The organism is Mesorhizobium sp. M0496 (assembly GCF_040321205.1).
In the GTDB taxonomy this organism is placed as follows: Bacteria; Pseudomonadota; Alphaproteobacteria; order Rhizobiales; family Rhizobiaceae; genus Mesorhizobium.
Genome location: NZ_JAMYRC010000039.1, coordinates 1 through 55,257 on the forward strand (window position 1 = coordinate 1; position 55,257 = coordinate 55,257).

General features: G+C 62.8%; 55 protein-coding genes, 1 pseudogene and 1 riboswitch (1 of these 57 only partly in view). Of the genes and pseudogenes, 32 read left to right on the forward strand and 24 right to left on the reverse strand.

Annotated elements, in window-relative coordinates; all coding sequences use genetic code 11:
• Window positions 1-185: 185 nt before the first annotated feature.
• Window positions 186-1,037, reverse strand: a complete 852-nt coding sequence (locus NKI73_RS26220) for a YihY/virulence factor BrkB family protein (RefSeq protein ID WP_352633910.1) — start codon at window positions 1,035-1,037, stop codon at window positions 186-188.
• Window positions 1,038-1,092: 55 nt separating this feature from the next.
• Between NKI73_RS26220 and NKI73_RS26225 the strand changes: the two genes are divergently transcribed.
• From NKI73_RS26225 to NKI73_RS26255, 7 genes are all read left to right on the forward strand, one after another.
• Window positions 1,093-1,959 (forward strand): SDR family oxidoreductase, encoded by an 867-nt coding sequence (locus tag NKI73_RS26225; RefSeq protein WP_352633912.1) that lies wholly within the window; start codon window positions 1,093-1,095, stop codon window positions 1,957-1,959.
• Window positions 1,960-1,983: 24 nt separating this feature from the next.
• A complete protein-coding gene (locus NKI73_RS26230; RefSeq protein WP_352633914.1) occupies window positions 1,984-2,175 on the forward strand; it encodes a twin transmembrane helix small protein in 192 nt (63 codons plus the stop codon).
• 24 nt (window positions 2,176-2,199) lie between these two features.
• On the forward strand, window positions 2,200-2,781 hold the full coding sequence (locus tag NKI73_RS26235) for a cob(I)yrinic acid a,c-diamide adenosyltransferase (protein WP_352633916.1): 582 nt from the start codon (window positions 2,200-2,202) through the stop codon (window positions 2,779-2,781).
• Between the two features lie 28 nt (window positions 2,782-2,809).
• Window positions 2,810-3,607 (forward strand): rhomboid family intramembrane serine protease, encoded by a 798-nt coding sequence (locus NKI73_RS26240; RefSeq protein WP_352633918.1) that lies wholly within the window; start codon window positions 2,810-2,812, stop codon window positions 3,605-3,607.
• A 215-nt stretch (window positions 3,608-3,822) separates the two neighbouring features.
• On the forward strand, window positions 3,823-4,572 hold the full coding sequence (locus tag NKI73_RS26245; protein WP_352633920.1) for an electron transfer flavoprotein subunit beta/FixA family protein: 750 nt from the start codon (window positions 3,823-3,825) through the stop codon (window positions 4,570-4,572).
• Between the two features lie 23 nt (window positions 4,573-4,595).
• Complete coding sequence (locus tag NKI73_RS26250; protein WP_352633922.1) at window positions 4,596-5,525, forward strand: electron transfer flavoprotein subunit alpha/FixB family protein; 930 nt, start codon at window positions 4,596-4,598, stop codon at window positions 5,523-5,525.
• A gap of 118 nt (window positions 5,526-5,643) precedes the next feature.
• Window positions 5,644-6,522, forward strand: coding sequence for a 3-hydroxybutyryl-CoA dehydrogenase (locus tag NKI73_RS26255; RefSeq protein ID WP_352633924.1), 879 nt, complete (start codon window positions 5,644-5,646; stop codon window positions 6,520-6,522).
• A 41-nt stretch (window positions 6,523-6,563) separates the two neighbouring features.
• Here NKI73_RS26255 and NKI73_RS26260 read toward each other — a convergent pair whose 3' ends face one another.
• From NKI73_RS26260 to NKI73_RS26270, 3 genes are all read right to left on the reverse strand, one after another.
• Window positions 6,564-8,495, reverse strand: a complete 1,932-nt coding sequence (locus NKI73_RS26260; RefSeq protein ID WP_352633926.1) for a PAS domain S-box protein — start codon at window positions 8,493-8,495, stop codon at window positions 6,564-6,566.
• 211 nt (window positions 8,496-8,706) lie between these two features.
• A complete protein-coding gene (locus tag NKI73_RS26265) occupies window positions 8,707-9,345 on the reverse strand; it encodes an NrsF family protein (RefSeq protein WP_352633928.1) in 639 nt (212 codons plus the stop codon).
• A gap of 1 nt (window position 9,346) precedes the next feature.
• Complete coding sequence (locus NKI73_RS26270; protein ID WP_352633930.1) at window positions 9,347-9,898, reverse strand: sigma-70 family RNA polymerase sigma factor; 552 nt, start codon at window positions 9,896-9,898, stop codon at window positions 9,347-9,349.
• Between the two features lie 206 nt (window positions 9,899-10,104).
• On the opposite strand from NKI73_RS26270, the gene NKI73_RS26275 reads away from it, so the two are divergent.
• The 3 genes from NKI73_RS26275 (at window position 10,105) to NKI73_RS26285 (ending at window position 13,946) form a co-directional block, all read left to right on the forward strand.
• Complete coding sequence (locus NKI73_RS26275; RefSeq protein ID WP_352633932.1) at window positions 10,105-11,112, forward strand: iron ABC transporter substrate-binding protein; 1,008 nt, start codon at window positions 10,105-10,107, stop codon at window positions 11,110-11,112.
• 174 nt (window positions 11,113-11,286) lie between these two features.
• Window positions 11,287-12,867: an ABC transporter permease gene (locus tag NKI73_RS26280; RefSeq protein WP_352634019.1), complete on the forward strand. Its 1,581-nt coding sequence runs from the start codon at window positions 11,287-11,289 to the stop codon at window positions 12,865-12,867.
• Entirely contained in the window at window positions 12,864-13,946 is a 1,083-nt protein-coding gene (locus NKI73_RS26285; RefSeq protein WP_352633934.1) for an ABC transporter ATP-binding protein, read from the forward strand. Before NKI73_RS26280 ends, NKI73_RS26285 begins: the two co-directional genes overlap by 4 nt.
• Window positions 13,947-13,981: 35 nt before the next feature.
• Here NKI73_RS26285 and NKI73_RS26290 read toward each other — a convergent pair whose 3' ends face one another.
• From NKI73_RS26290 to ugpB, 4 genes are all read right to left on the reverse strand, one after another.
• Complete coding sequence (locus tag NKI73_RS26290) at window positions 13,982-15,049, reverse strand: sn-glycerol-3-phosphate import ATP-binding protein UgpC (RefSeq protein ID WP_352633936.1); 1,068 nt, start codon at window positions 15,047-15,049, stop codon at window positions 13,982-13,984.
• 7 nt (window positions 15,050-15,056) lie between these two features.
• Window positions 15,057-15,905 carry a sn-glycerol-3-phosphate ABC transporter permease UgpE gene (gene ugpE, locus NKI73_RS26295; RefSeq protein WP_352633938.1) on the reverse strand — a complete coding sequence of 283 codons (849 nt, stop codon included), beginning with the start codon at window positions 15,903-15,905 and terminating at the stop codon, window positions 15,057-15,059.
• 8 nt (window positions 15,906-15,913) lie between these two features.
• Window positions 15,914-16,834, reverse strand: a complete 921-nt coding sequence (ugpA, locus tag NKI73_RS26300) for a sn-glycerol-3-phosphate ABC transporter permease UgpA (RefSeq protein ID WP_352633939.1) — start codon at window positions 16,832-16,834, stop codon at window positions 15,914-15,916.
• 156 nt (window positions 16,835-16,990) lie between these two features.
• Window positions 16,991-18,301 (reverse strand): sn-glycerol-3-phosphate ABC transporter substrate-binding protein UgpB, encoded by a 1,311-nt coding sequence (ugpB, locus tag NKI73_RS26305; RefSeq protein WP_352633941.1) that lies wholly within the window; start codon window positions 18,299-18,301, stop codon window positions 16,991-16,993.
• Between the two features lie 363 nt (window positions 18,302-18,664).
• Here ugpB and NKI73_RS26310 point away from each other — a divergent pair, with 363 nt between their 5' ends.
• Entirely contained in the window at window positions 18,665-21,100 is a 2,436-nt protein-coding gene (locus tag NKI73_RS26310; protein WP_352633943.1) for an EAL domain-containing protein, read from the forward strand.
• Here NKI73_RS26310 and tlpA read toward each other — a convergent pair.
• Window positions 21,097-21,786: a thiol:disulfide interchange protein TlpA gene (gene tlpA / locus NKI73_RS26315; RefSeq protein ID WP_352633945.1), complete on the reverse strand. Its 690-nt coding sequence runs from the start codon at window positions 21,784-21,786 to the stop codon at window positions 21,097-21,099. The genes NKI73_RS26310 and tlpA overlap by 4 nt on opposite strands.
• Window positions 21,787-21,821: 35 nt before the next feature.
• Between tlpA and argH the strand changes: the two genes are divergently transcribed.
• The 3 genes from argH (at window position 21,822) to lysA (ending at window position 24,885) form a co-directional block, all read left to right on the forward strand.
• Window positions 21,822-23,222: an argininosuccinate lyase gene (gene argH, locus NKI73_RS26320; RefSeq protein ID WP_352633947.1), complete on the forward strand. Its 1,401-nt coding sequence runs from the start codon at window positions 21,822-21,824 to the stop codon at window positions 23,220-23,222.
• Window positions 23,223-23,340: 118 nt separating this feature from the next.
• The gene (locus NKI73_RS26325) at window positions 23,341-23,547 is read left to right on the forward strand and encodes a hypothetical protein (RefSeq protein ID WP_352633949.1); all 207 of its coding nucleotides are present in this window, start codon (window positions 23,341-23,343) and stop codon (window positions 23,545-23,547) included.
• A 69-nt stretch (window positions 23,548-23,616) separates the two neighbouring features.
• Window positions 23,617-24,885, forward strand: a complete 1,269-nt coding sequence (lysA, locus tag NKI73_RS26330) for a diaminopimelate decarboxylase (protein WP_352633951.1) — start codon at window positions 23,617-23,619, stop codon at window positions 24,883-24,885.
• A gap of 32 nt (window positions 24,886-24,917) precedes the next feature.
• On the opposite strand, the gene NKI73_RS26335 is transcribed toward lysA, so the two are convergent.
• The gene (locus NKI73_RS26335; RefSeq protein WP_352633953.1) at window positions 24,918-25,220 is read right to left on the reverse strand and encodes an ArsR/SmtB family transcription factor; all 303 of its coding nucleotides are present in this window, start codon (window positions 25,218-25,220) and stop codon (window positions 24,918-24,920) included.
• Between the two features lie 50 nt (window positions 25,221-25,270).
• Here NKI73_RS26335 and NKI73_RS26340 point away from each other — a divergent pair, with 50 nt between their 5' ends.
• The 3 genes from NKI73_RS26340 to NKI73_RS26350 all read left to right on the forward strand — a co-directional run bounded on the left by NKI73_RS26340 (window position 25,271) and on the right by NKI73_RS26350 (window position 29,515).
• The gene (locus tag NKI73_RS26340) at window positions 25,271-26,212 is read left to right on the forward strand and encodes a threonine/serine dehydratase (RefSeq protein WP_352633955.1); all 942 of its coding nucleotides are present in this window, start codon (window positions 25,271-25,273) and stop codon (window positions 26,210-26,212) included.
• Window positions 26,213-26,439: 227 nt separating this feature from the next.
• Window positions 26,440-29,034, forward strand: coding sequence for a TIGR02302 family protein (locus NKI73_RS26345; protein ID WP_352633957.1), 2,595 nt, complete (start codon window positions 26,440-26,442; stop codon window positions 29,032-29,034).
• Window positions 29,035-29,143: 109 nt separating this feature from the next.
• Window positions 29,144-29,515: a glyoxalase superfamily protein gene (locus tag NKI73_RS26350; protein ID WP_352633959.1), complete on the forward strand. Its 372-nt coding sequence runs from the start codon at window positions 29,144-29,146 to the stop codon at window positions 29,513-29,515.
• On the opposite strand, the gene NKI73_RS26355 is transcribed toward NKI73_RS26350, so the two are convergent.
• On the reverse strand, window positions 29,494-30,387 hold the full coding sequence (locus tag NKI73_RS26355; protein WP_502905617.1) for a LysR family transcriptional regulator: 894 nt from the start codon (window positions 30,385-30,387) through the stop codon (window positions 29,494-29,496). The two genes, NKI73_RS26350 and NKI73_RS26355, sit on opposite strands and share 22 nt — an antisense overlap.
• 210 nt (window positions 30,388-30,597) lie before the next feature.
• Here NKI73_RS26355 and NKI73_RS26360 point away from each other — a divergent pair, with 210 nt between their 5' ends.
• Window positions 30,598-31,545, forward strand: coding sequence for a DMT family transporter (locus NKI73_RS26360; RefSeq protein WP_352634021.1), 948 nt, complete (start codon window positions 30,598-30,600; stop codon window positions 31,543-31,545).
• Here the strand turns inward: NKI73_RS26360 and NKI73_RS26365 are convergent, their stop codons facing one another.
• The 3 genes from NKI73_RS26365 to NKI73_RS26375 form a co-directional block, all read right to left on the reverse strand.
• The gene (locus tag NKI73_RS26365) at window positions 31,546-31,917 is read right to left on the reverse strand and encodes a response regulator (RefSeq protein WP_352633963.1); all 372 of its coding nucleotides are present in this window, start codon (window positions 31,915-31,917) and stop codon (window positions 31,546-31,548) included.
• A 74-nt stretch (window positions 31,918-31,991) separates the two neighbouring features.
• Complete coding sequence (gene hpt, locus NKI73_RS26370) at window positions 31,992-32,534, reverse strand: hypoxanthine phosphoribosyltransferase (protein WP_352633965.1); 543 nt, start codon at window positions 32,532-32,534, stop codon at window positions 31,992-31,994.
• Between the two features lie 20 nt (window positions 32,535-32,554).
• Complete coding sequence (locus NKI73_RS26375; protein ID WP_352633967.1) at window positions 32,555-33,199, reverse strand: hypothetical protein; 645 nt, start codon at window positions 33,197-33,199, stop codon at window positions 32,555-32,557.
• A 192-nt stretch (window positions 33,200-33,391) separates the two neighbouring features.
• Here NKI73_RS26375 and ftsE point away from each other — a divergent pair, with 192 nt between their 5' ends.
• The 3 genes from ftsE to NKI73_RS26390 all read left to right on the forward strand — a co-directional run bounded on the left by ftsE (window position 33,392) and on the right by NKI73_RS26390 (window position 35,851).
• On the forward strand, window positions 33,392-34,051 hold the full coding sequence (gene ftsE, locus NKI73_RS26380) for a cell division ATP-binding protein FtsE (protein ID WP_010911739.1): 660 nt from the start codon (window positions 33,392-33,394) through the stop codon (window positions 34,049-34,051).
• The gene (locus NKI73_RS26385) at window positions 34,044-35,039 is read left to right on the forward strand and encodes a cell division protein FtsX (RefSeq protein ID WP_352633970.1); all 996 of its coding nucleotides are present in this window, start codon (window positions 34,044-34,046) and stop codon (window positions 35,037-35,039) included. Before ftsE ends, NKI73_RS26385 begins: the two co-directional genes overlap by 8 nt.
• Window positions 35,040-35,125: 86 nt before the next feature.
• Window positions 35,126-35,851 (forward strand): YdcF family protein, encoded by a 726-nt coding sequence (locus NKI73_RS26390; RefSeq protein WP_352633972.1) that lies wholly within the window; start codon window positions 35,126-35,128, stop codon window positions 35,849-35,851.
• Between the two features lie 4 nt (window positions 35,852-35,855).
• On the opposite strand, the pseudogene NKI73_RS26395 reads toward NKI73_RS26390, so the two are convergent.
• A pseudogene (locus NKI73_RS26395) lies at window positions 35,856-36,188 on the reverse strand (pyridoxamine 5'-phosphate oxidase family protein); the annotation flags it as partial.
• Between the two features lie 170 nt (window positions 36,189-36,358).
• Between NKI73_RS26395 and NKI73_RS26400 the strand changes: the two are divergent.
• Window positions 36,359-37,261 (forward strand): LysR family transcriptional regulator, encoded by a 903-nt coding sequence (locus tag NKI73_RS26400; protein WP_352633974.1) that lies wholly within the window; start codon window positions 36,359-36,361, stop codon window positions 37,259-37,261.
• Between the two features lie 120 nt (window positions 37,262-37,381).
• Window positions 37,382-38,170 (forward strand): lysophospholipid acyltransferase family protein, encoded by a 789-nt coding sequence (locus NKI73_RS26405; RefSeq protein WP_352633976.1) that lies wholly within the window; start codon window positions 37,382-37,384, stop codon window positions 38,168-38,170.
• 21 nt (window positions 38,171-38,191) lie between these two features.
• Here the strand turns inward: NKI73_RS26405 and NKI73_RS26410 are convergent, their stop codons facing one another.
• From NKI73_RS26410 to NKI73_RS26420, 3 genes are all read right to left on the reverse strand, one after another.
• Window positions 38,192-38,818 (reverse strand): LysE family translocator, encoded by a 627-nt coding sequence (locus NKI73_RS26410; RefSeq protein ID WP_352633978.1) that lies wholly within the window; start codon window positions 38,816-38,818, stop codon window positions 38,192-38,194.
• A gap of 92 nt (window positions 38,819-38,910) precedes the next feature.
• Window positions 38,911-39,858, reverse strand: a complete 948-nt coding sequence (locus NKI73_RS26415) for an aldo/keto reductase (RefSeq protein ID WP_352633980.1) — start codon at window positions 39,856-39,858, stop codon at window positions 38,911-38,913.
• A 120-nt stretch (window positions 39,859-39,978) separates the two neighbouring features.
• Window positions 39,979-40,500, reverse strand: a complete 522-nt coding sequence (locus NKI73_RS26420) for a gamma-glutamylcyclotransferase (RefSeq protein WP_352633982.1) — start codon at window positions 40,498-40,500, stop codon at window positions 39,979-39,981.
• A gap of 150 nt (window positions 40,501-40,650) precedes the next feature.
• Here NKI73_RS26420 and NKI73_RS26425 point away from each other — a divergent pair, with 150 nt between their 5' ends.
• Window positions 40,651-41,649 carry a DUF2125 domain-containing protein gene (locus NKI73_RS26425; protein WP_352633984.1) on the forward strand — a complete coding sequence of 333 codons (999 nt, stop codon included), beginning with the start codon at window positions 40,651-40,653 and terminating at the stop codon, window positions 41,647-41,649.
• A gap of 10 nt (window positions 41,650-41,659) precedes the next feature.
• On the forward strand, window positions 41,660-42,598 hold the full coding sequence (locus NKI73_RS26430) for a sugar kinase (RefSeq protein WP_352633986.1): 939 nt from the start codon (window positions 41,660-41,662) through the stop codon (window positions 42,596-42,598).
• Here the strand turns inward: NKI73_RS26430 and NKI73_RS26435 are convergent.
• Complete coding sequence (locus NKI73_RS26435) at window positions 42,595-43,530, reverse strand: prephenate/arogenate dehydrogenase family protein (RefSeq protein ID WP_352633988.1); 936 nt, start codon at window positions 43,528-43,530, stop codon at window positions 42,595-42,597. The genes NKI73_RS26430 and NKI73_RS26435 overlap by 4 nt on opposite strands.
• A gap of 6 nt (window positions 43,531-43,536) precedes the next feature.
• Window positions 43,537-44,646 carry a histidinol-phosphate transaminase gene (gene hisC / locus NKI73_RS26440; RefSeq protein ID WP_352633990.1) on the reverse strand — a complete coding sequence of 370 codons (1,110 nt, stop codon included), beginning with the start codon at window positions 44,644-44,646 and terminating at the stop codon, window positions 43,537-43,539.
• A 137-nt stretch (window positions 44,647-44,783) separates the two neighbouring features.
• A riboswitch (SAM riboswitch) is annotated at window positions 44,784-44,861 on the forward strand.
• Between the two features lie 112 nt (window positions 44,862-44,973).
• On the opposite strand from hisC, the gene metX reads away from it, so the two are divergent.
• From metX to NKI73_RS26460, 4 genes are all read left to right on the forward strand, one after another.
• Window positions 44,974-46,143, forward strand: a complete 1,170-nt coding sequence (gene metX / locus NKI73_RS26445) for a homoserine O-acetyltransferase MetX (RefSeq protein WP_352633992.1) — start codon at window positions 44,974-44,976, stop codon at window positions 46,141-46,143.
• 58 nt (window positions 46,144-46,201) lie between these two features.
• Window positions 46,202-46,816 (forward strand): methionine biosynthesis protein MetW, encoded by a 615-nt coding sequence (gene metW, locus NKI73_RS26450; protein ID WP_023757246.1) that lies wholly within the window; start codon window positions 46,202-46,204, stop codon window positions 46,814-46,816.
• A gap of 11 nt (window positions 46,817-46,827) precedes the next feature.
• The gene (locus tag NKI73_RS26455; protein ID WP_352634023.1) at window positions 46,828-47,628 is read left to right on the forward strand and encodes a Stf0 family sulfotransferase; all 801 of its coding nucleotides are present in this window, start codon (window positions 46,828-46,830) and stop codon (window positions 47,626-47,628) included.
• Window positions 47,629-47,745: 117 nt separating this feature from the next.
• The gene (locus NKI73_RS26460; protein WP_352633995.1) at window positions 47,746-48,738 is read left to right on the forward strand and encodes a glycosyltransferase; all 993 of its coding nucleotides are present in this window, start codon (window positions 47,746-47,748) and stop codon (window positions 48,736-48,738) included.
• Window positions 48,739-48,795: 57 nt separating this feature from the next.
• Here NKI73_RS26460 and NKI73_RS26465 read toward each other — a convergent pair whose 3' ends face one another.
• Window positions 48,796-49,116 carry a DUF1330 domain-containing protein gene (locus NKI73_RS26465; protein ID WP_352633997.1) on the reverse strand — a complete coding sequence of 107 codons (321 nt, stop codon included), beginning with the start codon at window positions 49,114-49,116 and terminating at the stop codon, window positions 48,796-48,798.
• A 370-nt stretch (window positions 49,117-49,486) separates the two neighbouring features.
• Between NKI73_RS26465 and NKI73_RS26470 the strand changes: the two genes are divergently transcribed.
• Window positions 49,487-50,422, forward strand: coding sequence for a glycosyltransferase family 2 protein (locus NKI73_RS26470; RefSeq protein WP_352633999.1), 936 nt, complete (start codon window positions 49,487-49,489; stop codon window positions 50,420-50,422).
• A 67-nt stretch (window positions 50,423-50,489) separates the two neighbouring features.
• Here the strand turns inward: NKI73_RS26470 and NKI73_RS26475 are convergent, their stop codons facing one another.
• From NKI73_RS26475 to NKI73_RS26485, 3 genes are all read right to left on the reverse strand, one after another.
• On the reverse strand, window positions 50,490-51,293 hold the full coding sequence (locus tag NKI73_RS26475; protein ID WP_352634001.1) for a DUF1194 domain-containing protein: 804 nt from the start codon (window positions 51,291-51,293) through the stop codon (window positions 50,490-50,492).
• Between the two features lie 85 nt (window positions 51,294-51,378).
• A complete protein-coding gene (locus NKI73_RS26480; RefSeq protein ID WP_352634003.1) occupies window positions 51,379-53,205 on the reverse strand; it encodes an ABC transporter ATP-binding protein/permease in 1,827 nt (608 codons plus the stop codon).
• A gap of 139 nt (window positions 53,206-53,344) precedes the next feature.
• Entirely contained in the window at window positions 53,345-54,133 is a 789-nt protein-coding gene (locus tag NKI73_RS26485) for a class I SAM-dependent methyltransferase (RefSeq protein WP_352634005.1), read from the reverse strand.
• A gap of 177 nt (window positions 54,134-54,310) precedes the next feature.
• On the opposite strand from NKI73_RS26485, the gene gloB reads away from it, so the two are divergent.
• Both gloB and NKI73_RS26495 read left to right on the forward strand, forming a co-directional pair.
• The gene (gene gloB, locus NKI73_RS26490) at window positions 54,311-55,078 is read left to right on the forward strand and encodes a hydroxyacylglutathione hydrolase (RefSeq protein ID WP_352634007.1); all 768 of its coding nucleotides are present in this window, start codon (window positions 54,311-54,313) and stop codon (window positions 55,076-55,078) included.
• 12 nt (window positions 55,079-55,090) lie between these two features.
• Window positions 55,091-55,257, forward strand: partial view of a cupin domain-containing protein gene (locus tag NKI73_RS26495; protein ID WP_352634009.1) — the 5' end (the start) only. The gene runs 262 nt beyond the window's last position; only the first 167 of its 429 coding nucleotides appear in the window; its start codon is at window positions 55,091-55,093; its stop codon lies off the right edge, out of view.

Here is a 55,257-nt window from a genome sequence, read left to right on the forward strand (position 1 = left end):
AGGAATTGAGGAATTGAGGAATTGAGGAATTGAGGAATTGAGGAATTGAGGAATTGAGGAATTGAGGAATTGAGGAATTGAGGAATTGAGGAAAATGGCCCCATCTGGCGCTGGGTGCTACTTCTTTAATTCTTCAATTCTTCAATTCTACAATTCCTCAATTCTCCCGTTCCCCCATTCGGCCATCATCCAACCCGCGCGCGTGCCTCCAGATAGCGGCTGATCGCGGCGTTGAGTTCGCCGCCGAGGATGAAGATCGCCGAGACCATGTAGAGGAAAACCACAGCGATCATGATCGAGGCAAGGCCGGCATAGGTCGTCACATAGGACGAGAAGTGGTCGAGATAGGTGGCGAAGATGGTCGATCCGACTAGCCATGCCGCCAGCGTGAAGATGATGCCCGGCACCAGCGAGACGAAGCGGCGCTTGCCCGCCGGCAGCCAGAAATGCACGGCAAACAAGCCGCCGACGATGACCACCGAGGCGATGACATAACGCCACAGCGTGATCGTGCCCATATAAGGCTTGATCCAGTCGATATGGGCTTCGGCGAGCCGCGCCAGCAATGGCGCGAACACCAAAAGCACGCTGATCGCCAGGAAACCGGCCGTCGCGATGAGAACGAAGATAATGCTTTGCACCCGGCGGTAGATGATGCCGCGCGTTTCCGACACGCGATAGGCGCGGTTGAGCGACGTGCGTAGCGCCTCGATGCCGTTCGAGGCAAAGTAGGCGGCAAGCAGCACGCCGTAGGTCAAGAGGTCGGTGCGCCTGACGGTCAGCACATTGAGCACTTCGCGCGCGATCGGCTTGGCGATCTGTTCGGGCCAGGTGTCGAACACCAGATGCACGGCCGTATCGGAGAACGCCTGCGCGCCGAGAAAGCTCGCCAGCGTCGTGGCGAAGATCAGGAACGGGAACAGCGCCATCAGCGATGTTATCGCCAGATGGCTGGCCATCGCCCAGCCATCATCGGTGTTGAAATGGCCAAGCGCGTCGTAGAGAACTCGCTTGAGGGCTACGATCTTCCGCAACAAGAACAGCGCCCTCCAATTGTCTCCACGCCGGGAATATGGGAAGGGATTGCGGCAAATGGCAACCCTTGGCGAAACCACGAGCAGTCCGGCGCAAGAATTGCGCTCGATCATCGTCACCGGAGCATCTTCGGGGATAGGCGCGTACTGCGCCCGCGCGTTGAAGGCGGAAGGCTGGCGGGTGTTCGCGACAGCGCGCAAGCCGCAGGACATCGCCGCACTCGAAGCCGACGGTATCGAGGCCTTCTATCTCGATTATTGCGAACCGGATTCCATCGCCGCGCTGGTGACGGCTGTGCTCGATCGCACGGGCGGCAGGCTCGACGCCCTGTTCAACAATGGCGCCTATGCGCAGCCCGGTGCCGTCGAGGATCTGCCCGTCGCAGCGCTCAAGGAGCAGTTCGAGGTGAATTTCTTCGGCTGGCATGACCTGACCCGCCGGCTGGTGCCGGTGATGCGCCGCCAGGGGCGCGGCCGCATCGTCCACTGCTCGTCGATCCTCGGCTTGATGCCAGTGCGTTTCCGCGGCGCCTATTCGGCGTCGAAACACGCCTTGGAGGCCCTGATGCTCTGCCAGCGCCAGGAACTGGCCGGGAGCGGCGTCCATGTTTCGCTGATCGAGCCGGGGCCGGTGAAGTCAAAGATCGCCAGCAATGCGCTTCCCTGGTTTCTCAGGAATATCGACCACGAGACGTCCGTCCACCGCCTCGACTATGCGGCGCAGCTGGAGCGGCTGCGGGCCGGCGGCAGCCAATCGGCCTTGAAGCCTGGGCCGGAAGTGGTTCACGCGGCGCTACGCCATGCACTTCTGTCGCGGCGCCCGCGCCCGCACTATGTGGTAACAGTGCCGGCCAGAATCGGTGCGGCGCTCAAACGCATCCTGCCCGCTTCGATGCTCTATCGCCTGCTCGCCAAGCGAGCCTGAAGCCAAACAACTGGAAACGCAATAATGGCATCCGTCTTCAACATCCTCGCCATTCTGGTCATGGTCGCCGTGGTGATCGTTCTCGTTCGCGGTCTCATCAACATGATGCGAGGTGGTTCGGGCGTCACCTCGAACAAGCTGATGCAGACGCGCGTTCTGTTGCAGGCCGTGGCGCTGGCGCTGATCCTGCTTGCGGTGTATTTCACCCGCAAGTGAGGATATCGGTAGCCGGGAGGCGACGTGGTCAAGCTCAACAAGATCTACACCCGCACCGGCGATGATGGCACCACGGGTCTCGGCACCGGCGAACGGCGGCTGAAATCCGATCTGCGGGTGGACGCCTACGGCACGGTCGACGAGGCCAATGCCTGCATTGGCATCGCCCGGGTCCACACGGCATCGGCCCACCCCGAGCTCGACGCCATGCTTTCCCGCATCCAGAACGATCTATTCGACCTCGGCGCCGATCTCGCCGTGCCAGACGATGGCAAGCCGCTCGGCTATGAACCGCTTCGCATCATCGCCGTGCAGACCGACCGGGTCGAGAAGGACATCGACCTGCTCAACAAGGAGCTTCAGCCGCTCAAATCCTTCGTGCTCAATGGCGGCACACCGGCAGCGGCGGCACTTCACCTTGCCCGCACCGTGGCGCGGCGGGCCGAACGGCTGATGGTGGCCCTGGCCCAGGACCCGGACGAACACGTCAACCGCGACGGGCTGAAATACATCAATCGCGTCTCGGATTTCCTGTTTGTCGCCGCCCGGGCGGTCAATGACAACGGAAACGCCGACGTGCTATGGGTTCCCGGCAAGAACCGCTGATCGTCGAAAGCGGAAGAGGATCTGGGAAATGTTCATCCCGCTTTACGACACCAACAGGCTGCGGCACATCCGCCTGCAATATGTGACGATCGGGCTGATCGTGGCCAACGCGCTGGTCTATTTCGCCACCGCGCTAGGCGGCGAGAGTTTCACCAATGCCGCAGTGCTTGGTCTCGGCTTCATCCCGTCGGTCGTCCATGACACTGCCGAGCTTGACCCTCGTTTCATCGTCATCCCCGAAAGCCTGAGCTACCTCACCTATTCCTTCCTGCACGCAGACATCTTCCACCTCGGCGGCAACATGCTGTTCCTGTGGGTGTTCGGTGACAATGTCGAGGACGCGCTCGGCCACATCCGCTACCTCATTTTCTACCTGTTGTGCGCCATTGCGGGAGCCGCGTTCCAGGGTTTGATCGCCTGGGATTCCCAGGTGCCGCTGATCGGCGCGTCCGGCGCCATTGCCGGCGTGGTCGTCGCCTATCTGATCCTTTATCCCAGGGTGAAGGTCTGGGTGCTGGCCTTTGCCCGCATCCCGCTGCGCATCCCCGCCTTCATTCCGCTCATCCTGTGGGTGCTGTTCCAGGTGGTGATGTTTGCCGCCGGCGGCGAGGATCAGATATCATGGGCCTGCCATATCGGCGGCATAATCGCCGGCGCTGTGCTGGTGCTGGTTCTGCGCAGCCCCGGCGTGCCGCTGTTTGCCGGCGCTGACGACGATGCAGCGATCGCCGCTCCCAACCAGCCGCAGGCCACCGCTGAACCATTGGCGCCTGAGCAACCTGCCGCGACGCAATGGGGGCGAGGAAACGCTTCCAGTTCGGACTGAACCGATTTGAGCCGCTCGCGGCGTATTGACGTGCAGGGTTGCCACAATTACGGAAACGTCTCCGCCGCAGCCAAAGGCGGTCAAAGACCAGAATTTCCATCCGGCCAGAATTTCCATCCGGCCAGAATTTCCACCCGGAATGTCGGCTTTCGACAACTCAGAACGGGCGCAGGCTGCTATAGCGCGCCCAACTAGCGTGAAGAGGTGACAGGCAAATGAAGATCCTTGTGCCCGTGAAGCGGGTTGTGGATGCGAACGTCAAGGTTCGCGTGAAGGCTGATGGTTCGGCGGTGGAACTCGCCAACGTCAAGATGGCGATGAACCCATTCGACGAGATCGCAGTGGAAGAAGCAATCCGGCTGAAGGAAGCCGGCAAGGCGGAAGAGATCATCGTCGTCTCGATCGGCCCGCAGCAGGCGCAGGAAACCCTGCGCACCGCGCTCGCCATGGGCGCCGACCGCGCTATCCTGGTCAAGACCGACGAACAGACCGAGCCGCTCGGCGTCGCCAAGGTGCTGAAGGGCGTCGTCGACGCCGAACAGCCCGGCCTCGTCATCCTCGGCAAGCAAGCAATCGACGACGACTCGAACCAGACCGGCCAGATGCTGGCGGCGCTGCTGGGCTGGGCGCAGGGCACCTTCGCCTCCAAGGTCGTGATCGAGGGCGACAAGGCCAAGGTGACGCGCGAGGTCGACGGCGGCCTGCAGACGGTGGAGCTGAAGATGCCGGCGATCGTCACCGCCGACCTTCGCCTCAACCAGCCGCGCTATGCCTCGCTGCCCAACATCATGAAGGCCAAGAAGAAGCAGTTGGACGAAAAGAGCCCGGCCGACTACGGCGCCGACGTCAAACCGCGGCTGAAGGTCATCAAGACCGAGGAGCCGAGCGGCCGCAAGGCAGGCGTCAAGGTCAAGAGCGTCGCCGAACTGGTCGACAAGCTGAAGAACGAAGCAGGCGTTTTGTGAGCGATCGGGAAAGGAACAGACAAATGGCAATTCTCCTCATCGCAGAACACGACAACGCCACTCTTTCCGACCAGACCGCCAAGGCGCTTTCGGCGGCGCTGCAGATCGGCTCGGACGTGCACGTGCTGGTTGCCGGCAAGGGCGCCAAGCCGGCAGCGGACGCCGCCGCCAAGCTCAAGGGCGTGAGCAAGGTGCTGCTCGCCGAAGCCGACGAGCTTGCCGAGCGTCTCGCCGAACCGACGGCGGCACTGGTTGTGTCGCTGGCAGGCGCCTACGACACCATCATCGCCCCGGCGACCTCGTCGGGCAAGAATGTCGCGCCGCGCGTGGCTGCCCTGCTCGACGTCGCGCAGGTATCCGAGATCATCGAAGTCGTATCGCCCGACACCTTCAAGCGGCCGATCTATGCCGGCAACGCCATCCAGACGGTGCAGTCGACCGACGCCAAGAAGGTGATCACGGTCCGCACCGCCTCCTTCCAGGCTGCCCCCGAAGGCGGCTCGGCCTCCGTCGAGACCGTCAAGGCGGCAGCCAACCCCGGCCTGTCCTCCTTCGTCGAGAACAAGCTCTCGGAGACCGACCGTCCGGAACTGACCTCGGCCAAGATCATCATCTCTGGTGGTCGCGCGCTGGGCTCCTCGGAAAAATTCCAGGAGGTCATCCTGCCGGTCGCCGACAAGCTCGGTGCAGCTGTCGGCGCCTCGCGCGCCGCCGTCGATGCCGGCTATGCGCCGAACGACTGGCAAGTCGGCCAGACCGGCAAGGTCGTCGCCCCTGATCTCTACATCGCGGTGGGCATCTCCGGCGCCATCCAGCACCTCGCCGGCATGAAGGATTCGAAGGTCATCGTCGCCATCAACAAGGACGAGGAGGCGCCGATCTTCCAGGTTGCCGACTACGGCCTCGTGGGCGATCTCTTCGTCATCCTGCCGGAGCTGCAAAAGGTGCTTTGACGCTTTCTGCCAAAGCGTATTAAATGGTGAGGGGTGGGGTAGACGAAGTCGCCCCGCCCTTTTAGTTTGCACCGCACAAAAAGCAGGCCGCAAAAGGCCTTTTGACGGGATCGGTGTAATGAGCAAGATCGAAACGATCGGCATCATCGGCGCGGGCCAGATGGGCGGCGGCATCGCCCATGTCTCCGCGCTTTCGGGCTACAAGGTGCTGATCTATGATATTTCGCCCGACCGCATCGAGAAGGGCATCGCCACCATCAGCGGCAACATGGCCCGCCAGGTGGGGTCCGGAAAGCTCGACGAGAACGTGCGCAACGAGGCGATGGCGCGCATCGCTTCCGCCCCGGCGATGGCCGATCTTGCCGGTGCCGATCTGGTGATCGAAGCCGCGACCGAGGACGAGACGGTCAAGCGCAAGATCTACGCCCAGCTCTGTCCGCAGCTCAATCCCGAAGCCATCCTGGCGACCAACACCTCGTCGATCTCGATCACGCGGCTTGCCGCGCAGACCGACCGGCCGGAGCGGTTCATCGGTATACATTTCATGAACCCGGTGCCGCTGATGAAGCTGGTCGAATTGGTGCGCGGCATTGCCACCGAGGACCAGACCTTCGAGGCGGCAAAGACCTATGTGAAGCAGCTCGACAAGACGATCACGGTTTCGGAGGATTTTCCGGCCTTCATCGTCAACCGCATCCTGCTGCCGATGATCAACGAGGCGATCTACACGCTCTATGAGGGTGTCGGTTCGGTCGATGCCATCGACACCGCCATGCGGCTCGGCGCCAACCATCCGATGGGGCCGCTGCAGCTTGCCGATTTCATCGGGCTCGATACCTGCCTGTCGATCATGCAGGTGCTGCATGACGGCCTGTCGGACTCGAAATACCGCCCTTGCCCGCTGCTGGTGAAATATGTCGAGGCCGGCTGGCTCGGCCGCAAGACCGGGCGCGGCTTCTACGACTATCGCGGCGAGCATCCCGTCCCTACGCGCTGATCGGATCCGCGTCAGCAGCAGGCTTTCGGGACCGGCTCTGATCAGGACGCCGCGGCCAGCGGCTCGGGCCGCTGTGTCCTGTCGGCCATGCTCTCGCTGTCCGGCGCCACGCAAACGCAGCCACGGCCTGCCGCCTTGGCCGCGTAGCAAGCGGCATCGGCCCTGGCGATGATCTCGTCGACTTCGCCGCAATTGGCGCCGATCGCAGCCAGCCCGATGCTGGCGCCGATCACGTGAGGACGGTCGTCCCAGGTGAAGTCCAGGCCGCCGATCGCATCGATGATGGAGCGCGCCGCGATCTTGGCGCCGGCCGCCGAACCCGATTTCAGAATGACCGCGAATTCGTCGCCGCCCAGACGAGCGACGATGTCATCTGGACCAAGCACGCCGCGAACCGCCCCGGCAACCCGCTTCAGCAGCGCGTCTCCCGCGGCGTGGCCGCCCGTATCGTTGACCAGTTTGAAGTGGTCGAGATCGATGAACATGAACTGATGTCCGCTACCTTTGCCCGAAGTGCCGTCCTTGCGCGCCTGACCGACGAGGTCCTCCATGGCGCGGATGAAGCTCGAGCGGTTGGCAAGGCCGGTCAGCGCGTCATGCGCGGCGGCGTGGGCGAGCTGGCGCTGCAGCGCGCGCGCATCGGTGAAGTCCTGGAAGACGATGACCAGTCCGCAAAATTCGTTGCGCTCGTTGATGATCGGCGACACGACCTGACGGATGCTGCAGCGGGTGTCGTCGCGCCGGATGAGAACGGCGCGGCTGTTCTGGTCTGCAGGCGCCTGGCCGATCGCCGGTCGGGTCATGCCTATCCTGTGTCCCGTCTCTTCGTCGACCGCCCAGTAGACATGGCCCAGCATCTTGCCGAGAGCTTCGTCACCGGCAACACCGGTCAGCTTTTCGGCGACCGGATTCATGAAGGTGACGCGGTTTGCGGCATCGGTGCAGATGACGGCATCGCCGATCGACTGCAGCGTCACCCTGAGCCGCTCCTTTTCATCGGCCAGCATTGCCGCCGATACGATGAGGCGTGCTTCGGCCTCCTTGCGCCGGGTGATATCGATCAGGCTGCCGATGGCCCTGACCAGCCGCCCGTCCTTGTCACGCTCGATGGCCTTGCCGCGGTCGAGGAACCACATCCAGTGGCCATCCTTGTGGCGCATCCTGAACTCGGCTTCGAAGAACGGCGTCTTGCCCTCGAGATGGGCGCGATCCGCTTCGGCGACAGTCTCGCGATCATCGGGATGGATCATCGTCAGCCAGCGGTCGGTGTCGCCGTCGAGCTCGCCATCCGCATAGCCCAGCATCTTGACCCAGGTCGAGGAATAGGTCGTGCCGCCCTTGCGCATGTCGAGGTCCCAGACACCTTGGCCGGCGCCGGCCAGGGCGAAATTCCAACGGGTTTCCGCTTCGGCAATGCGCACCTCGGCCTGCTTGCGCGCGTCGATGTTCTCGATCTGCGAGACGAGATAGAGCGGGCGGGCGCTGCTCTCGTCGCGAATGACCGAACCGGCAAGATGCGCCCAGACGGGTGTGCCGTCCTTGCGGAGATACCGCTTCTCGAAGTGGAAGGAGTTGACCGTGCCGGCTCTCATGCCGTCCATCGTTTCGCGCCCGATATGCAGATCTTCGGGATGCGTGATCTGGAAGAAGGTGAGCGCCTCGATCTCCTCGTTTGTGTAGCCAAGCATGGCGGCGAAGGCCGGATTGGTCTGAAGAATACGCCCGTCGAGACCGACAACGACGATGCCGATTGCCGAATCCTCCATGGCGCGTCGAAAGCGCTGTTCGCTCTCCGAGATCTGCCGGCGATCCTCGCTGATCCGGCGGATGAACAGGGCGGCAAGGACAAGGGCGCCCACCGCTACCCCCACCGAGATCTGCAGGCAGAATTTCAGCGCCTCGATGTCGACGTCAAGGCGCGACAGCAGGATCGAGGCCGCCACGACGCTCAGGCCGGCTAGGAGCAACGCCAACCCTGTGTGTCTAAAAGATTTTCGGCCGGTCAAACCTTGCCACATCACGATACGTGCCACCCCCGTGCGCAAACGCATGTTGTCGCATCAACCTTGACGGATCGATTTTAAGGAAAGGTTGCGTCCGGCATACCGGCACTATTGCGAACCGACAAACAATTGCCGGCATGATTAAGGATCGGTGTGCAGGGGTAGCGGTCGTGGCGGAACGCTACCAGCGCACGAAAAACCGCCCGCCAAGTGCGCCAAGCAGCGCGAGCACCGTGATCGCCAGCGAGTACCAGGTCGCGACGAAAAGCGGCGAGTCGTCGAAGCAGTGCGCGGCATAGAACGTCGCCGCCAGCCCGCCGGCGAGCAGGCCCGCCACCGCGCCGGCAAGTACCGGCCGTGTCGGCGCGCCGTAGCGCAGCATCCACAGGAAGATGGCAAGCGGACCGATCCCGATCAAAGGGATGAATGTCATGCAGACCATCATGTTGGAGCCGATCATCCTTGTGCCCCACAGCGCCTCCGGCACCATGAAAAGCTCCAGAACCACCGCCACGGCTACCAGCACCGGCGCCGCAGCCATCCAGGCCATTGCCCGGCCCATCGAGGCACCCGGCGCCGACAAGGCACGGATCAGGGCAAAGGCGCTGCTGGCAAGCACGATGGTGAAAACAAATTTGGAGAGAAAGCGCATCGTATGCGCGGCCGCCATGAAGTCCGGGCGCGGGCCGATGGTCAGCAGGAAGACGACAGCCGCGATCACCGCTGCCGCAGCGGCGGCCATCCACCAGGCCGAGTGTAATGGCATCGCCTTGCTGCTTGCATCGGCGTCCAGCGCCTTGATGAGATCGTCCGTCCTCATATCATTCCCGCCCAAACCGCCCCTGCCCGAACCGCTTGGCTATCGCCGCAAGTCCCCGATGCAGCGACACACGTACCGCCGTCTCGCTGATGCCGAACTTTGCCGCCGTCTCGCCGATGGTGCGGCCTTCCACCGACACGGCCGAGACCACCGAGCGCTGTGCCGGCGACAGGCCGTCCAATGCCCGGTTGATGTCGCGCTCGCTGACGGTTTCCGTTTCCGGCTCGGCGAAGGTCTCGGCGATATCGTCGACGTCGATTTCGATGCGCCGTCCGCGCCGCCGGAACGCGTCGATCAGCTTGAAGCGGGCAATTGCATAGATCCATGGCAACACCGGCGCATCCTGTCGCCAGGTATGCCGTTTCACATGAATGGCCAACAAGGTTTCCTGCACGACATCCTCGGGATCGACCCCGCCCTGCACGATCTTGCGCCGGACAAAACCGCGCACCAGCGCGGCAATCCGATGCAGAAAGTCGGCATAGGCCTTTTCGTCTCCCGCGATCGCGGCCCGCATCAGCCGGGAAAGCTCGGCCTCATCCTTGCCGCTCACAAGAGTTACTCCCCCGATTTTCGCGTCTCGGCGCTGATTTGTTACGTGGCCGGCGAAATAATGTCCAAGCCAAACTAGCTGCAAATCACGAAAGTTTGCGCCCCGGCGCCTGATTAAAATCGGCAAAGCAATGTTGACTATCCTGGTCAGGTATCGATAGGTGCAGCCCTGACAGACCGAAGACCCCAGAGATCGAGGACAATGCCATGAAATACGCTCTTTCCACCCTCGTCGGCGCTACCGCGCTGGCAATCAGCCTGATCGGCGGCCCGGCGATGGCGGAAGATGATGGCATCATTGTCTACAATGCCCAGCACGAGAATCTTACCAAGGCGTGGGCCGAAGGCTTCACCAAGGAAACCGGCATCAAGGTCACCGTCCGCAACGGTGGCGACAGCGATTTCTCCAACCAGATCGTCGCCGAGGGTGCTGCTTCGCCGGCCGACGTGTTCCTGACGGAAAACTCACCTGCCATGGTGCTGGTCGAGACGGCCGGCCTGTTCGCGCCGGTCGAAGCCGACACACTGGCCCAAGTTCCCCAGGACTATCAGCCGGCCAGCGGCAAATGGGTCGGCGTCGCGGCGCGCAGCACGGTCTTTGCCTATAACAAGACCAAGCTCACCGCCGACCAGTTGCCCAAGTCGATGCTTGACCTCGCCGATCCAAGCTGGAAGGGCCGTTGGGCCGCTTCCCCATCGGGCGCCGATTTCCAGGCCATCGTCAGCGCGCTGCTGCAGCTCAAGGGCGAGGCCGCCACGGCGGACTGGCTGAAGGCGATGAAAACCAATTTCACCGCCTACAAGGGCAACAGCACGGTGATGAAGGCGGTCAATGCCGGCGAAATCGAAGGCGGCGTGATCTACCACTATTACTACTTCGGCGATCAGGCCAAGACCGGTGAAAACAGCGCAAATATCGAGCTGCACTATTTCAAGAACCAGGATCCGGGCGCGTTCGTTTCGATCTCCGGTGGCGGTGTGCTGGCTTCGAGCAAGCATCCGAAGGAAGCCCAGGCCTTCCTGAAATGGGTGACCGGCAAGGGCGGCCAGGACGTGCTGAAGACCGGCGATTCCTTCGAATACGCGGTCGGCAAGGGTGCGGAGTCCAACCCGAAGCTGGTGCCGCTCGCCGATCTGCAGGCGCCGAAGGTCGACGCTACGACGCTGAATTCCAAGAAGGTCACCGACCTGATGACGGCAGCCGGCTTGCTTTAGTTGTCATTCCTCCTAAAAGGACAGCCGACCACGCTCCCGCGGGAATTCGCCTTCCGCGGGAGTGATTTTGTTTTTCGAGATGGCATTCGTCGATGACGACACGCTGTGTTCCCAACCGCTATCGCGGTCCTTCAATTGCTGCCGCTGTACGGCAACGGCACGGCGTCTGACCTGATGCAGTCTGCGGTCGATCTGGCGCGCTCGGGCCTGCCTTCGGGCACAGGCCGAAGGGCTCGGCGACGCGCACCGCTTTGGCTGGTCATCGCCGCCATCTTCGTTGCGCTGCTGGCGTTGCTGCCACTTGCCTTCATCATCTGGATCGCGGTGCAGACCGGCTGGGAAACCGTCTCGGCGCTGGTTTTCCGCCCGCGTGTCGGCGAGCTTCTGGTCAACACTGTCCTGCTGGTCGCACTCTCCGTGCCGATCACCATCGCACTGTCGGTTGCGCTGGCCTGGCTGACCGAGCGCAGCGACCTGCCGGGCGCCCGGCTCTGGGCCTGGCTGTGCGTGGCGCCGCTCGCCATACCGGCTTTCGTGCACAGCTATGCCTGGATCACCATGGTACCCGGACTGCACGGCCTGTGGGCCGGCGTGCTGGTTTCCGTGATCGCCTATTTCCCGCTCCTGTATCTGCCGGTGTCGGCGGCGTTGCGCCGTCTCGATCCCGCCCTTGAGGATGCCGCCGCCGCACTCGGCCTTGGGCCCCGGCGCGTGTTCTGGCGTGTTGTGCTGCCGCAATTGCGGCTTGCCATCTGCGGCGGCTCGCTGCTGGTCGGCCTGCACCTGCTGGCCGAATACGGCCTCTATGTCTTCATCCGCTTCGACACCTTCACCACGGCTATCGTCGACCAGTTCCAGTCGACCTTCAACGGACCGGCCGCCAACATGCTGGCTGGCGTGCTGGTGAGCTGCTGCTTCGTGCTGCTCGGGCTCGAAGTGCTGGTACGCGGCGAGGAACGCTATGCCCGTGTCGGCTCAGGTGCGGCGCGCTATCAGCAGCACGCAAGCCTTGGACGCGCCACCATTCCTTGCCTCGCCTTGCTTGTCGTTACTACGCTGCTGGCGCTCGGCGTGCCCTTCGTCACCATCGGCGGCTGGCTTGTCGCCGGCGGCGCCTCTGTCTGGCGCCTCAACGAGATCGGCCTGGCGCTTGGCCAGACGCTGTTCCTGGCGCTGGCCGGCGCCTTGCTCGCCACTGTCGCCGCCATGCCGATGGCCTGGATCTCGATCCGCGCGCCGGGGCCATTGCAGCGTCTGCTGGAGGGCTGCAACTACATTGTCGGCTCGTTGCCGGGTGTCGTCATTGCGCTGGCGCTGGTCACCATCACCGTGCGCATCGCGCTTCCGCTCTACCAGACCCTGTTCACCATCCTGGTGGCCTATGCGCTGATGTTCCTGCCGCGCGCGCTGGTCAGCCTGCGGGCGTCGATTGCGCAGGCACCGGTCGAACTCGAACGCGCCGCTTCCAGCCTCGGCCGGCCGCCGCTGCAGGCGCTGTGGTCGACGACGATCCGCCTGTCTGCACCAGGTGCCGCGGCCGGCATGGCGCTGGTGGCGCTTGGCATCATGAACGAACTGACCGCCACCCAGATGCTGGCGCCGAACGGCACCCGCACGCTGGCAATGGCGTTCTGGTCCTACAGTGGCGAGATTGATTATGCCTCGGCAGCACCTTACGCCTTCATCATGGTGGCTATGTCGCTTCCCTTGACCTGGCTGCTCTATGTCCAGTCGAAACGGATGGCCGGACGATGAGCTTTCTCGAAATCAGCGGCCTGCACAAGCATTACGGTCCGGTGGCCGCTCTTGCCGGCGTCGACCTGAGCGTCGCCAGCGGTAGCCGCACGGCGATTGTCGGTCCGTCCGGCTGCGGCAAGACGACCTTGCTGCGGCTGATCGCCGGCTTCGAGGCCCCGGACCAGGGCCGCATCACGCTCGATGGCGAGGTGCTGGCCAATGGCGGCGCGGCGGTACCAGCGCATCGCCGCGGCATCGGCGTTGTGGCGCAGGACGGCGCCCTGTTCCCGCATCTGACCATTGCCGACAATATCGGCTTCGGCATGGCCCGCGGCGAGGACAAGCGCGCTGAGCGCATCGTCGAACTCGCCTATATCGTCGGGCTCGACAAGGCGGTCCTCAAACGCCGCCCGCACGAACTCTCCGGCGGCCAGCAGCAGCGCGTGGCGCTTGCCCGCGCCATGGCGATGAAGCCCCGGCTGATGCTGCTCGACGAGCCGTTCTCGGCGCTCGATACCGGCCTGCGCGCCTCGATGCGCAAGGCGGTGGCCGAGCTTCTGGAAACCGCCGGCATCACCACCATCCTGGTGACGCACGACCAGGCTGAAGCGCTGTCCTTTGCCAGTCAGGTCGCGGTGATGCGCGACGGCAAGTTCTCGCAGATCGGTACGCCGCGCGACCTCTATTTCAAGCCGAAGGACAGGATGATCGCCGAGTTCCTCGGCGACGCCATCATCCTGCCGGCAAAGATATCAGGCGGCTTCGCCAGCTCGCCGCTCGGCCGCATCGCCATCGACACCAATGACAGCCGCGACGTTGCCCGCATCATGCTTCGGCCGGAGCAGATCGCGCTGAAAAGAACGTCGCGCGAGGGCATGTCGGGCACCTCGGACATGCTGTTCGGCGAAGTGACGGAATCGGAATTCGCCGGCTCGATGTGCACGATCGCGGTGCGGCTTTTGAACAGTGCCGATCCGCCTGATGCCGCCGCGATCGGCAACACGCCGCTGGTCCTGCGCAAACCGGGCATGGACGCGCCGGCGGTCGGCGAGATCGTCCGCCTGACCGTATCGGGAAAGGCACATGTCTTCGCCTGAACGCCGGCGCGTGGAATGTAGGACTATCTTTCCGATTAGCCGAGGCGCTTCCCCGCCTGATCGAACCAGTGCAGCTTTTCTGCCTTGGCAACCACGCGCAATTGGTTGCCAACCGTGGCGGTGGCACGACCAGCGACCCGCACGACGATCCTGCTGCCACCTGCGGCACAGTGAAGAAAACTTTCGGCGCCTACCGGTTCGACTGCCTCGACCAGCGCCGGCAGGACGAGCGCACCGGACGGCGCCTCCGCATTGAAGGTAACGTCGGCATCCTCGGGCCGAAAACCGACCGTCGCAGCTCTTGCCTCCTGAGGTGCGAAAACGATCGCCGTGCCGTCAGCGAGCACCGGGCCCGAGGAGCCTCCGGTCAGCGCCAGAAGATTCATCGGCGGCGCGCCAATGAAGGAAGCGACGAAGGTCGAGGCCGGCCTTTCGTAGACGTCGAGCGGCGCCCCCACCTGCTCGACCAGTCCGGCATTCATGACGACGAGGATGTCGGCCAGCGTCATCGCCTCGAGCTGGTCATGTGTGACATAGACCGACGTGACGCCAAGCGAGCGCTGCAGGTTCTTGATCTCGACGCGCATCTGGCCGCGCAATTTGGCATCGAGATTGGAGAGCGGCTCGTCGAACAGGAAAACCCTTGGGTTGCGCACGATGGCGCGGCCCATGGCGACACGCTGGCGCTGGCCGCCGGAAAGCTCGCGCGGGCGGCGATCGAGCAGCGCTGAAAGTTCCAGTATTTTCGCCGTCGCGCGGACCCGGCTGTCGATCTCGTCTTTCGGCGTGCCGCGGTTACGCAGCCCATAGGCCATATTGTCGTAGACCTTCATATGCGGATAGAGCGCATAGTTCTGGAACACCATGGCGATGTCACGCTCGGTCGGGCCGATTGAGTTGACGATCTTGCCGTCGATCGCAACCGTTCCCGAGGAGATGGTTTCGAGCCCGGCGATCATCCTCAGCAGCGTGGACTTGCCGCAGCCGGATGGGCCGACCAGCACGCAAAGCTCCTTGTCGGGAACGGCGATGGAAACGCCTTTCACGGCCTCGAAGCCGCTGGGGTAGACCTTCTTCACATCCTTCAGATCGACGGTCGCCATCAGCTTCTCACTTTTCGGAATCGACCAGCCCGCGAACGAACCAGCGTTGCATCAGCACCACGACCAGGATCGGCGGCACGATGGCCAGCATCGCTGTAACCATGACCAGGTGCCACTGCGTATCGGCATCGGCGAAGGAGACCATCTTCCTCAGCGCGATGACGATCGTATTCATGTTGCTGCTGTTGGTGACGAGCAGCGGCCACAGATATTGCGTCCAGCCATAAATGAAGAGGATGACGAACAGCGCCGCGATGTTTGTCCGCGACAAGGGCAACAGGATATCGAAGAAGAAGCGCCATGGCCCCGCACCGTCGACACGCGCCGCCTCCACCAGCTCACCCGGGATGGTCATGAAAAACTGACGAAATAGCAATGTGGCGGTAGCCGAGGCGATCAGCGGGATGATCAGGCCGGCATAGGTGTCGATCATGCCGAGATCGACCATCACCTTGTAGGTGGGCAGGATGCGCACCTCAACGGGAAGCATCAGGGTGATGAAGATCAGCCAGAAGAAGACCATCCGCAGCGGAAAACGGAAGAACACGATCGCATAGGCCGACAGGATAGAGATGAAAATCTTCCCCACCGCGATGCCGAGCGCCATGATCGTGGTGTTGAGCAGCAATCGACTGACACTGACGCCGCCGATGCGGCCGACGCCGCCGAACAGCGCTTCGGTGTAATTGTTCCAGAACTGATCGCCGGGCAGGAGCGGCAATGGCGGCTTAAGGATCGTTTGCAGCGTCTGCGTCGAGGCAACGAATGTGTAGTAGATCGGGAAGGCGACGATCAATATGCCGAGGATGAGCACGGCATGGGCGAGGAAAATGCGAGACGAGGACTGACCGATCATCGCTTGCCTCAGCCGTAATGGACTTTGCGTTCCACGTAGCGGAACTGGATGGCGGTGAGCGAGATGACGATGATCATCAGGATGACCGACTGCGCCGCCGAGTCACCGAGGATCAGATTGACGAAGCCGTCATTGTAGACCTTGTAGACCAGCGTCTCAGTGGTCTTGCCCGGACCGCCGCCGGTAACGGCATGGACGATGCCGAACGTGTCGAACAGGGCATAGACGGTGTTGACGACCAGCAGGAAGAAGGTCGTCGGCGCGAGCAGCGGGAAGACTATGGTCCAGAATCGCTTGGTCTCGCCGGCGCCGTCCATGGCCGCCGCTTCGATCAAGGTTTTCGGCACCGCCTGCAGGCCGGCGACGAAGAACAGGAAATTGTAACTGATCTGCTTCCAGGCAGCGGCGGACACCAGCAGGATCATGGCGTGGGTGCCGTTGAGCAGTGGATCCCAGGCGATGCCAAAACTCCTCAGCATGTAGGCCAGCGACCCGATCGACGGGTTGAAGAGGAACAGCCACAGCATACCGGCAATCGCCGGCGCCACCGCGTAGGGCCAGATCAAGAGCGTGCGGTAAAGACCTTTGCCGCGCACCACCTTCTCTGCCATGACCGCAAGCAGGAGCGCCACGCACATGGCGACGATAGCGGTCGCAAGGGAAAACACCACCGTGACCTTTATCGAGTTTAGGTAGGCCGGATCGGCAAGCACTTTCCTGAAATTGGCGAACCAGACGAACCTAGTCCTTAGTCCGAACGGATCCTGCCTGAGCATGGATTGGTAGAACGCCTGACCGGCCGGCCAGTAGAAAAAAACGAGCGTGATGGCTAGTTGCGGCGCCACCAGCAGGTAGGGGAGGACCTTGTTGGGAAACACGACGCGGGGGGTCACGGAGCCACTCCGAGTTGATGAGGCGGGCGGCACCATGCGGCACCCCTCTTCGCCAAGATGGCTTTGATGAGCGTTTCGGATTCGGCATCATCGACCATTGGCGAAATCGCAAAGGACGGCACTCCCCTCGCCGAGGGGAGATGCCTGACGGGACAGGTGGGTGCGCCGTAGAGCAAGGCCTCTGCGCTCGCTCTAATTCCCCAGCGCTTCCTTGATCGCGGCGTTGCCACGCGTAACCGCATTGTCGAGCGCCTGCTGCGCGGTTTGCTGGCCGGCGAGCATCTTCTCGAACTCCTCGTTCTGGATATCGCGCACCTGCGGCAGATTCGGCAAACGCACGCCCTTCGAATTGTCGGTCGGCGCCTTACCCGTCATCTGCAGGATCGGGGTCTCGCGACCGATATTCTTGTCATAGAAACCGGATTTCTTGGTCGCTTCATAGGCCGCCAACGTTACCGGCAAATAGCCCGACTTCTGGTGCAGGTACTCCTGCACGTCGGTCTTCGACAAATAGGCGAAGAAAGCAGCCACTCCCTTGTATTCCTCGTCGGATTTGTCCGCGAAAACCCACAGGCTGGCGCCACCCGGCGTCGTGTTCTGCGGCGCGCCCTTGGCGTCGCTGTCATAGGGCAATTGGCCGATGCCGTAATTCATGCCGGACTTGACGATATCGCCGAGCCCGCCGGAGGATTCAGTCATGATCCCGCATTCGCCGGCAAGGAAGATCTGCTTGGCTTCGGAAGTGCGGCCGCCATATTTGAAGGTGCCGTCCTTGGCGAGGTCTGCGAGCGCCTGGAAATGGTTGACGAAAATCGGCGCATTGATCTTGAGCTCGACATCGCCGCCGGCCAGACCGTTCTGCTGGGTGGCCCATGACACGTCATTCCAGGCCGCGAAATTCTCCAGATGGATCCAGGTCAGCCAGGTCGAGGTATAGCCGCAGGCGGCCGCGCCGCTCGCCTTGATCTTCTTGGCATCTTCCCACACCTCATTCCAGGTCTTGGGCGGGCTGTCGACGTCGAGACCAGCCTTCTGGAAGATATCCTTGTTGTAATAAAGGATCGGCGAAGAGGAGTTGTAGGGGAAGGAGAGCATGGTGCCGTCCGGCTTCGAATAATAGCCGACTATGCCTGGCAGGTATTGGCTCTTGTCGAAGGTCATTCCGGCGCTGGTCAACACATCGGCTGCCGGCTTGATTGCGCCTTCGGCTGCCATCATCACGCCAGTGCCGACATCGAACACCTGAATAATGTCGGGCGCCTGGCCGGCGCGGTACGCGGCGATGCCGGCATTCAACGTCTCGGGATACGTGCCCTTGAACACCGGAACGAGCTCGTAGTCGCTCTGGCTGGCATTGAAATCTTTGGAGATCTTGTCGACAACTTCGGCATTGGCGCCAGTCATGGCGTGCCACCAACTGATCTGCGTGACAGCAAAAGCGGAGGTTGAGGAAAGCAGCGTAAAGGTGGCGGCAACACCGGCCGCGAAGCCGAAGGACTTCATGTTTCATCTCCCGTTTGTCATTGGCGAAAGGGGCACTCCCGCAAAGGCAATATGTGTCGCTCATGACAATCAGACAACGGTTTTGTTGCAGATCGACGAACTTCACCCCTTTGCCTCACGCAACGCTCGCTGCCGCTTGGCGGCATGGAAAGCGATACGGTTAGCCGGCTTAGCGCGACGACAAGCGCGCCAGGAACTGCCGTCAGGACTGCCAAGCTGGCTTTCGACATATCAGCCCTGATTGCAGCCGCTGCAACCCGAAGAGACACGCCAGGGTTGTGGGCGACTTTATCGATCCTTCAACGGCAAAGCGCTACTCAATTCTGCTGCCTTGTTTATTTCCGATAGATCAGGTGAAATAAGATGCTGACGGTCTACAATTGCATCGTCAACGAACACGACCTGAGACTGGTCGCACTCGCCGCGCTGATCTGCGGGATTTCCTGTTTCTCTGCTGTCAACCTGCTTCACCACATCAGCCGCTCCACAGATCGGAACCGGCTTGCCTGGTTGATGATCGCGGCGACGTCGACCGGCTTCGGCATCTGGGCTACGCATTTCATCGCCATGCTCGCGTTCACACCAGGCATACCCAGTGCCTACGATCCGGCGCTCTCCGTGCTTTCGCTCGCTGCTTCGGTCGCGCTGACGGCGACCGGCATGTGGATCGCCACCTTGCGGGACGAGTTCGATTATCATCTCGTCGGCGGCGCCGTCCTGGGCGGCGGCATCGGGGCCATGCACTACATCGGCATGGCGGCATTCGAAGTCCAGGGCCGGATCGAATGGAACCTGTTGCTCGTCGCCGTTTCCTTGCTGGCCGGCGTGACGCTTGCGGCGCTGGCGCTGCGGGTCGTGCTGCGCCGCCCCTCCTTGCGAGCGACCTCCGTCGGCGCGGTGCTGCTGACGCTGGCGATCTGCACCTTGCATTTCATCGGCATGGGTGCCGTCTCGATCTTTCCCGATTCCTCGATCGCCATATCCCAGTACACGATCGAGCCGACCTCGCAGGCTTTCGCGGCCGCGGCCGCCACGCTGGTGATCCTGGTGCTGTCGGCATCGGCGCTGTGGATCGATTTGCGCTTCCGCCGCCAGAAGCTCGAAGTCGACCGCATGCACGGCCTGGCCAACGCCGCAGTGGAGGGCCTGATCGTCTGCGACGGCAACCGCATCATCAGCGCCAATGACAGCATTGCGAGGCTGACAGGCATGGCACCCGCGACGCTGAACGGAATGCAGCTTGGCGATCTCTTCGGGGCCGATATGTCCGGCTTCGGCGAACAGCCGCACGAGGCCGAATTGAGCGGCCGCGATGGCACAGGCATTCCTGTCGAACTGATTGCCCGGAGCATCGACTACTGTGGCAAGCCTCACAATGTGGTCGCGGTCCGCGACATTCGCGAGCGCAAGAAGGCTGAACTGGAAATCCTGCGCCTTGCCCATTTCGATCCATTGACCGGACTGGCCAATCGCCGCAGCTTTTCCAACCGGCTGGAGACGGAAATTGCTGCGATGAGCCGGGGAAGGAAAGGCGGCCACCTTGCGCTTCTGCTGCTCGATCTCGACCGCTTCAAGGAGGTCAACGACCTGTACGGGCACGGCGCCGGCGACGCCATGTTGCAGAAGGTCGCGCATTGCGCGACCGGCGTCCTTGGTCAAGGACAGCTGGTGGCGCGGCTGGGCGGCGACGAATTCGCCATCATCGCCCCGAACCTGACCGACCCGTTGGAGGCCGGCCGTATCGCCAACGCCGTGCTGACCGCCATGCGTGAGGAAAACCGGCTCTCGGTCGGCGGCGGCCTGGTGTCGGCCAGCATCGGCATCGCGCTTTATCCGTCGGATGCCGAAAACCAGGCCAGCCTGATAAGCCACGCCGATACGGCACTCTACCGGGCCAAGACCGAAGGCAAGGACACCTACCGCTATTTCGAGGCCTCGATGGGAGCCGAGGCACGAGACAAGCGCGTGATGGAGCACGAACTGCGCCAGGCGGTCGCGCGCCAGGAGTTCTACCTCGTCTACCAGCCGCAGAAGGAGATCAGCAGCGGCAAGATGGTCGGCTTCGAAGCTCTGATCCGTTGGCGACATCCGACACGCGGCGACGTGCCCCCGAACATCTTCATCCCCGTGGCCGAAGAGAGCGGAGCCATTGGCCAGATTGGCGATTGGGTGCTGACGGCGGCCTGCGAGGAAGCCGCCCGCTGGGAAAATCCGCTGACCGTGGCCGTCAATGTCTCGGCGGTGCAGCTTCACAATACCAATTTCAGCCGCAAGGTCCATGAAACGCTGCTGAATTCCGGGCTGGCGCCCGGCAGGCTCGAACTTGAGATCACCGAAACGGCGCTTGTGAAGGACATGCCGCGCGCGCTGGCGACCTTGCGGCAGGTCAAGGCGCTGGGCGTGCGCGTGGCGATGGACGATTTCGGAACCGGCTATTCCTCGCTTTCCAACCTTCGCGCCTTCCCCTTCGACAAGATCAAGATCGATGGCTCCTTCATCAAGTCCGTCGACAAGAACGGCCAGGTCGCGGCGATCGTGCGCGCCGTTCTGGGACTTGGGCGCGGCCTCGGCCTGCCGGTTCTGGCGGAGGGTGTCGAGACGCTCGGCGAGCTGAAATTCCTGGACGCTGAAGCCTGCGAGATCGGCCAGGGCTACTATATCGGCAGGCCTGGCCTCATCGAGGAATTCGGCGACCTGACCGGTGTCGACGCACCCACTGTCGGCAGCAAAGCCGCCAGCATGCGCGACAGAAGCGTTCTGGCCTTCGCGCCCACGCCTGCGCTCGCGACGCGCTTTTAGAGGCTTTCCGGCTTGAGCGCCGTCTCGACCAGCCGCCTGGCGTCCGGCCCCGACCATTCCGCAGGGCCGTTCATATGGGCGATCAGGCAGCCCTCGCCATCGATCAGCATGGTGACGGGAAGGCCGAGCGCCAGGCCGCGCGTCTTGAGGTCGTTGAACAGCGCCATCGTCGAATCCCGGTAGTAGCCCAGCGTCGCGACGCCGGTATCGCTGAGGAACTTCTTCGGCTTCACATCGTCACCGGCATCGACATTGACGGCGACCACCTCAAAGACGTCACTGCCCATTTCCTTCTGCAGCACATCGAGCGCCGGCATTTCGGCGCGGCACGGCGCGCACCATGTCGCCCACAGATTGAGCAGCACCGTCTTGCCGGCATGATCGGCAAGCGTCATCGGCTTGCCGTCCGGACCATTGAAGGCAAGGCTCTTCAGGGATTGCGGCGGATCGGCCGGCAGAAGGGCTGCGACCTCGCCGGTTGCCGAAGCCGCGACCTTCTTGGCGCGGTCGCTCTTGGCGGCACAGGCGACATCGTCCTTGCTCTCGCCGACGGCAGCTTGTGCTGGTGCATTGTTGCCAGACCGGCTCTCGCTGACATATACCGCGACCGCGCCGGCCAGCGCGCCGGCCACCAAGGCGGCGAGGATCAGGCGCGGGGCCGGGAAGAATCTATTACCGTCTGCCATTTTCTCAAAACTGCTCCGAAGCACGGGTTATAGCCATGAGCGACAAGAAGACCAGCAACCAGATGTGGGGCGGACGTTTTGCCTCGGGTCCGGCCGCGATCATGGAAGCGATCAACGCGTCGATCTCCTTCGACCGCAAACTCTATGCGCAGGACATCAAGGGCTCGATCGCCCATAGCGAGATGCTGGCGCAAACGGGCATTATTTCGGCGGCCGATCAAGAAAAAATCACTCACGGGCTGAACACGATCCTGAAAGAGATCGAGGCCGGCAGCTTCGAGTTCTCGACCCGGCTCGAAGACATCCACATGAACATAGAGGCGCGCCTTGCCGATCTGATAGGCCCAGCGGCTGGCCGGCTGCACACCGCCCGCTCGCGCAACGACCAGGTCGCGGTCGATTTGAGGCTGTGGGTCAAGGACGAGTGCTTTCGCGTCGCCGAGGCGCTGAAAGGGCTGATCAAGGCGCTGCTGGAGCGGGCCGAGGAGCATGCGGCAACGGTGATGCCGGGCTTTACCCATATGCAGGCGGCACAACCCGTGACCTTCGGCCATCACTGCATGGCCTATGTCGAAATGTTTTCGCGTGACCTGTCGCGTGTGCGCGATGCGATCGAGCGGATGGACGAGAGCCCGCTCGGTGCCGCGGCGCTCGCCGGCACCAGCTTCCCGATCGACCGTCACCAGACCGCCAAGGCACTCGGCTTCCGCGAGCCGATGCGCAATTCGCTGGACAGCGTCTCGGACCGTGATTTCGCGCTGGAGTTCCTCGGCATGGCGGCGATCTGCGCCACGCATCTGTCGCGGCTGGCCGAGGAGATTATCATCTGGTCGACGCCGCAGTTCGGCTTCGTCAGGCTGTCGGACTCGTTTTCGACCGGCTCCTCGATCATGCCGCAAAAGAAGAACCCCGATGCCGCTGAGCTGGTGCGCGGCAAGACCGGCCGCGTCACCGGCCATCTCGTCGGCCTGCTAACGGTGATGAAGGGCATGCCTTTGACCTATGGCAAGGACATGCAGGAAGACAAGGAATCGGTGTTCGATGCCGCCGAGACGCTGGACCTGATGCTAGCCGCGATGACCGGCATGGTTTCGGACATGACGGTCAACGCAGCCGCGATGAAGAAGGCCGCTGGCGCCGGCCACGCGACCGCGACCGACCTTGCCGACTGGCTGGTGCGCACGCTCGGCCTGCCGTTCCGCGAGGCGCATCATGTCACCGGCCGGGCGGTGGCGCTGGCCGAAGACCAGAAGGTGGGGCTGGAGAGGCTTTCGCTAGAGGATCTGCAGTCGATCAATCCCGGCATCACGGCGGACATATTTTCGGTGCTGGCGGTGCAGAACTCGGTCAAGAGCCGCACCAGTTTCGGCGGCACGGCGCCGTCGGAAGTGAGGAAGCAGATCCGCGCCTGGAAAAAGCGACTGGCGAAAGCATGATGCCGGATATTGCGACCAGCAATATCGCTGATATTGCGCCCAGCAATATCTCGGGGTGCAATACGCCGAGAACTCGGCTAGAAGCGGCGGCTGACAAAAGTTTCAGACGGATGGATCGATGACCGGAAGCAGGATTTTGGTGACGCTGACGCTGCTGGTTGCGATGGCGGCCGTTTCGGCCTGCGGCAGGAGGGCCGGTCTCGACACGCCCTATGAGGCAGCCGTGCAAGCGCGCAAGGATGCCTCCAAGGCCCACCAGCCTGTGCCGCCGGAGCCGGAAAAACCGGTCGTGGACAAGAAGTTCATCCTCGACCCGCTGATCTAGAACCGATGAGGCTGGGTTGGTCTTTCTAAACCCGATCTCATAGCGCTCCAACTTCCCGGAACCATTCTCGTGAACCATTTCGACTACCGCGACGGCGTGCTGCATGCCGAGGACGTGGCGATCCCCGATATCGCCGCACAGGTCGGCACGCCGTTCTACTGCTATTCGACGGCCACCTTGACCAGGCACTACCGGGTGTTCGCGCAGGCCTTTGCCGGGCTCGACGCGCTGGTCTGCTATGCCATGAAGGCCAATTCCAACCAGGCCGTTCTGCGGACGCTGGCGAAGCTCGGCGCCGGCGCCGACGTGGTTTCGGAAGGTGAATTGCGCCGGGCGCTGGCCGCCGGCATCCCGGCCGGCAAGATCCTGTTTTCGGGCGTCGGCAAGACCGCACGCGAAATGGACTTTGCCCTTGCCGCCGGCATCTTGTGCTTCAACGTCGAATCCGAGCCTGAACTCGAGCTCTTGTCGGCCCGAGCCGTGGCGCTTGGCAAGGTGGCGTCGATCTCGCTGCGCATCAATCCCGATGTCGACGCCAAGACCCACAAGAAAATCTCCACCGGCAAGGCCGAGAACAAGTTCGGCATTCCGTGGCAGAAGGCGCGTCAGGTCTATGCCCGCGCGGCAACGCTTCCCGGCATCAAGATCACCGGCATCGACACCCATATCGGCAGCCAGATCACCGAGTTGCAGCCTTTCGACGACGCCTTCGCCCTGCTTGTCGATCTGATCGGCGCGCTACGCACTGACGGCCATGCCATCGAGCATATCGATCTCGGCGGCGGCCTCGGCATTCCCTACCGCGTCGACAACAATCCGCCGCCCTTGCCCGACGCCTATGCCCAGATCGTCAGGAAGCATGTCACCAAGCTCGGATTGAAGGTGATGTTCGAGCCGGGCCGGCTGATATCAGGCAATGCCGGCATCCTCGTCTCGGAAGTGATCTTCGTGAAGGAAGGCGACGCCAAGAACTTCCTCGTCGTCGACGCCGCCATGAACGATCTGATCCGGCCGACGCTCTACGACGCTTTTCACGACATCCGCCCGGTCGTGCAGCCGCCGGCCGATACGCCACGCATGATGGTCGACGTGGTCGGCCCCGTCTGCGAGACCGGCGATTATATCGGCCTCGACCGCGATCTGCCCAGGCTGAGGGCCGGCGACCTGATTGCCGTCTCCACCGCCGGCGCCTACGGCGCGGTCCAAGCCGGCACCTACAATACCCGCCTGCTGGTGCCGGAGGTGCTGGTTGACGGCGACCGTTTCCATGTCGTGCGGCCGCGTCTGACCTATGACGACCTGATCGGGCTGGATTCCGTGCCCGACTGGCTCGCATAGAAGCGGCTCGGCCCGGATGCCGGGCCGTTGTGCTACAGCCGGTTGTGGATGAGCGCCCTGACATCGGCGATCCCATTCTCGTCACGGCGGTAGAACGTCCATTGCTTGATGCGTCTGGCGCGCAACAGGCCGGCCTGGGTGAGCACGCGCATATGCTCGCTCAACGTCGCTTGTGTGATGCCGAGCTTCTCGGCGATCAGCAGCGCGCAAACGCCGTCCTCGACCAGATCGCCGTCCGCCTGGGGCGGGAAATGCGCGCGCGGATCCTTCAGCCAGTCGAGAATCTGCAGCCTGCGTTCGTTGGCAATCGCCTTGAAAACATCAACCTCTTGCATTTAGGCATTTTGCCAAGTTACTAATTACTGTCAATCCCGAGGAGATCACCATGTTGCAGGGCAATACCGTGACACGCGAGCGCATTGCCGCGATGGAACCGCGCATCCGCCCCTATATCAGGCACACACCGGTGCTGCGCGTCGACATGGCTGACTTCGACCGGCCGCCGCTGACGGTCGACCTGAAGCTCGAATGCCTGCAGCATTCCGGCTCGTTCAAGGCACGCGGCGCCTTCACCAATCTCCTGGAACGGCCGGTCCCCAAGGCGGGTGTCGTCGCCGCGTCGGGCGGCAACCATGGTGCGGCCGTCGCCTATGCCGCCATGCGGCTTGGCCACAAGGCGACCATCTTCGTTCCGGAGGTGAGCCCGGTGGCCAAGCTGGAGCGAATCCGCAGCTACGGCGCCGAGCTGATCGTCGGCGGCGCCCGCTATGCCGAGGCGCTGGCCGCCAGCGAACGGTTCGCCGAGGAAACCGGCGCCTTGCAGATCCATGCCTTCAACCAGCAGGAGACGCTGATCGGCCAGGGCACGCTTGGGCTGGAAATCGAGCGCGACCTGCCGGAGATCGACACGCTGCTGGTCGCTGTCGGCGGCGGCGGCCTGATCGGCGGCATCGCTGCCTGGTTTGCCGGCCGCATCCGCATCATCGCCGTCGAGCCGGAAGGGGCACCAACGCTTTACCGCGCCTTCGAGGCCGGACACCCCGTCGATGCACCAGCCGAGGGCATCGCCGCCGATTCGCTGGCGCCAAAGCGTGTCGGCGAAATGATGTTCCCGATCGCCGAGGCCTTTGTCGAACGCTCGATCCTGGTCAGCGACGACGACATCATCGCCGCGCAAAAGGCGCTGTGGAACCGGGTCCGCATCATCTCCGAGCCGGGTGGCGCCGCGGCCTTTGCCGCGATCCTGTCCGGCCGCTATGCGCCGACACCGGGCGAACGCGTCGCTGTGCTGGTCTGCGGGGCGAACGCCAACCTCACAACCTTTTGACCGCAACCATGACTATGGAACTATAACGGCGGCCTTCACGTTTTTCCAAACTGCCTCGCCTTTGCCGTGTTTGCTGGTATTCTTTGAGTCGTGAGGCTTGGGCTATCGTGCCCGCACCACAGCATGATCCCGAAGAGTGGAATCCGGTTTTCGGAAACTGATCATGCTCAAGAAGATAGAGCCCTGTCCCGGTTCTTTCGGGATGGAATAGGCTTTAGGAAGGGCCGATGACGCAACGACCCACCTTCAGCAGCGATCGCGGCCTGGCCGGGCGCCTAGCCTTGAGCCGGCTGGCGACGCGGGTCTCGATGATGGTCGAGCGTGGCTGGCCGTTGCTGCTCCCGCTCGTCATCGTCGCCAGCCTGTTCCTCAGCGTTTCATGGCTCGGCATCTTCTCACGGCTGCCGGATATGGCGCGCATCGGCCTTGTCGCCGCCTTCGCCATCGCGGCGCTGGCCGCGCTCTATCCGCTGCGCTTCTTCCGCATCCCTGGTGCCGCCGAAATCGACCGCCGCATCGAGGCGGCCAATCAATTGCTGCACAGCCCGGTGCTGGTGCAGACCGACCGGCCTAGCGGCAAAGAAAGCAGCTTCTCGCAAGCGCTCTGGCGCGAACACCAGAAGCGCATGGCCGGAAAGCTCGACAGCCTTGGTGCCGACCTGCCGCGCACGCGCGTGCCGGAGCGCGACCCCTGGGGGCTGCGCGCGGTGGCGGCACTTTTGTTCGTTACCGCCTTCGCCTTCTCCTTCGGGCCGACGGGCGGCAGGGTCAGCGACGGGTTCAATGCCCATGGCGCGCAAGATGCCGTGCCGCCGCGCATCGACGCCTGGGTGACGCCACCGGCGTATACCGGCAAGCCGCCGATCTTCCTGACCGCCGACGCCAACCAGGCGACGCCGACCTTCACCGTTCCCGAAGGCAGCGATGTGTCGTTGCGCGTGACCGGCGGCTCGGGCGAGGAAACGCTCGACTATGCCGACAAGAATGGCAATTCCCGCGCCATCGACCCGGCCGGGCCGCAGGCCGCCGCTACGGCCAAGCCTGCGGCAAGCCCGTCGACGCCGTCCAAAGTGCGCCAGTTCACCGGCAAGCTGACCAATGACGGCACGCTGACGCTGACATCGGGCGAGGATCAGCTCGGCCGCTGGGCCTTCGCGGTCATAGCCGACAAGCCGCCGCAGATCCGCTTCGTCGGCGAGCCGAAGCGGGCCGCCAACGGCGCCTTCGAACTCAATTACCAGATCGACGACGACTATGGCGCCGCCAATGCCAAGGCGGTTTTCACACTTGCCGATCCGCAGGCACCGAATGCCCATCCGCTCTATGGTCCGCCTGAAATGCCACTGTCGCTGCCGCGCCGCGGCGGCAAGAATGCCGCCAGGACCTCTAAGGACCTGACTGAACATGTCTGGGCCGGCAACAGCATCAAGCTGACACTGGTCGCCACCGACGATGCCGGCCACACCGCATCGAGCGAAACCAAGACGCTGCTGATGCCGGAGCGGCCATTCGCCAATCCGCTGGCGCGGGCCGTGATCGAGCAGCGCCGCCTGCTGGCGCTCGACGCCAATGCCAAGCCCCGCGTGCTCGACCTGATGGACGCCATCACGCTGCGTCCCGAAGACACGTTCGACAATATGTCCCACTACCTCGCCATCATGAGCGCCCGCAGCCGGCTGAAGATGGCCGACAGCGACGATCAATTGCGCAACGAGGTCTCCTATCTCTGGGAGATCGCGCTCGGCATCGAGGAAGGCAATCTCTCGGCCGCGGAAAAGCGGCTGCGCCAGGCGCAGCAGGCACTTCAGGACGCCATCAAGAATGGCGCCAGCGACGCTGAAATCGAAAAGGCGATGAAGGAACTGCGCGAGGCGATGAACCAATTCCTGCAGGAATTCGCGGAGCGCGCCAAGCAGAATCCCAACGCCCCGCAGATGCAGCAGAATGGCCAGGAACTGCGCCAGAGCGACATCGACCGCATGATGGACCAGATCGAGAACCTGGCGAAGTCGGGCGACCGCGACAAGGCGCAGCAATTGCTGTCGCAACTGCAGGATATGATGAACAACCTGCAGGCCGGCCGTCAGCAGCAAGGCGGCCAGCAGGACAGCGAGATGCGCCAGCAGATGGACAAGCTCGGCGATATCCTGCGCCGCCAGCAGGAGATGATGAACGATACCTTCCGCATGGACCAGATGCAGCGCGGCGAACGCCAGCGCGGACAGAACCGCGACGAACAGCTCGGCGAAGGCAGCGGTCAGGACGAGGAGAAGCCGGGCGTCGGCGAGGACCGCGATCCCCTCGCCCGGCAAAAGCCGATGACACCCCAGGAATTCGCCGACGCGCTGAAGCAGCTGCAGCAGGGCCAGGGCCAGCTGAAAAGCGACCTCGAGCAGTTGAAGAAGGGGCTCGAAGGCATGGGCATGGAGCCCAATGAAGGATTTGGCGAGGCCGGCAAATCCATGGGCAATGCCGAACAGGCGCTCGGCGAAGGCGAAGGCGACGAGGCCGTCGGCCATCAGGGCCGGGCGCTGGAAGCGCTGCGCAAGGGCGCCAAGGACATGATGAAGCAGATGCAGGCCATGCAGGGCGACCAGGGCGGCAGCGAGCAAGGCGGCCGCCAGCAGAACGCCGATCGTGACCCGCTCGGCCGGCCGCGCGCCAGCCAGGGTCCCGACTTTGGCGATTCGGTGAAAGTGCCCGACGAGATCGACGTACAGCGAGCGCGCCAGATTCTGGAAGCGATCCGCAAGCGGCTCGGCAATGCGCTGAGCCCCGACATCGAACGCAGCTACCTGGAACGGCTGCTAGAGCTGAAATAGAGCAATTCCAGGAAAAGTGTGAAGCGGTTTTCCGTCCGGAATTGCGATAAAACAAAGGGATTGCCGCGCCTCCACCCCACTCGAACCCCCTTCCAACGGTTGCACCCCCATGCCCAGACTTGGCGCCGTAACCCCCATCCTGCGCATCTTCGACATTGCCAAGGCGGGTGAATTCTACATCGACTTCCTCGGCTTCGAAGTGCAGTGGGAACATCGCTTCGACGACAACGCACCACTTTACATGGCGGTCGGCCGCGACGGCTGCGTCCTGCATCTCAGCGAACATCACGGCGACGGTGCACCCGGCATTGCCGTGCGCATCAAGGTCGAGGACATCGCCGCGCTGCATCGCGAGTTGATCGGCAAAAACTACCGCTTCGCCAGGCCGGGCCTGGAAGAGACGCCGTGGAAGACCCGCGAGGTATCGGTCGCCGATCCATTCGGCAACCGCCTGCATTTCTACGAGGATGCCGCCGGCTGATTCAGCCTGTTGACGAACGCTTCGCGGATTGCCTCCTGCATGCCATCGATCGCCTCGCCGGAGGCATTCGGGTTGCGGTGCATCACCACATTCGAGGAATCGATATCGCCGAACCCGTCCGCGGCCGTCAGTTCGCGACAGCCGTCCGGAATGTTGCTGCGCGAAATCGGCGCGATCGCCAGTCCGGAGGTGACGGCGAGCTTGAGGCCGCCAGTGGTGTCGCTGGTATAGGCGACACGATAGGCAAGATTGCGCTGCTCCAGTGATTTGATGGCGAAATCCTTGCACCAGCCGGCGCGGTTGTAGAGCGCGATCGGCACCGGCTGTTCCTCATGCATGTGGTGCAGGGTCGATGTCACCCACACGGTCGGGTCATGCATCAGCACCTCGCCGCCGGCAGGATCCTGCCATTCGAACACCACGCACAGATCGAGTTCGCCTGTAGCGAGCGCCGCTATTTGCGCCCCCGAATGCGCATAGCGCACGGTGACCTCGACCTGCGTGTGGCGCTTCGAAAAAGCGCCGAGCGCGCGCGACAGGATGGCGTGGCCATACTCCTCGGGAATGCCGATGCGCACCGGTCCGCCTAGCGGCGCTGCCGCCATCGACGCCGCCGTCTCATCGAGCAGCGAAACGATGCGGCGGGCATTGACGATGAGTTCACCGCCGCGTCGCGTCAGCGCGACGCCGCGCGAACCGCGTTCGAACAGGCTGTCGCCGATCAACTCTTCGAGCTTCTTCATCTGCATCGAGACCGCCGACTGGGTGCGGCCGGCCTGCTCGGCCGCTTTGGTAAAATTGCCGGTCTCGGCAATCGCCACGAAGGTGCGCAGGAGGTCGCTGTCGAGGGTTGGCCGCACGAAATCCGCCATAAGGAAATTTGATCGCTGGTATCATTCCAATTCGTTTGCAACATGTCAAATGCAGGATGATAGTGGCCTCACCCATTGGATATGCGGCTGCGAAATCGGCCGCGGACCAATCAAGAGTCCTCACTCGTGCCCGCTGCCCGAAACGGTGGCGGGTTCTTTTTACCCGGCAGGCGGCAGCTTCGGATCGTACGCGCAGGAGCTTGGATGCAGATGCAGAATCGGATGATGGGCGGCATCCTGAGCCTGTGCCTCGGCGTGCTGGTCTTTTCGCTGCAGGATCCGCTCGTCAAAGCGGTGTCGAGCGGTTATCCCGTGACCGAGGTGATGGCGATCCGCTCGATCGTCGCTCTGCCGATCCTGATATTTCTGGTCCATGCCGATGTTGGCTTGCGGGCGATACTGTCGAAGCGATTCGGCATGCTGACGGTGCGCGCCTTCATCCAGTTCACCTCCTATACGATGTACTATCTGGCGATCGCCGCTCTGCCGCTGGCCGATGCGGTGGCGCTCTACTTCATGGCACCGCTGTTCATCATGGCGCTGGCCGGGCCGTATCTTGGCGAGCGCGTCTCCTGGCGGACGCTGGCGACCGTGCTGATCGGGCTGTTCGGCGTCCTCGTGATGTTGCGTCCCGGCACCGGGCTATTCGACTGGGCGGCGCTGTTGTCGCTGGGCTCGGCGGCGCTCTATGGCTTTTCGCAGCTGATGGCCCGCAAGATCGGCGACACCGAATCGTCCACCGTCATGGCCTTCTATCAGAACGGCGCCTATCTGGTCGGCGCGGCCTTGGTTGCCGGCGCATTTCACCTGGCCGGCATTACCCACGCCGCCCACCCGAGCCTGGAATTCCTGGTGCGGCCGTGGCTGTGGCCGACGCTGCCCGATTTTCTCAAGATGGCGGCCTGCGGTTTCGTCGCCTCCGCCGGCATGATCCTGTTATCGCAGGCCTACAGGCTGGCGCCGGCCAATCGCGTTGCCACCTTCGAATACACCGGCATCCTGTGGTCGCCGCTGTGGGGTTTCCTGTTCTTCGCCGAGGTGCCGCGGTCGACGACCGTGATCGGTGCTGCCTTGATCATCGGTGCCGGCCTGCTGGCGCTCAACACCGAACGGCGCAAGAGCGCTCCACCCGTGCTCGCTGCCACCGATCCAGCCTGATCAGGCGAAGCAGATCAGCGCCCGTTCGACGCGCGAGCGGATTTCAGCCAGCGTAAAGGGCTTCTGCACGACATCGAGGATGATGCCGTTCAACTCCTCGGCGCGCTCGCGCTGGTCGGCATAGCCGGTCATCAGCACGATCTTCATCGACGGGAAGAGCGCTGCCGCCGCGATGGCCATCTCGATGCCGTCCATCTCCGGCATGCGGATGTCGGATACGACGAGATCGTAGCCGCCACGCGTGGCCTGGATCAGCGAAAGCCCTTGCGCGCCGTCCGCCGCGATATCGATCGTGTGCCCGGCGCGTTCAAGCGCGCGGGCGGCCAGGGTGCGGACGGACTCATCGTCCTCGACGATCAAAAGCTTTGCCATGGCCGGCATATTTGGCCGCGAAAGGTTGACTTTTCCTGAAAGCGCGGAGGGTCAACGAGCCTTTTTGAAGTCGCTTAGACGTCGCCCTTGACGACACCGACAAACGGCAACTCGCGAAAAGCGTGCGCGACATCCATGCCGTAGCCGACGACGAAATAGTCCGGGCAGTCGAAGCCGACATAGTCGGCATTGAGCGCAGTCTGGCGGCGCATGCGCTTGTCGAGCAGCACGGCGATGGAACAGCTTTTGGCGCCCCGCGACAGCATCAGATCGCGGGTAAAGCTCAGCGTCTTGCCCGATTCGAGAATATCGTCGATCAACAGCACGTCGCGGCCGGCGACCTCATTGTCGATGTCGCGCAGCACCCTCACCTCGCCACTGGTGGTGCCGGCGCCGTAACTGGAGATGAAGATGAACTCGACCTCCGGCGACAGGCCGACATCGTGCATGGCGCGGATAAGGTCAGCGGCGAAGATGAACGAGCCCTTCAGCACCGAGATCACCAGCAGATCGTGATAGTCGTGGGCGGCGATCTCCTTGGCGAGTTCGAGGTTGCGCCGGGCGATTGCCGATGCTGAAAACAGGACTTCGATGTCCTTGCCGCGTACGATTGGCATTGGTGTTCCTCGGTAATCGCCTATTGGGCGAAAGTGACCAAAACGGTTCTTACGCCGTTCTTAGGCACGTCGAGCCTGCTGGCAAAGCCGAATCTTTCGCCGGACGCCAGTGAACGGCCGGATGTCCCCAACGTATAGCGCGTTGTATGCCCGTCATTGCCGGTCACCCGGATTTCGAGCGGCGGCAGTTGCGCCGGTTTTGCCCCGTCATTGGTGGCCTCGCCATCGACGAACAGCGCGGGGTTCGGCCCAGAGGCGTCGACGCGTGACGTGACACCCGAAATAGTGAGCGCCGGCGCCGGCGCGCCGGACAGGAACGGCGCCTGGCGCACCAGCGCATGACCGCCGGAGACCCAGAAGGCGGCCAATGCGGCGCCGAGGCCGGCGATCCAGAAGATCGGCCCGCCACGCGAGGCCGTTGGCCGCTCCGCGGGGGCCTCGGGCTTGCGCAGCATGTCCATGCCTTCGATAGGCGGCATGACGATCGCGCGCGGCAACGGCGAAACGCTTTCCACGTCAGGGACAAGACGCGGCATCACCACGTAGTCGGCATCGACGATGTCGGCAGCCGAACCACGCATGAACCGGTCCGCAGCGGCAATTGCCGCCGGATCGGTCATGATTTCGCCGGAAACCGGGCGCGCGGTTCGATCGTCAGCCATCATGGCCCCAGCATTGCAGCACGTGTTCGCTTTTCGTTTCTTTTGCGTAAACACAAATGGTTAACGCTTCCCCACCGGAGCCCTCGTGACGAGCCGAAAAAGCCCAGGAATTAACCGCCGGTTAACCATGCCGGCCGATGGTCTTTACCAAGAACAGGCTGGCTCGCCGCCGTGCCGAATTTCAGGTCGTCGAAATTGATTCGCTTCGAAAATGTCGGCCTCCGCTATGGCATGGGTCCGGAGATCCTCCGCGACATCTCCCTGCACATCCCGGAGCGCTCCTTCCAGTTCCTGAGCGGGCCTTCGGGCGCCGGCAAGACGACGTTGCTGCGCCTGCTGTTCATGTCGTTGAAGCCGACGCGCGGGCTGATCACCATCTTCGGCAAGGATCGCTCACGCATCTCGCGCACCGAGCTGCCGCATCTGCGGCGCCGCATCGGCGTGGTGTTCCAGGACTTTCGCCTGCTCGACCACATGACCACCTACGAGAATGTCGCGCTGCCGCTGCGCGTGCGCGGGCGCGAGGAAGCAAGCTACCGCACCGATGTCACCGAGCTGTTGAAGTGGGTTGGACTGGGCGAGCGCATGCATGTGCTGCCGCCGGTTCTGTCCGGCGGTGAGAAACAGCGCGCCGCGATCGCGCGAGCACTGATCGAGCAGCCGGAAATCCTGCTGGCTGATGAGCCGACCGGCAATGTCGATCCGCCACTGGCGCGACGCCTGCTGCGGCTGTTCATCGAGCTCAATCGTCTCGGCACCGCCGTGGTGATCGCCACCCACGATCTCGGCCTGATGGAACAGGTCGACGCGCGCCGCATGATCCTGGCCGGCGGAAGGCTGGACATCTATGACTGAACTGTCCGCCGAACATCTCGAAGCACACGAGCAGGACGCCGAGGCGGCCACAGCAAGACCGCGCGTCCAACGCAGGATGGCGCCGATCGTGCCGGCGCAGAACATCGCCGGCCGGGCGCTGGTGCTGGTCATCGCCATCATGACATTCCTGTCCTGCCTGACCTTCGGTGCGGTGACGCTGGTGCGCGACACGGCTTCCGTCTGGGAGAACCAGATTTCGCGCGAGGCGACGATCCAGATCAAACCCGTCGACGGCATCGACATGGAGGCCGCCCTTGCCCAGGCATCGCAGATCGCCGGCGAATTCCCTGGCGTCAAGGCGACAAGGATCATCGATCGCGAGGCGACCGCAAGGCTGTTGGAGCCATGGCTGGGTTCAGGCCTCAACATCGACGAGCTGCCGGTGCCGCGCCTGATCATCGTCACCATCGACGAGAACAGCCCGCCCGATTTCGCCGCCATGCGCGCCGCGATCACGCCGAAACTGCCGAGCGCGTCGCTCGACGATCACCGCACCTGGGTCGACCGGCTGGTGGCCATGGCCCGCACCACGGTGACCATCGGCATTGCCGTGCTGGCGCTGATGCTGTCGGCAACCGTGCTGACCGTGGTGTTCGCCACACGCGGTGCCATGGCCGGTAACGGCCACATCATCGAGGTGCTGCATTTCGTCGGCGCCGAGGCGCGCTTCATCGCACGCGAGTTCCGCCGGCATTTCCTGGTCACCGGCATGAAGGGAGCCGCGGCAGGTGGCGCCGCGGCAGTGCTCGTCTTCATCGTCTTTTCCTGGTGGTCGTCGCGCAATATGGCGACGCCGCAGGCCGACCAGGCGACCGCCCTGTTCGGCAATTTCGCCATCGGTTCGGCAGGCTATCTCGGTGTCGTCTTGATGGTGCTGGTGATCGGCGGGCTCACGGCTGCGACGTCCCACGTCACCGTCGTCGCCTATCTCAGCGACATCGATGTTCGCCAACCGGATGCAGGCTAACAAGGCAGGGTGATCACGGATGGAGAATTCGCGTAACGCAAAGTGCGTCTTTTACCTACCCAAGGCCGCATTTCAGGGTTAACCATATGGCAATGGACGCGCGGGATTCGACCGGTACGGCTGGACAGTTACCAGTGGTGGTTGCCCTTTCGCGTGACCGTAGCACGTTGAGCCGTCTAAGGGCCGCGTTGCGTATATCCGCTCTTTCCGTGCTTGTCCTCGCAACATTGTTTGCCGGCGGTTTCGGCTGGTTCGCCAACAAGGTCAGCCATCTGACGACGCCCGCCAATCCGGCCAGGGCAGATGCGATCATCGTGCTGACCGGCGGCCAGTCGCGCCTCGATGCGGCCATGGATCTGCTTGCGTCCGGCAAGGGCGAGCGGCTTCTGATCAGCGGCGTGCACCCTTCCGCCAGCCGTCGCCAGTTGCAGGCGGCGACCGGTGGCGACATCAGACTGTTCTCCTGCTGCGTCGACATCGACCGAGCCGCGCTCGACACCATCGGCAATGCCGAGGAAAGCGCCAAATGGGTGGAAAGCCATGCCTATGGCACGGTGATCCTCGTCACCAACAATTATCATATGCCGCGCAGCCTGCTGGAAATGGGCCGGCTGCTGCATGGCGCCAAGCTTGAGCCCTATCCGGTGGTCAATTCCAACCTCGACAATGGCGGCTGGATGACCAAGCCGCGGGCATTGCGCGTGCTGTTCACCGAGTACAACAAATATTTGCTGGCGCTGGCGCGTGGCATCGTGCCGGTCAAGCCGACGCCCAACGGCATTGCGCTGGCCGAAACCGCGGCCGGCGGCTGAACCATTATTGCCCGCCGGCTGCGCCCGACATCCCCTTGAGGCGTGCGATCTCCTGTTCGAGGCGCTCGATGCGGCTGTCTCTCTCGCCGAGTGCAGCCGCCACGTCGGCCGCCTCGAAACGCTGCGGGATATGCTGCGGGCAATTGGCATCCCAGGCCGAGACCGTGAACAGGATAACCTGCTCGGGGCGTGCCTTGTAATCTTGCGGCATCAGTTTCGCCAGCAGTTCGGCATCGTTCTCGACAACACGCGCCGTACCCCAGAGCTTGATGCGCTGGCGGTGCATATAGTCGATCAAGAACAGGAAGGCCTGCGGATTGTCGGCCAGATTGCCCTGCGCTGATGTCTCTGCGGTGAAGGGCGGCAGTGGCGGCCGGGCTTCGGACATGGCAACTCCTTTGCGAGGCCATGCTGCAGGCAGGCCGACACCACCCAATATAAAGCCTTCCATCCTTCCAATGCAGATGTCATATTTGCAACTCGTCCTTCCATTTTCCGGAAGAAGCTATGGATCGTCTCGAAGCCATGTCGCTCTTTGTCGCTGCGGTGGAGGCCGGCAGCCTTTCCGCGGCCAGCCGCCGTTTCGGCATTCCGCTGGCGACGATCAGCCGCAAGGTCTCCGATCTGGAACGCCATCTGAACACACGCCTTTTGAACCGCTCCACGCGCAGGCTGACGCCGACCGATGCCGGCCAGGCCTATCTTGCCGCCTGCCGCCGCATCCTCGACGACATCGGTGAGGCCGAACGCACGGCTGCCGGAGAGTACAGCGCTCCAACCGGCGAACTGGCCATCACCGCGCCGGTCGTCTTCGGACGCCTGCACGTGCTGCCGGTCGTCACCGGTTTTCTCGCCGCCTATCCCGACGTGGACATCCGCCTGACATTGGCCGACCATATAACCCAGCTGGTCGAGGACCATTTCGACCTCGCCATCCGCATCGGCCAGTTGCCCGATTCGAGCCTGGTCGCCATGGGCGTCGGCGCGATCCGCCGCGTCGTTTGCGCCAGCCCCGCCTATCTGGCTGAACACGGCACGCCGACCACCCCTGAAGATCTGGAAACACACGATTGCATCACCTTCGAGGGACTTGCTTCCGCCGCCACCTGGAGCTTCATCAAGGGCAAGGCAGAAATCCCGGTTCAGGTCCATTCACGGCTTCAGGTCAACACCGCCGAAGCGGCCATCGATGCGGCGATTGCCGGCGTCGGGCTCACCAAAGTGCTCTCCTACCAGATCGAGGCCGCGCTGCGGTCCGGCATGCTGCGCGTCCTGCTGGAGGAGTTCGAGCCAAATCCATGGCCGGTAAGCCTGGTGCATGCGGGCCATGGCCTGCTGCCGGTGAAGCTGCGTGCCTTCCTTGATTTTGCCGGCCCGCGCCTGAAAGAGCGGCTGGCGCGGCTGAAGTAGCGGAACCGGGTCTGCCCAATCGGCGACCGTTTTTCTTCGTCGGTCAAGGCGCCCCGCGGCCATTTCCTTTTTCCCCGCGCTTGGTGTAACCAACGCTCACCTCCTCACCGGGCCTCCCCCATGCTCTATGCCAGATCGCTGACGTTCAATTTCGTCTTCTACGTCAACCTGATCGTCCAGATGATCCTCTGGACCCCCTATTATTTCCTGTCGCCCCGTCACCGCGCCTGGTTCGTGCCGAAATTCTGGTCGCGCACCTCGATGTGGCTCTTCGACAAGATCGCTGGAACGAAGAGCGACATCACTGGCCAGGAAAACCTGCCAGCAGGCTCGTTCATCCTGGCGCCCAAGCACCAGTCGTTCTGGGACGCGATCGCCTTCTTCCCCTTCCTCCAGGACCCGCTCTATATCTTGAAACGAGAGCTGACCTGGATCCCGTTCTTCGGCTGGTACATCATGAAGATGCGGATGATCCCGGTTCATCGCGGCAGCCGCTCGAAGGCGTTGAAGGCGGTGGTCGCCGCGACCAAGGCGGAGATGGCGCGCAACCCTCGCCAGCTGATCATCTATCCCGAGGGCACGCGCCGGGCACCGGGCGACGAGCCGGCCTACAAATACGGCATCGTCGAAATCTATGCGCAGCTTGGTGTTCCGGTGGTGCCGGTTGCCCATGTCGCCGGCCTTTATTGGCCGCGCCGGAAATTCCTGCGCTACCCCGGCACCATCAAGGCACGCTTCCTGCCGCCGATCCCGCCCGGCTTGAGCAAGGACGAATTCATGGCACGCCTGATCGGCGAGACGGAGACCGCCTGCGATCAGCTTCTCATTGAGGCATCCCACGAACCCAATCCGCCGGCCTTGCCGCCGACGGCGGTGAAGCGGTTGCAGGAACTCGGCGCGAAAGCCTGAGCGAAAACTCCCGGCCAGTTTTCAACCAAACACTGCCAGCGCTGTGGTCAACACCAGCGTCACGGCAAAGACCAAATTGACGATCCGCGAGGTTGCCGGCTGGCGCAGGAAGCGCGCGAACGCTGCTCCCGCGACGAGCCACACGGCATGGATGGCGACGATCATCAGGGCGAGAACCGTCAGCCTCAGCCATGGACCGAGCTCAGCGACGCCTTGTTTCGACGAAGCACCTGCGAACACGGCGGCGATCGCCACATAGGCCTTTGGATTGGCGACCGCGAGAAGGAACCCAGCCAGCCATGTTGGACGCGAAGCCTCGGCGACGCGTGCCGCCAAGGGCGGGGCCGTGGCGATCTTGAAGGCGAGATAGAGGATGTAGGCGGCGGACGCGACAGCCAGCAGCGGCGCGAGCCGCGGCATCGACGTGAGCACCGCCATGACCCCGGTCGCCACGACCAGCAGCACGGCGATCGTGCCCAGGATGATCCCCCCTGCATAGCGCAGCGAGTGGCGCAGGCCGAAGGCGGCCCCGACGGCGGTGACGCTTATCGTTGCCGGCCCTGGGCTGCCCATGACGACCGTGGCGGCAAGCACCAGCGCGGGCAACTGACGCCACAGATCCGGCTGCGAAAGAAGCGGCTCAGTCATATGCACCCTCTGTCTCGCCCTGTGCGAACGAGGCTATGGCAAGACAAGAGGATCGTCTTGGACGTTCGTGCGAGGAGCGGTCGCCGAAAGCTTCAGCCGCTCGCCCTGTCGAGTTCGGCCATGTCGTCGGCGCTCAGTTTCAGCGACGCCGCCTTGATCAGGCTGTCCATCTGCTCGGGCTTGGTGGCGCTGGCGATCGGCGCGGTGACGCCTGGCCGCGCGATAATCCAGGCAAGCGCGACTTCCGCTTGCTTGGCTGAATGCCTGGCCGAAACGCCGTCCAGTGCCGCAAGGATGCGCATGCCGCGCGCATTGAGATAGTCCTTCACCCCGCCGCCACGCGGGCTTTGGCCAAGATCGGCCTCGCTGCGGTATTTGCCGCTGAGAAAGCCCTTGGCCAGGCTAAAATAGGTGATGACGCCGATGTCCTCGGCCACGCAGAGATCACGCAGCGGCCCGTCAAAGGACGAGCGATCGTAAAGATTGTATTCCGGCTGCAGCACCTCGTAGCGCGGCAGGCTGCGCAGGCTCGCCACATCAAGTGCGGCGCGCAACTGGGCGGCGTCGAGGTTCGAGCAGCCGGCATAGCGGATCTTGCCCTTGGCGAGCAGCTTCTCGTAGGCGCCAAGGGTTTCCTCGTAGGGCGTCGTCGGGTCCGGCCAGTGCGACAGATAGAGGTCGATGGTGTCGGTCTGCAGGCGCTTCAGCGATGCGTCGACGGCCTTTTCGATGTATGCGGCGGACAGGTCCTTATGGCCCTGCCCCATATCCGAACCGACCTTGGTGACCACGATGACCTTGTCACGATTGCCCCGGTCCTTCATCCACTTGCCGATGATGGTTTCCGACTCCCCGCCTTTGTGGCCGGGCACCCAGCGCGAATAGGCATCCGCCGTATCGACGGCGTTGAGGCCGGCGCCGACGAAGCGGTCGAGCAGGTCGAACGAGGTTTTCTCGTCGGCGGTCCAGCCGAAGACATTGCCGCCCAGAACCAGCGGCGCGATGGAAAGGTCGGTGCGACCGAGACGGCGTTTCTGCAAGGCGGATCTCCGGGATGATTGGGCGGACGAATGGCGCCCGCGGGCTGAGGTTCGGAACCTAACCTAGGTCTCGACTGATCGAGGTCAAAGGCCTGGCCGCCTTTTTCCGCAGAGCCAGCTTCACAAAGGCGCGACCCGCCTGGCGACATCCTCCAGCCAATGGTCACGAATGCCCAGCGCCTCGAGATGCTCCAGCGTGCTGAGCACATAATCCTCGTTGATGCCGGACTGGCCGACCGCGCCGTGCACCACGGCCGCCGCCTCCGCCGCGTCGAGCGCGCCGGCATATTGCTCGTGCTGGCGGTCGACGATGTAGGCAACCGCCTCGACCGTCCGGCCCCCGTCGAGGCGAATCTTGAGCAAGCGCTCGAGATAGACGTTGGTGACCAGTTCGCGCTCGCGCAGATAGGTGATGACCTCGTCGCGCAAGTCGCCGGGAACCCGGAACGCCAGGCCGATGCACGAGCCGCCGCGGTCGAGGCCGAGCACCAGCCCCGGCCGCTCCCGCGTGCCGCGATGCACAAAGGAATACACACAGAGCGACCTGCGGTACCCATGCAGGCGGGCGCGCTGCGTCTCGACATGCGCGAAACCCGGCCGCCAGATCAGCGACCCATAGCCAAACACCCAAAAATCGCCCATATCGCCGCGCCTGATTGCAAAAAATGCCAACACCGCACCGGGACCGGTGTTTTTTCCGCCTGTCCCGTCTACCTATTCGTCTCTGTCTACCTATTGTTGGCGGAATCGACTGTCCGTCCGCAACACCCATGCGTTAACGAGAGCCAAAGCATGACGTCAAGTGACGAACGCCAGCCGAGTTACCGTCGCCGCCTGTTCTGGCTTGCCGCGTTCGTCGTGGTGCTGTTTGCCATCTACAGCGGCGGCTGGTTCTACCTGGCCGACCGGGTCAGGAGCGAGGCCGACAAGGCGGTTGCCACGCTGAACAAGACTGGCGTCGAGGCCGGCTGCGCCAACCTCCAGGTCAGCGGCTATCCCCTGAGCTTTACCGTCTCCTGCGACAACCTGGCTTACGAGGACGATGCCAGGAACATCGCCGCTTCGGTCGGCAGATTCAACGCAGCTGCTCAGATCATCCAGCCTCTGTCGCCGGTTGCCAATCTGCGCGGCCCGCTCAGGACCTCCATTCCGGACATGGTGCCGCTCTGGATCGACTGGGACAATCTGCAAGCCAACGTCAAATTGTGGTGGCCGTTACCGCAGCGGATTGTTCTGGAGGCGGAGGGTCTGTCCGGCCAGACCGATCCGGCCGACGATGCCGATCCGGTGCAATTGTTCAGCGCCGGCAAGGCCGCCGGTCAGTTGCAGCCGAACGGTGGGGATATCGATTATGTCGGCAGTTTTGGCGATCTCGAGATCGATCCCGATGCGATCGGCGGGCGCGTGCTGCCGGCGCTCGACGCCAGCGGCGACGTCACGCTGAAGAACGGCGTCGCGCTCATCGGCACGCAAGTGAAGAGCCTGCGCGGCCAGGCGATCGAAATCCGCAACCTCGACCTGTCATCGGGCACGGCGCGCATCACCGTTTCGGGACCGCTGTCGGTCGATGCCGAGGGCCTGGTCAACGCCGATCTGATGATCAGGCTGAAGGATCCGAAGGCGGTGGCTGCCATCCTCGGCACCGCCATACCCGAGCAGAAAAGCCAGATCGAGCAAGGTTTTTCTGCCCTGGCGGTGCTCGGCAACGAACCGTCGATGCCGCTCAAGGTGGTCAAGGGCAAGGCCTCGCTCGGCTTCATCCCGCTGGGCAAGATCAAGCCGCTCGATTAAGCATCCCTATATGAACAGACCGGCAAAACTTCTGAGCGTCGGCGCGCTGACGCTCGACACCATCCTGCGTGTCGAGACACTGCCCGTGCATCAGGGCAAGTTCATCGCCTCCGACGGCGTCCAGATCGCCTCGGGCATGGCCACCAGTGCTGCCTGCGCCGCGCACCGCCTGGGCGCTGAGGTGTCGCTGTGGGCGAGCGCGGGCGACGATGCCGTCGCCGACCAGCTCATCGCTGGCATCGAGGCCGAAGGCGTCGATTGCACCCTTGTGCGCCGTGTCAGAGGCGCCCGCTCGGCACTGGCCTCGATCCTGGTCGACGCGCATGGCGAGCGCATCATCGTGCCGTTCTATGACAGACTTGCGCAGGCCGACCCCGAAGCCCTGCCGGTCGCCGACCTCTCCGCATTCGACGCCGTACTGGTCGATGTCCGCTGGCCGGGCGCGGCAGCACTTGCCCTCAACGCAGCGCGCGCCATCGGCCGGCCGGCGATCCTCGATGCCGACACCGCGCCGCTGGAGGTCCTGGAACAGCTGTTGCCGCTCGCCACGCATATCGTCGCTTCGGAGCCGGCGGCGCGCATTGTCTGCGGCCAGGCGCTAGACCCGGAAAAGGCTTGCGCCGATCTCGCCAGCCGCACCGACGCCTTTGTCGCGGTGACTGGCGGCGCGGCAGGGAGTTGGTGGCACGACCGTTCCGCAGGCCGTGTGCGCCACGTCGCGGCGCCGAGGATCAAGGCGGTCGATACGCTCGCCGCCGGCGATGTCTTTCACGGCGCCTTCGCCGTCGGGCTGGCCGAAGCCATGCCGGTAGAGCAGGCGCTGCGCTTTGCCAGTGCGGCCGCCGCGCTCAAATGCCTGCGCTTCGGCGGCAGGCTGGGCGCGCCGGACAGGGCCGAGACGCTGGCCATGGTTGCCGCGACCTGGCCTGGCCTGCCTGAAACAGTTTAGCTCTTTGCGGGGTGCTCGACCGCCTGGCGGCCAAAATCCGGCACGTCGATGTCCTGGCCGGCCTCGATGATCGAACGGCGCACGGCACGGGTGCGGGTGAACAGATCGAAGAGTTTTTCACCGTCACCCCAGCGGATCGCGCGTTGCAATGACGCCAGATCTTCCGAGAACCGCGCCAGCATTTCGAGGATGGCATCCTTGTTGTGCAGGCACACATCCCGCCACATGGTCGGGTCGGACGCGGCAAGGCGGGTGAAGTCGCGGAAGCCGGAAGCCGAATATTTGATCACCTCGGACTTGGTCACCGACTGCAGGTCATCGGCGGTGCCGACGATGTTATAGGCAATGATGTGCGGCAAATGCGAGACAATGGCCAGCGTCATGTCGTGATGCTGGGGGTCCATCGTGTCGATGTTGGCGCCGCAGCGCCGCCAGAATTCCGACAGCCGCTCCAGCGCATCCGGGTCGGTATCGGGCACCGGCGTGAAGATGCACCAGCGATTGTCGAACAGATCGGCGAAACCGGCATCGGGGCCGGATTTTTCCGTGCCGGCCAGCGGATGGCCGGGAATGAAATGAACGCCGGCCGGCACAAAAGGCTGCATCTGTGCGATGACCGATGCCTTGGTCGAGCCGACATCGGTGAGGATCGCGCCCGGCTTCAGCGCCGGTGCGATTTCCTCGGCCACCGCGCCGGATGAGCCGACCGGCACCGAGACGATGATCAGATCGGCATCGCGGACCGCCTCTTTCGCATCGGTGGTGTAGCTATCGCCGAGTCCAAGTTCTTCCGCCCGCGCCAATGTCGCGGCACTGCGGGTCGAGATGGCGACATGGCGGGCGAGGTCCTCGCGGCGGATGACCCGGGCCAGCGACGAGCCGATCAGGCCGATGCCGACCAGCGCGATCTTTTCAAACATCGGTGATGTCATGGTGTTCTAGCTTTTCAGGAATGTCGTGAGAGCGGCGACAACGCCGCGATTGGCCTCTTCGGTGCCGACGGTCATGCGCAGCGCGTTGGGAAAGCCGTAGCCGGAAACGCGCCGCAATATAAAGCCGCGCGCCGTAAGATAGTCGTCCGCCGCTGCCGCAGAATGTTTCTGATCGTCAGGAAAATGAATGAGGATGAAATTGCCGACGCTCGGTGTCACCCGCAGCCCAAGCTTTGTGAACTCCTCGCTCAGCCAGGTCAGCCAGGTCTCGTTGTGCGCGACGCTGCGCTCGACATGGGCGCGGTCGCGGATCGCCGCAATGCCGGCCTCGATCGCCGTTGCATTGACGTTGAAGGGGCCACGCACGCGGTTGATCGCGTCGACGATGTGCATCGGCGCGTACATCCAGCCGATCCGCGCACCGCCAAGGCCGATCTTGGAGAAGGTGCGGGTCATCACCACGTTCTCGGCGCTGCCGACCAGTTCGATGCCGGCTTCATAGTCGTTGCGGCGGACATATTCAGCATAGGCCGCGTCGAGCACCAGAAGCACGTGCCTGGGCAGACCTGCATGCAGCCGGCGCACTTCCTGGAACGGCACATAGGTGCCGGTCGGGTTGTTGGGATTGGCGAGGAAAACGATTTTCGTGCGCGGCGTGACGGCGGCCAGGATGGCGTCGATGTCGGCGCGCTCGTCTGTTTCCTTGATCGTCACCGGAACGGCACCCGCCGACTGGATGTAGATCTTGTAGACCATGAAGGCGTGTTCGGTGATGACAGCCTCGTCGCCGGGCGCCAGATAAGTCTGCGCCAGCAGGCCGAGGATCTCGTCGGAACCGTTGGAGCAGATGATGTTTTGTGGGTTGAGGCCATGCACCTCGGCGATCGCTTCGCGCAGCCGCCTGGCGGTCCCGTCGGGATAGATATCGAGCTTGCCGGCAATCTCACGCGCGGCTTCAATCGCCTTTGGCGAGGGACCGAGCGGGTTCTCGTTCGATGACAGCTTGTAGACCTTGGCAACGCCGGCAGGCGCCGTGCTCTTGCCCGGCACATAGGCGTCGATGTCCATGATGCCCGCGCGCGGGGTTGGACGTGCCTTGTCCGGTGTCTGGTTCATGTCACAAAATCCGTCGAAAACGCTTCCTCAGGGAAGTCGCAGCGGAAATACAAGCCGTGGGTCGCAATGTCGAGAGGTGACAGCCCCCGGACCAAGGCTGGCCGTTGACGCCGGCCTGCCGCAGCCCTAGAAGGGGTACTAACTCCCGTGGTGATTTGGCCGGTCGGCTTGCAGCCACGTTAAACAACTTGCTAAAGGGCCGTTTGCATCCTGTAACCGGCTTTGCGACTGCAATGCCGGTTTTTTATTGCCCGCGCCGGCCGGACACCGCATCGGCATCGATTTTCGAAAAGCACGGTGCAGGGATCAAGGTGTGAGATGGATGCAATGGCCGCTCTGCGTGCTCGCAAAACCAACAACGAGGCCGACCAACCGTCGAGCCCGGTTTTGCGTTTTGGACCTGACAAGCCGCTCAAGCTCGACGCCGGCACGCTGCTGTCGCCGTTCCAGATCGCCTACCAGACCTATGGCACGCTGAACGACGCCCGTTCCAATGCCATCCTCGTCTGCCACGCGCTGACCGGCGACCAGCACGTCGCCAGCACCAATCCGGTTACCGGCAAGCCGGGCTGGTGGGAGGTGTTGATCGGCCCCGGCAAGATCATCGACACTAGCCGCTTCTTCGTCATCTGCTCCAATGTCATCGGCGGTTGCCTGGGGTCCACCGGCCCGGCCTCGACCAATCCCGCCACCGGCAAGCCCTATGGGCTCGACCTGCCGATCATCACCATCCGCGACATGGTGCGCGCGCAGCAGATGCTGATCGACCATTTCGGCATCGAAAAACTGTTCTGCGTGCTCGGCGGCTCGATGGGCGGCATGCAGGTGCTGGAATGGGCGTCGAGCTATCCGGAGCGCGTCTTCTCGGCGCTGCCGATCGCCACCGGCGCGCGGCATTCCTCGCAAAATATCGCCTTCCACGAGGTCGGCCGGCAAGCTGTCATGGCCGATCCGGACTGGCATGGCGGCAAATATTTCGAGCACGGCAAACGCCCGGAAAAGGGCTTGGCGGTGGCGCGCATGGCCGCCCACATCACCTATCTGTCCGAGGCTGCCCTGCACCGGAAATTCGGCCGCAATCTGCAGGATCGCGAAGCGCTGACCTTCGGCTTCGACGCCGACTTCCAGATCGAGAGCTATCTGCGCCACCAGGGCATGACCTTCGTCGATCGCTTCGACGCCAATTCCTATCTCTACATGACTCGGTCGATGGACTATTTCGATCTCGCCGCCGACCATGGCGGCCGGTTGGCCGACGCTTTTGCCGGCACCAAAACCCGCTTCTGCCTGGTGTCCTTCACGTCGGATTGGCTGTTTCCGACCGAGGAGAGCCGCTCGATCGTGCATGCGCTCAACGCGGCCGGCGCATCGGTGTCCTTCGTCGAGATCGAGACCGACCGCGGTCACGATGCCTTCCTGCTCGACGAGCCGGAACTGTTTGCCGCCATCAACGGCTTCATCGGCTCGGCGGCCCGGGCCAGAGGGCTCAACGCATGACCCCGAAAAGTTGCAGACTTGGCTGTCCAGGATCATGCTCCAGGCAGGAGGCAAAGCCATGAGTGTCAACCGCGACCAGCGCGTCGACCTCGAGGTCGTCGCCAACCTCATCCCGCCACAGTCGCGCGTGCTCGACGTCGGTTCGGGCGATGGCTCGCTGCTCGAACTGCTGCAGGACACCAAGCAGGTCGACGGCCGTGGCCTGGAACTGTCGCAACGTGGTGTCAACGAATGCGTGGCGCGCGGTCTCTCGGTCATCCAGGGCGATGCCGACAAGGACCTCGAATTCTATCCTGACAAGGGCTTTGACTTCGTCGTCCTGTCGCAGACCCTGCAGGCCACCCGCAACCCGAAGCTGGTTCTCGACGAACTGCTCAGGATCGGCAACCGTGCGATCGTGTCCTTCCCCAATTTCGGCCACTGGCGGGTGCGCCTGTCGCTGTTCATCCAGGGCCGCATGCCGGTGACCAAGGACCTGCCCTATTCCTGGTACGACACGCCCAACATCCATTTCTGCACCATCCGCGACTTCGTCAATCTGTGCGACGAACTCGGCGCGACCGTGGAAAAAGCAACCGCACTCGACGCCAATGGCCAGAAGATCGGCCTGTCGATGCCGTGGTGGTTCTGGAATTTCTTCGGCCAGCAGGCTGTGTTCTTGCTGAAGCGGTAGTCTTGATCGCCATGCATCTTTTTCGTAGGCGCCCTCTGCCAGTTGAAATCCCGCCGGAAATGCTGGCTGGGTTGAAAGCCGGGATTCTCATCTGCACCTCACCGCGCAGCGGCAGCAATCATCTGGCTGGATTGATGGCAGCCGCCGAGCTTGGCAACCCCCTCGAGTGGTTCGGTGGCCGCCGTGTTCTCGCAATGCCGAACTATCCTCGCGATCCCCGTGCCCAGGTTTTGCGTGCATTGAAAGATGGGCGGTCTCCCTCTGGAATTTACGCTGCCAAACTGTTTGCAAGCCAGTTTTTGCAGGTGGCCAAGACTGTGGATCTCCCAGCCAGCCTTCCAGGGCTGCACTACGTGCGCTTGACTCGCCGCGATCTCCTTGGTCAGGCAATCTCTTGGTCACGCGCTCGTCAGACCGGTCGGTTTCGCTCTACTGAGGCTGTTCAGAACTCACCACGCTATGACGGCGCATCGATAGCGGAGGCCCTTGAAAAAATCGTGCTGGAGAATCTGTCGTGGGACATCTGGCTTGCAAAAAACGGATTGTCTTTCCTGTCCTTGACATACGAGGAACTCTTGGCAAATCCACAGGCCAGCCTTGAGAAAGTCGCGAGTCTGGTAGGCGCGCAACTCACATTTGAATCTGCTGAATCTGCACCAGCCCCAAGTTCAGGTCTCGAAATCCAACGAGACAACGTCAATAGGGAGTGGAGGGAGCGCTTCTTGTCGCAATACTCGGACCCCTCAAAATTCAACCTCAGCAATCATCGCGCTTTCGGCACTCTTAGAAACCTGGGCCGGCGTCCGATCTGATCGAAAAGTGACAAGGAGCGCTTTGCGAATCTACTGCCGCTTGATCGATAGGGTTGTCTTTACGTTGGGTTGCGGCGACGATAGCCATCTAGACGCTGATGAATGGTCGGTGCAGAGATGGCTGAGGAACGCGCAACATACTCGCTCGTCTTGGAAATGGAGAACGCCAAATCCATAGATTGGGGCGAAGTCGGCGTTGGACTGAAGGCGCTGGCGCGTGAAATCACTTCGGTTTCCTCAGCCGGCTTGGCCAGACCGAAGGTTGTCATCTCCCACGGCGGAACAGAGGCGGATGCAAAATCGCTTCGTAGCGACATCACAGCGGAAGCACCGCAACTGGAACGAGTTGCCGACGTCATCTTTGCCGCTTGCCCAGGAGGGCGATATTACGACCTGAAGAATAAAGGAATCTTGAAAGCCGATGGGGACGTAATTGTCTTATCCGATTCAGATACCGTAGCTGAACCCGGATGGCTATCAACTTTACTTGAGCCGTTCGCACAATCTGAAATTGTTTGCGTGAACGGATACACCTACCTCTTGCATGATGACTTCTTTTCTAGAACATTTGCTTTGATTTGGTTTTTTCCCATGGCACATGGAGACGGGAGATTTGCTTCAAAGAGGGCAATTAACGCCAATAATATAGCTTTTCGGCGCGACTGGATTACGAAAAATCCTTTCCCAAAACATAATGGGTTCAAAGTCTCCTGCACATTGCTGATGCGCAAACTAAAACTTGAAGGTCACAAGATCTATAATGTCAATGCACGCGCTTACCATTACTCGCCACGTGGCTGGAAATTCTTTTACTGGCGTGCACTGGTAACCGGTCGCGATGCCGACCGCAAATATGTGGAGCTTAGTGCGCCTAGCCGCACGCAACGGGTGGCGAAGTCTTTCAGCCGATGGTTCACCATGTCGTGGCGCACAACACGACGTATCGTTGGCCATGCCCGAGAAGCAGGGATGCCGCTTTGGCAAATTCCATTTTCCCTGATTGTCGGTCAGGCATTTTATGGCTTGGCGTTTTGGGGCCAGTTCAGTTTCGCTACCGGCATGGTTCGCGACGAAATCGAGACCGTGCCTGACTATGTCGGGCACAGCTAGGCGATTTATCGCGATCCCTTGCGCCACGCCCGCAACGTTGCATTGGTCTGGCACCAGTCAACTCAGAACATCCGTGGCCTTGTGCGGGTATTCGACGCCATCGGCGAACACCGCGTCGGACTCCGAATTGTCTGTACGCAGCGCCAGTATCGCCTGGTAGGCCGGCGAGCTATACCAGTTACGCGCATGCTGCCTGTCGGGAAATTCGATGATGATCAGATGACCAGGCCAGTCGTTCTCGATCACCTCCACATCGCCGCCATGAATCAGAAAACGGCCGCTGAAAACCTCCAGCGTGGCATCGATCTTGTGCAGATATTCGACGATCTGCGGGCCCAGCGTGGCCTGGCGCATATGGGCAACGGCATAGGCGGTCATGATTTTGCATTCCCTTTGTAGCGAAGCCGACCAGCCGACCTCGCAATAGCAATCTGCTCAAACGTTGAGCGCGAAGCGATTACGTCCGAGGTAATGGAATACATGCTATCGGTCGCGGCGGGTCGCTTCCGGGGTGATTCGCAAATGCTCTGTCCGGCAGTGCTGTTGCAATTGGAGCGCTAACAACGGGAATTCGTTATCTCGCGCGGGCCAAGGACCCGCACGGTGAGTGACACGGGCAGCTGGTTTTTGTAACGTCACATCGACTATGAGGTGTAGCGAAAAGGAAAGTCCGATCCATTCGACCGTTCTGAAAATCGAAAAGTCCTGGATAGACGCGCAACCCTGCGCAGGAAACAGCTGACACGACATGGCCGGGATCATCGAACCGACACCTCTCATCACGGTCATAACGCCGACCCACGACCGGCGCGAATCAGTGTTGCGCGCCGTGGGAAGCGTGCTTTCCCAGAGCATGCCAAGGCTTGAGCATATTGTCGTTGACGATGGCTCGACCGATGGAACCGAGGCGGCGCTCGCCCGCATTCAAGATCCGCGGCTGATCTATGTCGGCGCGAAATGGCGAGGCGCCAACGCCGCCAGGAATGCCGGCATCGAGCGAGCGCGGGCGCCCGTGGTGACGTTCCTTGATTCGGACGACGTCTACCTGCCGCACCGGCTTGAACGGACCCTGGCCTGCTTCGATGACAATCCCACACTTCAGGTGCTGATCAGCTCTTTTGTCTCCCTGAAGGGCAACCGCGCCACCAATTGCGTCAACCGCGATGCATTCGTGAGCCCGACGATGCTGGAACGGACGCTGGTAGCGCAAACGATCTTCATCGCCGGCTCCGCGATAACCGCCCGCCGCGAGGCCTTGCTGGGCATTGGCGGCTATGACAGCGACATCACCCGGATGCAGGACCGGGAATTGCTGCTGCGGCTAGCGCGCCGCCATGGCGCGCGTTTATCCGAGGACATCGACTGGACAAAATACAATTCGGAAAACTCGATTTCGGGCTGCCGTAACGGCTATGTCGAAGCCTATGCGAACCTGATGGGCAAACATCCGCATATTGCCGACGCCTACCCGCACATTCCGCCCTACATGATTTCGCGGCAGATTATCGCCGATATCCTCAGAGGCCGGATACCTCAAGCATTTGAGGGCTACATGGCCAACCGCTCGTCGAAAGCGCTCGGCTACTCGCTGTCGGAGCTGATGCACGGCTATGTCCACGGCCGGCGCTGGCGCCGCGATCTCTACAATGAGTTCCGCGACAAGTTTGGCGCCCGACCGGCCTAGTTGCATGTCGCCCAAACGTGTCCAGCGGTTTTGGGACAACGACGTTCACGACAAGTCCCGGCACGGCTCACCGGTCGAGTTCCGGAAAATACGGATCGGACAGGAACCGCCTGTCCCGCTCGCCTTGCAGACAGTCTATCGGCGTCGCCGCGTCGACGGTGATGATTCTCGCCTTGTCCTGAACGCCGCTTACTTCGAGGATCAGCTTGCGCCGGATGGCCGTCGAAAATTCGGCGGCCGCATAAATCGGAAGCACGAAGGAACCGGGCCCTCCGGTCACGCACTGCGCATAATACTGGTCGAGATGATTGAAGGTGGGCGATGGGCTGATCAGGATCGGCAGGCCATTGACGACGATGCCTTTTGCGGTCGCCGCATCACGCGTCGCGGTGACAGGCGGCCCGATATTGTTCGGACCGTCACCGGAAATATCGATGACGCTGCGTTCGCCCTCGAAAGAAATGCGGTCGAAAAGCTCGGTGCCGAAGGCCAGCGCACCGGAAATCGACGTGCCGCGGAAGCTGCGGAACGGGCGGGCCGCAACCTTGTCGGCAAAGCTGTTGGCGCTCTCGGCGCTGTCGATGATCTGCCAGCCTATGACTGCGTCGTCGCGCACCGTGCCGGCCCATTCGAAATAGGCGAGCGCGATGCGGCCCTTGGCGCCGGCGCGGACAGCCTCGATGAAGTCGGGATGCCGCAGCGCCTCGACATAACCGGCGCGCTGCAGGGCGAACTCCTTCTCGTCCATCGACAGCGAGATGTCGACCGCCAGCACAAGCTCGACGTCGACGGCCAGCGCATCCGGCGGCGAGGCAGCGGGAGCGGCCTGGGCGCAGGCAAGACAGACAAGCAGGCGCAGAGCATCAAGCATGGCCGTCGCCAGGGTTGTTTCTCCCCGGGAGCTTCACTCGCGATCACGGCAAAATAAAGCTTGGCACCGGTAAGCCGACATCGGCCTATGCCTTGCGGCGAGCGGCGACTGGCGGCGGTTCGATCGCGCCGGCCCTGATGCGGGCGGGCTTCAGAGCCGGCGCACCGGAATCCTTGACGATCGTCAACGCGCGCGAAAAGAAGTGATCGTTGTGCAGGCCGCGCCCGATGTTGAGGATCGCGGTCCCCGGCAAACGCTTCTCGAGCATCGACAGCACGCGTCTTAGCGACGGGCCGTCGAACGCATCCAGCGCTTCATCGATGATCACCCATTTAGGCTGCCGCAAGGCGAGCCTGGCGAAGGCCAGCGAGCGCTGTTCGTCATCGCCCAACTCGTGGTCCCAGCGCCCGGCGCGGTCGAGCGACGACGACAGCCGCTCGAGACCGACCTCGGCGAGCACCGCCGAAATCTCGGCATCGCTCGCCGGCGCAGCTCCATTAGAATGATCAAGCACCTCGCGCAACGTACCGACCGGGAAATAAGGGACGCGCGGCACGAATAGTGGGGGTTCCCCCGCCGGCAGGCTGATCCGTCCGCTTCCCCATGGCCACAGGCCGGCAATGGCGCGGAAGAACAGCGTCTTGCCGGCACCCCGGTCGCCGGTGATTATGACGCGCTCGCCGGGGCGGATTTCGACATGCTGGTCGGCGAGCCTAGTGCAGCCCTCCGGCGAAGCCACTTCGAGCTTCTCGAAAGTCAGGCTGCCATTGGGATTTTCGTCGAAGGCGATGCGCTTTTCCGTGTCGTGCAGCACATCGGTTTCATTAAGCGCGATGCGGAAGTCGGCGACGCGCATGAGCGTTGCGCGCCAATCGGCGATGCTGCCGATGTTGTTGATGAACCAGCGCAGCGACGAATGGACCTGGTTGAAGGCGCCGACAGCCATCATCAGGCCGCCAAAGCTGATATCGCCTGAGAAATAGACCGGCGAGGCGACCAGGATGGGTGCCACGACGGTGATCCAGCCATAGGTGTCGGTCACCCAGGCCAGGTTGATCTGGGCGCTGTAGATGCGCCGCATGGCGCCCAGCACCGTACCGAGGTCGAGTTCGAGCCGTCGCCTGGCGTCGGGCTCGCCATGGTACAATGCAATGGCATCGACATTCTCGTTGACCCGCACCATCGAGGAGCGCAGCTCGGCTTCGCGCGTGTAGCGGTCGCTGTTGAGGCTGATGAGCGGGCGTCCGACCAGCCAGCTCAGCCAGGAGGCGGTGCCGGCATAGAGGATGGCGGCCCAGACCATGTAGCCCGGTATAGCCAGCGAGGTTCCGCCGATGTGGAAGACGAAGCCCGAGGACAGCTCCCACAGCACGCCGACGAAGGACACGAGCAGGATGCATGACTGCAGCAGGCCGACGCCGAGATCCGTCGAAAGGTCGGAAAGATGCGCGGCATCCTGCTGCATGCGCTGGTCGGGATTGACGCCGATGGCGCCGGCATTGGCCAGCCGGAAGGCACGCGCCGGCCTCATCCACTGGTCGATCAGGTCCAGCGTCAGCGCTTGGCGCAGCTTGAGCCTGATCATCTGGTTGAGCCAGGTCTGGCCGATGTTGAGCACCAGAAGTCCACCGGCTATTGCCGCAAAGACGAGAAGCTGGTGCAGGAAGGCCGCCATGTCGCGGCGCGCGAGCGCATCGTAGAAAGGCTGATTCCAGCGGTTGAGCAAAACCTGGCCGATCGACGTTGCGATGATCACGGCCATGATGCCAACCGATGTCCAGAGCAACCACTTGCGAACCGGCGATCCCGCCAGCGCTCGCCTGATCGTCGCCACCTGATCGCTCAGGCTGCTGGCTTCGACCGCCACGGCAACCTGCTGAACGGTGGCGGCATAGTCCGGTTGATCAGCCATGGCCGAGGTCCTTGCGTTCAGTGCTGAAACCGGTTGGAGAGACTTGAAGGTATCCGTCGTTCAAATGGGCTGCCAAATGGGCCGTCAGTCCACTTGCGACAGATAGGCGGGGAAACGACGCCGGGCACTCTTGCCGTGATCACGAAGCCGTCACCCGTGCAACCGATGGCTTGATGTCCCCGGCCTCATTGCGACGGCCAAGCCGGGTGGCGCCATGCGGCGACAGCACCGGCACGAAGACACGGCGCGAGGCCCGCTGGGCGACAGGCACGCCTTGATAGAGCCGCTTCTGCGCCTCGACGACGATGACCCCGGAAAAGATCGGCCACAGCCGCCGGCCGGCGCGTTCAAGCACATTGTGGAACTGCATCATGAAGCGCCGCCGCGATGGCGGGAAGAACAGCGCATCGGACCAGGACGCGGGCGTGAAATTCGCCTCGCGTAGCAATTCAGTGAGCTGTCCACGCGAAAAAGGCCGGCCATTGCCGAACGGCGTGTGCTCGAAGCGCGCCCAGACGCCGCGCCGGTTGGGCACGACGATGACCACTCGGCCTGCCGGCGACAGCACACGCCAGATCTCGTTCAGCGTCTCACGCGGGTTCTCGACATGTTCGAGCGAATGGACGAGCAGCATGCGGTCGATGCAGGAATCGACCAGCGGCAATTCCTCGTCGAAGACCAATGCCGTCGCCGTGGGTCCCGTCGCCGGCCACACCACCGCGCCCTGCGTTGCCGGCATGAAGGCGAAGACCCGCTCGGCATCGGCGCCGAAGCGCTCCAGCCAAGGCAAGGTGTAGCCGAGGCCGACCAGCCGCTCGTTGGGCACGGCTGCCCATATCGACGACAACGCCATGGTGATCGAATGCTCGGCGAACCGGCCGAGCGTTGTCGAATAAAAGGAGCGAAGATCGACGATGTCGGAGTGCATGGCAGGGATGTAGCCGTGATATCGTCGGGTTTCAACAAAAGGCCTCGACGAGCCCGACATTCCGGGAATGACATTCGACATTCCGGGATGTTGTCCAACATCCCGAATGTTGCTCAACATCCGGGATGACATCCGAACGCCAGCGCCCTATGTCTGCGGCGATAATGGAGAGATGCGATGCCGGTCGAAATCGAACAGTTCATGTGCCGCACCGACAATTTTGGCGTGCTGGCGCATGACCCCAAAAGCGGCCAGACCGCGATCATCGACGCGCCCGAGGAAGCGCCGATCCTGGCCGCGCTCAAGCGCACCGGCTGGACGCCGACGATGATCCTGACCACGCATCATCATGCCGACCATGTCGAGGCCAATCTGGCGCTGAAGCAGCGCTTCAAGCTGCGCATCGTCGGCCCGGAAGCGGAAAAAGCCAAGATTCCTGGCATCGACGAAACCGTCGAAGACGGCTCGGTTCTCCATCTTGGCGATGAAAAGATCGAGGTGATCGCAACGCCCGGCCACACAGCCGGCCACGTCTCCTACTATTTTCCTGGATCGAAAGTGGCGTTCACTGCCGACACGCTGTTTGCGCTGGGGTGTGGGCGCCTGTTCGAATGCAAGCCGCCGGTGATGTATGATTCGCTGAAGAAGCTGGCGGCGCTTCCGGCTGAAACGGTCGTCTATTGCGGCCACGAATACACGCTCTCCAACGCCCGTTTCGCGCTGACCGTCGATCCAACCAATTCGGCGCTGAAGGAACGCGCCGCCAAAATCGAGGCACTGCGTACCGCCGGCAAGCCGACGCTGCCGACGACGATCGGCGAGGAACTGTCGACCAATCCCTTCCTGCGCTGGCACGATCCGGCGATCCGCAAGCATCTTGGGCTGGAGAAAGCCTCGGACGCCGAGGTCTTTGCCGAAATCCGCAAGCGCAAGGACAATTTCTAGAGCATTCGGGCCATGACCAGCTCCGCCGAAATCATCGCGACGCTCGGCCTGAAGCCGCATCCGGAAGGCGGCTGGTACGCGGAGACCTTTCGCGATGACGCCAGCGGTGCGCGCGGCCATTCGACCGCGATCTATTTCCTGCTGGAACAGCATCAGGTTTCGGCCTGGCACCGGGTCAA

Excerpts from the sequence above, each read along its gene's own strand:
- NKI73_RS26225 (WP_352633912.1), top strand. The coding sequence starts at position 1,093 with ATGGCAACCCTTGGCGAAACCACGAGCAGTCCGGCGCAAGAATTGCGC.
- NKI73_RS26230 (WP_352633914.1), top strand. The coding sequence starts at position 1,984 with ATGGCATCCGTCTTCAACATCCTCGCCATTCTGGTCATGGTCGCCGTG.
- NKI73_RS26240 (WP_352633918.1), top strand. The coding sequence starts at position 2,810 with ATGTTCATCCCGCTTTACGACACCAACAGGCTGCGGCACATCCGCCTG.
- NKI73_RS26245 (WP_352633920.1), top strand. The coding sequence starts at position 3,823 with ATGAAGATCCTTGTGCCCGTGAAGCGGGTTGTGGATGCGAACGTCAAG.
- NKI73_RS26250 (WP_352633922.1), top strand. The coding sequence starts at position 4,596 with ATGGCAATTCTCCTCATCGCAGAACACGACAACGCCACTCTTTCCGAC.
- NKI73_RS26255 (WP_352633924.1), top strand. The coding sequence starts at position 5,644 with ATGAGCAAGATCGAAACGATCGGCATCATCGGCGCGGGCCAGATGGGC.
- NKI73_RS26265 (WP_352633928.1), bottom strand. The coding sequence starts at position 9,345 with ATGAGGACGGACGATCTCATCAAGGCGCTGGACGCCGATGCAAGCAGC.
- NKI73_RS26275 (WP_352633932.1), top strand. The coding sequence starts at position 10,105 with ATGAAATACGCTCTTTCCACCCTCGTCGGCGCTACCGCGCTGGCAATC.
- NKI73_RS26280 (WP_352634019.1), top strand. The coding sequence starts at position 11,287 with ATGCAGTCTGCGGTCGATCTGGCGCGCTCGGGCCTGCCTTCGGGCACA.
- NKI73_RS26285 (WP_352633934.1), top strand. The coding sequence starts at position 12,864 with ATGAGCTTTCTCGAAATCAGCGGCCTGCACAAGCATTACGGTCCGGTG.
- NKI73_RS26290 (WP_352633936.1), bottom strand. The coding sequence starts at position 15,049 with ATGGCGACCGTCGATCTGAAGGATGTGAAGAAGGTCTACCCCAGCGGC.
- ugpE (WP_352633938.1), bottom strand. The coding sequence starts at position 15,905 with ATGATCGGTCAGTCCTCGTCTCGCATTTTCCTCGCCCATGCCGTGCTC.
- ugpA (WP_352633939.1), bottom strand. The coding sequence starts at position 16,834 with ATGGTGCCGCCCGCCTCATCAACTCGGAGTGGCTCCGTGACCCCCCGC.
- ugpB (WP_352633941.1), bottom strand. The coding sequence starts at position 18,301 with ATGAAGTCCTTCGGCTTCGCGGCCGGTGTTGCCGCCACCTTTACGCTG.
- NKI73_RS26310 (WP_352633943.1), top strand. The coding sequence starts at position 18,665 with ATGCTGACGGTCTACAATTGCATCGTCAACGAACACGACCTGAGACTG.
- tlpA (WP_352633945.1), bottom strand. The coding sequence starts at position 21,786 with ATGGCAGACGGTAATAGATTCTTCCCGGCCCCGCGCCTGATCCTCGCC.
- argH (WP_352633947.1), top strand. The coding sequence starts at position 21,822 with ATGAGCGACAAGAAGACCAGCAACCAGATGTGGGGCGGACGTTTTGCC.
- NKI73_RS26325 (WP_352633949.1), top strand. The coding sequence starts at position 23,341 with ATGACCGGAAGCAGGATTTTGGTGACGCTGACGCTGCTGGTTGCGATG.
- NKI73_RS26335 (WP_352633953.1), bottom strand. The coding sequence starts at position 25,220 with ATGCAAGAGGTTGATGTTTTCAAGGCGATTGCCAACGAACGCAGGCTG.
- NKI73_RS26340 (WP_352633955.1), top strand. The coding sequence starts at position 25,271 with ATGTTGCAGGGCAATACCGTGACACGCGAGCGCATTGCCGCGATGGAA.
- NKI73_RS26345 (WP_352633957.1), top strand. The coding sequence starts at position 26,440 with ATGACGCAACGACCCACCTTCAGCAGCGATCGCGGCCTGGCCGGGCGC.
- NKI73_RS26350 (WP_352633959.1), top strand. The coding sequence starts at position 29,144 with ATGCCCAGACTTGGCGCCGTAACCCCCATCCTGCGCATCTTCGACATT.
- NKI73_RS26355 (WP_502905617.1), bottom strand. The coding sequence starts at position 30,387 with ATGGCGGATTTCGTGCGGCCAACCCTCGACAGCGACCTCCTGCGCACC.
- NKI73_RS26360 (WP_352634021.1), top strand. The coding sequence starts at position 30,598 with ATGCAGAATCGGATGATGGGCGGCATCCTGAGCCTGTGCCTCGGCGTG.
- NKI73_RS26365 (WP_352633963.1), bottom strand. The coding sequence starts at position 31,917 with ATGGCAAAGCTTTTGATCGTCGAGGACGATGAGTCCGTCCGCACCCTG.
- hpt (WP_352633965.1), bottom strand. The coding sequence starts at position 32,534 with ATGCCAATCGTACGCGGCAAGGACATCGAAGTCCTGTTTTCAGCATCG.
- NKI73_RS26375 (WP_352633967.1), bottom strand. The coding sequence starts at position 33,199 with ATGATGGCTGACGATCGAACCGCGCGCCCGGTTTCCGGCGAAATCATG.
- NKI73_RS26385 (WP_352633970.1), top strand. The coding sequence starts at position 34,044 with ATGACTGAACTGTCCGCCGAACATCTCGAAGCACACGAGCAGGACGCC.
- NKI73_RS26390 (WP_352633972.1), top strand. The coding sequence starts at position 35,126 with ATGGCAATGGACGCGCGGGATTCGACCGGTACGGCTGGACAGTTACCA.
- NKI73_RS26400 (WP_352633974.1), top strand. The coding sequence starts at position 36,359 with ATGGATCGTCTCGAAGCCATGTCGCTCTTTGTCGCTGCGGTGGAGGCC.
- NKI73_RS26405 (WP_352633976.1), top strand. The coding sequence starts at position 37,382 with ATGCTCTATGCCAGATCGCTGACGTTCAATTTCGTCTTCTACGTCAAC.
- NKI73_RS26410 (WP_352633978.1), bottom strand. The coding sequence starts at position 38,818 with ATGACTGAGCCGCTTCTTTCGCAGCCGGATCTGTGGCGTCAGTTGCCC.
- NKI73_RS26420 (WP_352633982.1), bottom strand. The coding sequence starts at position 40,500 with ATGGGCGATTTTTGGGTGTTTGGCTATGGGTCGCTGATCTGGCGGCCG.
- NKI73_RS26425 (WP_352633984.1), top strand. The coding sequence starts at position 40,651 with ATGACGTCAAGTGACGAACGCCAGCCGAGTTACCGTCGCCGCCTGTTC.
- NKI73_RS26430 (WP_352633986.1), top strand. The coding sequence starts at position 41,660 with ATGAACAGACCGGCAAAACTTCTGAGCGTCGGCGCGCTGACGCTCGAC.
- NKI73_RS26435 (WP_352633988.1), bottom strand. The coding sequence starts at position 43,530 with ATGACATCACCGATGTTTGAAAAGATCGCGCTGGTCGGCATCGGCCTG.
- hisC (WP_352633990.1), bottom strand. The coding sequence starts at position 44,646 with ATGAACCAGACACCGGACAAGGCACGTCCAACCCCGCGCGCGGGCATC.
- metX (WP_352633992.1), top strand. The coding sequence starts at position 44,974 with ATGGCCGCTCTGCGTGCTCGCAAAACCAACAACGAGGCCGACCAACCG.
- metW (WP_023757246.1), top strand. The coding sequence starts at position 46,202 with ATGAGTGTCAACCGCGACCAGCGCGTCGACCTCGAGGTCGTCGCCAAC.
- NKI73_RS26455 (WP_352634023.1), top strand. The coding sequence starts at position 46,828 with ATGCATCTTTTTCGTAGGCGCCCTCTGCCAGTTGAAATCCCGCCGGAA.
- NKI73_RS26460 (WP_352633995.1), top strand. The coding sequence starts at position 47,746 with ATGGCTGAGGAACGCGCAACATACTCGCTCGTCTTGGAAATGGAGAAC.
- NKI73_RS26465 (WP_352633997.1), bottom strand. The coding sequence starts at position 49,116 with ATGACCGCCTATGCCGTTGCCCATATGCGCCAGGCCACGCTGGGCCCG.
- NKI73_RS26470 (WP_352633999.1), top strand. The coding sequence starts at position 49,487 with ATGGCCGGGATCATCGAACCGACACCTCTCATCACGGTCATAACGCCG.
- NKI73_RS26475 (WP_352634001.1), bottom strand. The coding sequence starts at position 51,293 with ATGCTTGATGCTCTGCGCCTGCTTGTCTGTCTTGCCTGCGCCCAGGCC.
- NKI73_RS26480 (WP_352634003.1), bottom strand. The coding sequence starts at position 53,205 with ATGGCTGATCAACCGGACTATGCCGCCACCGTTCAGCAGGTTGCCGTG.
- NKI73_RS26485 (WP_352634005.1), bottom strand. The coding sequence starts at position 54,133 with ATGCACTCCGACATCGTCGATCTTCGCTCCTTTTATTCGACAACGCTC.
- gloB (WP_352634007.1), top strand. The coding sequence starts at position 54,311 with ATGCCGGTCGAAATCGAACAGTTCATGTGCCGCACCGACAATTTTGGC.